The sequence below is a fragment of the Sporomusa sphaeroides DSM 2875 genome (assembly GCF_001941975.2).
GTDB lineage: Bacteria > Bacillota > Negativicutes > Sporomusales > Sporomusaceae > Sporomusa > Sporomusa sphaeroides.
This window is the reverse complement of sequence record NZ_CP146991.1, coordinates 1268871-1326541: the sequence shown is the minus strand read 5'-3', so window position 1 is coordinate 1326541 and position 57671 is coordinate 1268871. Positions and strand designations below refer to the sequence as shown.

The 57671-nt window shown below is 43.0% G+C and carries 56 protein-coding genes (2 of these 56 cut by a window edge); 22 read left to right on the top strand and 34 right to left on the bottom strand.

Features of this window, described 5'->3' with window-relative positions; all coding sequences use genetic code 11:
• Positions 1-2987 carry the 3' portion of a response regulator gene (locus tag SPSPH_RS05775; protein WP_075754089.1) on the top strand. 58 nt of this gene lie to the left of the window's left edge, so the window shows 2987 of its 3045 coding nt (coding positions 59-3045); its start codon lies off the left edge, out of view; it ends in the stop codon at positions 2985-2987.
• Positions 2984-4042: an HD domain-containing phosphohydrolase gene (locus SPSPH_RS05770; RefSeq protein WP_075754087.1), complete on the top strand. Its 1059-nt coding sequence runs from the start codon at positions 2984-2986 to the stop codon at positions 4040-4042. The genes SPSPH_RS05775 and SPSPH_RS05770 overlap by 4 nt, the downstream gene beginning before the upstream one ends.
• A gap of 220 nt (positions 4043-4262) precedes the next feature.
• On the opposite strand, the gene SPSPH_RS05765 is transcribed toward SPSPH_RS05770, so the two are convergent.
• The 7 genes from SPSPH_RS05765 to SPSPH_RS05740 form a co-directional block, all read right to left on the bottom strand.
• Entirely contained in the window at positions 4263-5681 is a 1419-nt protein-coding gene (locus SPSPH_RS05765) for a GntP family permease (RefSeq protein WP_075754085.1), read from the bottom strand.
• A gap of 92 nt (positions 5682-5773) precedes the next feature.
• The gene (locus tag SPSPH_RS05760; RefSeq protein ID WP_233138679.1) at positions 5774-6541 is read right to left on the bottom strand and encodes a serine hydrolase; all 768 of its coding nucleotides are present in this window, start codon (positions 6539-6541) and stop codon (positions 5774-5776) included.
• A 282-nt stretch (positions 6542-6823) separates the two neighbouring features.
• Positions 6824-8275, bottom strand: coding sequence for a catalase (locus SPSPH_RS05755; protein WP_075754083.1), 1452 nt, complete (start codon positions 8273-8275; stop codon positions 6824-6826).
• 252 nt (positions 8276-8527) lie between these two features.
• Entirely contained in the window at positions 8528-8956 is a 429-nt protein-coding gene (locus SPSPH_RS05750; protein WP_083945425.1) for a CGGC domain-containing protein, read from the bottom strand.
• 207 nt (positions 8957-9163) lie between these two features.
• Positions 9164-9790 carry a class I SAM-dependent methyltransferase gene (locus SPSPH_RS05745; protein WP_083945424.1) on the bottom strand — a complete coding sequence of 209 codons (627 nt, stop codon included), beginning with the start codon at positions 9788-9790 and terminating at the stop codon, positions 9164-9166.
• A gap of 126 nt (positions 9791-9916) precedes the next feature.
• Entirely contained in the window at positions 9917-10114 is a 198-nt protein-coding gene (locus tag SPSPH_RS23510) for a MerR family transcriptional regulator (RefSeq protein WP_198930893.1), read from the bottom strand.
• Positions 10115-10222: 108 nt separating this feature from the next.
• Positions 10223-11137, bottom strand: coding sequence for a LysR family transcriptional regulator (locus SPSPH_RS05740; protein ID WP_075754077.1), 915 nt, complete (start codon positions 11135-11137; stop codon positions 10223-10225).
• 128 nt (positions 11138-11265) lie between these two features.
• On the opposite strand from SPSPH_RS05740, the gene SPSPH_RS05735 reads away from it, so the two are divergent.
• The 10 genes from SPSPH_RS05735 to SPSPH_RS05690 all read left to right on the top strand — a co-directional run bounded on the left by SPSPH_RS05735 (position 11266) and on the right by SPSPH_RS05690 (position 21107).
• Positions 11266-11532, top strand: a complete 267-nt coding sequence (locus SPSPH_RS05735) for a hypothetical protein (RefSeq protein ID WP_075754075.1) — start codon at positions 11266-11268, stop codon at positions 11530-11532.
• A 93-nt stretch (positions 11533-11625) separates the two neighbouring features.
• Positions 11626-11877 carry a hypothetical protein gene (locus tag SPSPH_RS05730; protein ID WP_075754073.1) on the top strand — a complete coding sequence of 84 codons (252 nt, stop codon included), beginning with the start codon at positions 11626-11628 and terminating at the stop codon, positions 11875-11877.
• On the top strand, positions 11877-12179 hold the full coding sequence (locus SPSPH_RS05725) for a spore coat protein (protein WP_083945423.1): 303 nt from the start codon (positions 11877-11879) through the stop codon (positions 12177-12179). Before SPSPH_RS05730 ends, SPSPH_RS05725 begins: the two co-directional genes overlap by 1 nt.
• A gap of 194 nt (positions 12180-12373) precedes the next feature.
• Positions 12374-13240 carry an AraC family transcriptional regulator gene (locus SPSPH_RS05720; RefSeq protein WP_198930892.1) on the top strand — a complete coding sequence of 289 codons (867 nt, stop codon included), beginning with the start codon at positions 12374-12376 and terminating at the stop codon, positions 13238-13240.
• 268 nt (positions 13241-13508) lie between these two features.
• Complete coding sequence (locus tag SPSPH_RS05715; protein WP_075754069.1) at positions 13509-14039, top strand: ECF transporter S component; 531 nt, start codon at positions 13509-13511, stop codon at positions 14037-14039.
• Positions 14040-14319: 280 nt separating this feature from the next.
• The gene (locus tag SPSPH_RS05710; protein ID WP_075754067.1) at positions 14320-15987 is read left to right on the top strand and encodes a PAS domain-containing sensor histidine kinase; all 1668 of its coding nucleotides are present in this window, start codon (positions 14320-14322) and stop codon (positions 15985-15987) included.
• A 226-nt stretch (positions 15988-16213) separates the two neighbouring features.
• Positions 16214-17383, top strand: coding sequence for a cyclic nucleotide-binding domain-containing protein (locus tag SPSPH_RS05705; RefSeq protein WP_075754065.1), 1170 nt, complete (start codon positions 16214-16216; stop codon positions 17381-17383).
• A gap of 369 nt (positions 17384-17752) precedes the next feature.
• Positions 17753-18556: a hypothetical protein gene (locus tag SPSPH_RS05700; protein ID WP_075754063.1), complete on the top strand. Its 804-nt coding sequence runs from the start codon at positions 17753-17755 to the stop codon at positions 18554-18556.
• A 12-nt stretch (positions 18557-18568) separates the two neighbouring features.
• Positions 18569-19693, top strand: a complete 1125-nt coding sequence (locus SPSPH_RS05695; protein ID WP_075754061.1) for an ATP-binding protein — start codon at positions 18569-18571, stop codon at positions 19691-19693.
• Positions 19694-19697: 4 nt separating this feature from the next.
• Complete coding sequence (locus SPSPH_RS05690) at positions 19698-21107, top strand: VWA-like domain-containing protein (RefSeq protein WP_075754059.1); 1410 nt, start codon at positions 19698-19700, stop codon at positions 21105-21107.
• 49 nt (positions 21108-21156) lie between these two features.
• On the opposite strand, the gene SPSPH_RS05685 is transcribed toward SPSPH_RS05690, so the two are convergent.
• The 5 genes from SPSPH_RS05685 to SPSPH_RS05665 all read right to left on the bottom strand — a co-directional run bounded on the left by SPSPH_RS05685 (position 21157) and on the right by SPSPH_RS05665 (position 25246).
• Entirely contained in the window at positions 21157-22110 is a 954-nt protein-coding gene (locus tag SPSPH_RS05685; RefSeq protein WP_233138675.1) for a DUF6612 family protein, read from the bottom strand.
• Between the two features lie 54 nt (positions 22111-22164).
• On the bottom strand, positions 22165-22524 hold the full coding sequence (locus tag SPSPH_RS05680; RefSeq protein WP_075754057.1) for a zinc ribbon domain-containing protein: 360 nt from the start codon (positions 22522-22524) through the stop codon (positions 22165-22167).
• A 110-nt stretch (positions 22525-22634) separates the two neighbouring features.
• A complete protein-coding gene (locus SPSPH_RS05675; protein ID WP_075755978.1) occupies positions 22635-23573 on the bottom strand; it encodes a DMT family transporter in 939 nt (312 codons plus the stop codon).
• Positions 23574-23641: 68 nt separating this feature from the next.
• Positions 23642-24445, bottom strand: coding sequence for an epoxyqueuosine reductase (locus SPSPH_RS05670; protein ID WP_075754055.1), 804 nt, complete (start codon positions 24443-24445; stop codon positions 23642-23644).
• Between the two features lie 60 nt (positions 24446-24505).
• Complete coding sequence (locus SPSPH_RS05665; RefSeq protein WP_083945422.1) at positions 24506-25246, bottom strand: epoxyqueuosine reductase; 741 nt, start codon at positions 25244-25246, stop codon at positions 24506-24508.
• A 195-nt stretch (positions 25247-25441) separates the two neighbouring features.
• Here SPSPH_RS05665 and SPSPH_RS05660 point away from each other — a divergent pair, with 195 nt between their 5' ends.
• Positions 25442-26566: a PucR family transcriptional regulator gene (locus SPSPH_RS05660; protein ID WP_075754053.1), complete on the top strand. Its 1125-nt coding sequence runs from the start codon at positions 25442-25444 to the stop codon at positions 26564-26566.
• Between the two features lie 108 nt (positions 26567-26674).
• Here the strand turns inward: SPSPH_RS05660 and SPSPH_RS05655 are convergent, their stop codons facing one another.
• From SPSPH_RS05655 to SPSPH_RS05640, 4 genes are all read right to left on the bottom strand, one after another.
• Positions 26675-27301, bottom strand: coding sequence for a DNRLRE domain-containing protein (locus SPSPH_RS05655; RefSeq protein ID WP_075754051.1), 627 nt, complete (start codon positions 27299-27301; stop codon positions 26675-26677).
• A 91-nt stretch (positions 27302-27392) separates the two neighbouring features.
• Positions 27393-27677: a hypothetical protein gene (locus SPSPH_RS05650; RefSeq protein ID WP_075754049.1), complete on the bottom strand. Its 285-nt coding sequence runs from the start codon at positions 27675-27677 to the stop codon at positions 27393-27395.
• 214 nt (positions 27678-27891) lie between these two features.
• Positions 27892-29937, bottom strand: a complete 2046-nt coding sequence (locus SPSPH_RS05645; RefSeq protein ID WP_083945420.1) for an OPT family oligopeptide transporter — start codon at positions 29935-29937, stop codon at positions 27892-27894.
• Positions 29938-30348: 411 nt separating this feature from the next.
• Positions 30349-31011 (bottom strand): GGDEF domain-containing protein, encoded by a 663-nt coding sequence (locus SPSPH_RS05640; RefSeq protein ID WP_075754048.1) that lies wholly within the window; start codon positions 31009-31011, stop codon positions 30349-30351.
• 172 nt (positions 31012-31183) lie between these two features.
• On the opposite strand from SPSPH_RS05640, the gene SPSPH_RS05635 reads away from it, so the two are divergent.
• Both SPSPH_RS05635 and SPSPH_RS05630 read left to right on the top strand, forming a co-directional pair.
• Entirely contained in the window at positions 31184-31513 is a 330-nt protein-coding gene (locus SPSPH_RS05635) for a helix-turn-helix domain-containing protein (RefSeq protein ID WP_075754046.1), read from the top strand.
• Positions 31514-31964: 451 nt separating this feature from the next.
• On the top strand, positions 31965-33908 hold the full coding sequence (locus SPSPH_RS05630) for an ATP-binding protein (protein WP_075754044.1): 1944 nt from the start codon (positions 31965-31967) through the stop codon (positions 33906-33908).
• A gap of 116 nt (positions 33909-34024) precedes the next feature.
• Here SPSPH_RS05630 and SPSPH_RS05625 read toward each other — a convergent pair whose 3' ends face one another.
• Positions 34025-34705, bottom strand: a complete 681-nt coding sequence (locus tag SPSPH_RS05625; protein ID WP_075754041.1) for a response regulator transcription factor — start codon at positions 34703-34705, stop codon at positions 34025-34027.
• Between the two features lie 443 nt (positions 34706-35148).
• Between SPSPH_RS05625 and SPSPH_RS05620 the strand changes: the two genes are divergently transcribed.
• Entirely contained in the window at positions 35149-35406 is a 258-nt protein-coding gene (locus SPSPH_RS05620) for a hypothetical protein (protein ID WP_075754038.1), read from the top strand.
• Positions 35407-35457: 51 nt separating this feature from the next.
• Positions 35458-37146, top strand: a complete 1689-nt coding sequence (locus tag SPSPH_RS05615; protein ID WP_075754036.1) for a methyl-accepting chemotaxis protein — start codon at positions 35458-35460, stop codon at positions 37144-37146.
• Between the two features lie 74 nt (positions 37147-37220).
• On the opposite strand, the gene SPSPH_RS05610 is transcribed toward SPSPH_RS05615, so the two are convergent.
• The 8 genes from SPSPH_RS05610 to SPSPH_RS05575 all read right to left on the bottom strand — a co-directional run bounded on the left by SPSPH_RS05610 (position 37221) and on the right by SPSPH_RS05575 (position 44598).
• Positions 37221-37580, bottom strand: a complete 360-nt coding sequence (locus tag SPSPH_RS05610; protein ID WP_075754034.1) for a cupin domain-containing protein — start codon at positions 37578-37580, stop codon at positions 37221-37223.
• Positions 37581-37672: 92 nt separating this feature from the next.
• Complete coding sequence (locus SPSPH_RS05605; RefSeq protein WP_075754032.1) at positions 37673-38833, bottom strand: MFS transporter; 1161 nt, start codon at positions 38831-38833, stop codon at positions 37673-37675.
• Positions 38834-39017: 184 nt separating this feature from the next.
• A complete protein-coding gene (locus SPSPH_RS05600; RefSeq protein ID WP_255430463.1) occupies positions 39018-39146 on the bottom strand; it encodes a hypothetical protein in 129 nt (42 codons plus the stop codon).
• 141 nt (positions 39147-39287) lie between these two features.
• A complete protein-coding gene (locus SPSPH_RS05595) occupies positions 39288-39851 on the bottom strand; it encodes an acyloxyacyl hydrolase (protein ID WP_075754030.1) in 564 nt (187 codons plus the stop codon).
• Between the two features lie 257 nt (positions 39852-40108).
• Positions 40109-40420: a hypothetical protein gene (locus SPSPH_RS05590; RefSeq protein ID WP_075754028.1), complete on the bottom strand. Its 312-nt coding sequence runs from the start codon at positions 40418-40420 to the stop codon at positions 40109-40111.
• A gap of 322 nt (positions 40421-40742) precedes the next feature.
• Positions 40743-41237 (bottom strand): hypothetical protein, encoded by a 495-nt coding sequence (locus SPSPH_RS05585; RefSeq protein ID WP_075754026.1) that lies wholly within the window; start codon positions 41235-41237, stop codon positions 40743-40745.
• A 217-nt stretch (positions 41238-41454) separates the two neighbouring features.
• Positions 41455-42927, bottom strand: coding sequence for a protein adenylyltransferase SelO (locus SPSPH_RS05580; protein ID WP_075754024.1), 1473 nt, complete (start codon positions 42925-42927; stop codon positions 41455-41457).
• 168 nt (positions 42928-43095) lie between these two features.
• Positions 43096-44598: a 4Fe-4S dicluster domain-containing protein gene (locus tag SPSPH_RS05575; RefSeq protein WP_233138671.1), complete on the bottom strand. Its 1503-nt coding sequence runs from the start codon at positions 44596-44598 to the stop codon at positions 43096-43098.
• 248 nt (positions 44599-44846) lie between these two features.
• On the opposite strand from SPSPH_RS05575, the gene SPSPH_RS05570 reads away from it, so the two are divergent.
• Positions 44847-45659, top strand: a complete 813-nt coding sequence (locus SPSPH_RS05570; RefSeq protein ID WP_075754022.1) for an alpha/beta fold hydrolase — start codon at positions 44847-44849, stop codon at positions 45657-45659.
• Positions 45660-45793: 134 nt separating this feature from the next.
• Here SPSPH_RS05570 and SPSPH_RS05565 read toward each other — a convergent pair whose 3' ends face one another.
• Positions 45794-46279, bottom strand: coding sequence for a GNAT family N-acetyltransferase (locus SPSPH_RS05565; RefSeq protein WP_075754020.1), 486 nt, complete (start codon positions 46277-46279; stop codon positions 45794-45796).
• Positions 46280-46386: 107 nt separating this feature from the next.
• On the opposite strand from SPSPH_RS05565, the gene SPSPH_RS05560 reads away from it, so the two are divergent.
• The 3 genes from SPSPH_RS05560 (at position 46387) to SPSPH_RS05550 (ending at position 48029) form a co-directional block, all read left to right on the top strand.
• Positions 46387-46845, top strand: coding sequence for a hypothetical protein (locus SPSPH_RS05560; RefSeq protein ID WP_075754018.1), 459 nt, complete (start codon positions 46387-46389; stop codon positions 46843-46845).
• A 180-nt stretch (positions 46846-47025) separates the two neighbouring features.
• Positions 47026-47391 (top strand): hypothetical protein, encoded by a 366-nt coding sequence (locus SPSPH_RS05555; RefSeq protein ID WP_075754016.1) that lies wholly within the window; start codon positions 47026-47028, stop codon positions 47389-47391.
• A 203-nt stretch (positions 47392-47594) separates the two neighbouring features.
• Positions 47595-48029: a universal stress protein gene (locus SPSPH_RS05550; RefSeq protein ID WP_075754014.1), complete on the top strand. Its 435-nt coding sequence runs from the start codon at positions 47595-47597 to the stop codon at positions 48027-48029.
• A gap of 9 nt (positions 48030-48038) precedes the next feature.
• Here SPSPH_RS05550 and SPSPH_RS05545 read toward each other — a convergent pair whose 3' ends face one another.
• The 8 genes from SPSPH_RS05545 to SPSPH_RS05510 all read right to left on the bottom strand — a co-directional run bounded on the left by SPSPH_RS05545 (position 48039) and on the right by SPSPH_RS05510 (position 56417).
• Positions 48039-48626, bottom strand: a complete 588-nt coding sequence (locus SPSPH_RS05545; RefSeq protein ID WP_233138668.1) for a flavodoxin family protein — start codon at positions 48624-48626, stop codon at positions 48039-48041.
• A 375-nt stretch (positions 48627-49001) separates the two neighbouring features.
• The gene (locus SPSPH_RS05540) at positions 49002-49961 is read right to left on the bottom strand and encodes a copper amine oxidase N-terminal domain-containing protein (protein WP_075754010.1); all 960 of its coding nucleotides are present in this window, start codon (positions 49959-49961) and stop codon (positions 49002-49004) included.
• Positions 49962-50112: 151 nt separating this feature from the next.
• Positions 50113-50838, bottom strand: a complete 726-nt coding sequence (locus tag SPSPH_RS05535; RefSeq protein WP_181382942.1) for an amino acid ABC transporter ATP-binding protein — start codon at positions 50836-50838, stop codon at positions 50113-50115.
• A 40-nt stretch (positions 50839-50878) separates the two neighbouring features.
• Positions 50879-51673, bottom strand: coding sequence for an amino acid ABC transporter permease (locus SPSPH_RS05530; protein WP_075754005.1), 795 nt, complete (start codon positions 51671-51673; stop codon positions 50879-50881).
• Between the two features lie 157 nt (positions 51674-51830).
• On the bottom strand, positions 51831-52694 hold the full coding sequence (locus SPSPH_RS05525) for a transporter substrate-binding domain-containing protein (RefSeq protein WP_075754003.1): 864 nt from the start codon (positions 52692-52694) through the stop codon (positions 51831-51833).
• A gap of 213 nt (positions 52695-52907) precedes the next feature.
• Positions 52908-54767, bottom strand: a complete 1860-nt coding sequence (locus SPSPH_RS05520; protein ID WP_422397030.1) for a TRAP transporter permease — start codon at positions 54765-54767, stop codon at positions 52908-52910.
• 150 nt (positions 54768-54917) lie between these two features.
• On the bottom strand, positions 54918-55403 hold the full coding sequence (locus SPSPH_RS05515; RefSeq protein ID WP_075753999.1) for a DUF1850 domain-containing protein: 486 nt from the start codon (positions 55401-55403) through the stop codon (positions 54918-54920).
• A gap of 51 nt (positions 55404-55454) precedes the next feature.
• Positions 55455-56417, bottom strand: a complete 963-nt coding sequence (locus SPSPH_RS05510) for a TAXI family TRAP transporter solute-binding subunit (protein WP_075753997.1) — start codon at positions 56415-56417, stop codon at positions 55455-55457.
• Positions 56418-56800: 383 nt separating this feature from the next.
• On the opposite strand from SPSPH_RS05510, the gene SPSPH_RS05505 reads away from it, so the two are divergent.
• Positions 56801-57671 carry the 5' portion of a malate dehydrogenase gene (locus SPSPH_RS05505; protein WP_075753995.1) on the top strand. The gene runs 35 nt beyond the window's last position, so 871 of the gene's 906 nt are visible here — the first part of the coding sequence; the start codon lies at positions 56801-56803; its stop codon lies off the right edge, out of view.

The following is a 57671-nucleotide window of genomic DNA, read 5'->3' as shown; positions in this document are numbered from 1 at the left end:
CAGCCGTGTCGCTGCTGGTGGGAATTGTGGGCATAGTCAACATTCTGCGGCTACAGAATATGGACAGCGATCTTTACCAGTACCAGGCCCTGCCGCTGTTAAAACTTAGGGTCATTAACGGCTGCTTTGAGCAGAATCGGGTGCATTTGCGGGATATGGTTCTTGAAAATGATCCGGCTAAAATCGCCTCCTACATCCATGAACTGAAAAAAAACAGCAACAAAATCGATTATTCAATGCAAACCTTTGCCGCAAGCCAACTCACTGAGGTTGAGAAAAAAGAATTTGCCTACTTTTCCAATGTCCTGGAAAACTTCAACCTGTACCGTAATCAGGTCGCGACATTATGTGCTGCCGGCAATAAAGAGCTTGCCTTTAAGGTAATGGTCAACGACGGCCCCAGACTGTCCGCCAATTTTGCCAAGGCCATTGACAGACTGTCGCTACTGAAAGAACAGGCCGGCAGACAGGCGGTGGAAGAAAATAAGCGCCGGGCACAGGCAGCCATGGCGGTCATGGTGCTGCTGCTCGTGTTGGCCGGCTTTGCCGCCGCCAGGTTTGGCATGGCAATCGCCCGCATGCTCAGCGCGCCGCTGGAAGCCGAAAAGCAGCAGCTAAGTTCCTCGCTGGCGGTATTGCAGCGGCTGCTCAACGGCCTTGACGCCTGTCTTTACGTCTCTGATCCCCATACCAACAAACTGCTATTCATCAACGACAAAATGAAACGGGAATTTTGTCTCGAAGATGACATTGCCGCCACTACCTGCTGGCAGGTCCTTCAAGCCGGCTTTACACAGCGTTGCGACTTTTGCCCTGTCCCTCAATTGCTGGCCAATCCGGACACGCCGGTTACCTGGGAAGAGCATAACACCGCAACCCGTAAGTACTATAAAAATACCGACTGCATCATCGAATGGCTGGATGGCAAAAAAGTTCACCTGCAGCATTCCGTAGATATTACCAATCTAAAATCAACCGAAGCATCCTTAACAAATGCCAAACTGGCCGCGGAAAGCGCCAGCCTGGCCAAAAGTGAATTTCTCTCCCGCATGAGCCATGAAATGAGAACGCCAATGAATGCCATCATCGGTATGACCAATATTGCCAGGACAGCTAAGGACCAGGCGAAAAAAGAGTACTGCCTTGAAAAAATTGATCAGGCCTCCAAACATTTATTAGGCGTAATTAATGATATTTTGGATATGTCCAAAATTGAAGCCAATAAATTCGAATTGTACCTGCATGAATTCAACCTGGAAAGCATGCTGATGAACATTATGAATGTGGTCACCTTCCGGGCTGAAGAAAAAAGGCAAAACCTTATCGTCAATCTGGACCCCACTCTGCCGTTTTTCATCATCAGCGACGAAACCCGGCTGTCCCAAGTCATTACCAACCTGCTCTCCAATGCCATCAAGTTTACGCCTAATCATGGCACCATTGTCTTAACCGTAACTAAACAGGAAGAAGCGGATAATATTTCCATCTTGAAAATCGAAGTCAGTGATAACGGCATTGGCATCTCCGAAGAACAACAAGCCCGGCTGTTTACTTCTTTTGAACAGGCCGACGGCAGTATATCCCGTAAATACGGCGGCACAGGCCTGGGCTTGGCAATTTCCCAAAAAATCGTCAATCTGATGGACGGTTCCATCTGGATTGAATCCAAACTGGATGAAGGCGCCAAATTCAGCCTTACCATCAAGGTGAAAAACGGCATATCGCAACAACAACCCGTGTTAAGCAAGCAGATTGACAAAACCTCGCTCCGCATCCTCGCCGTCGACGATTCCCCTGAAACCAGGGATTACTTCCTCCATGTCATGTCCGCTTTCGGGCTGGCCTGCGACGTCGCGGCCAACGGTCAGGAAGCGCTCGCCCTGATTCACGCCCGTCAGGAAGCGCCCTATAACATCATTTTTGTCGATTGGCTGATGCCGGACATTAATGGTATTGACCTGTCAAAAAAAATCAAACAGCTAACCGGTCCAAACACAGTGGTCATTATGATTTCCGTCAGCGACTGGAGCGATATTGAAAAAGAAGCAACGGCGGCGGGCATAAGTAAATTTATTGCCAAACCGCTGTTCCCGTCGGCCATCATGAATGCAATCAATGAAATTATGGGAGTGGCCGTAAAAGATCAGACCAGCCAGTTCCAGCTCCAGCGACATGACTTTACGGCCTTTTCCCTGCTGGTGGCGGAAGACGTGGACGTCAACCGGGAGATTCTCGCTTCTCTGCTGGAAGATACCGGCATTGCGATCGACTTTGCCGTTGACGGCGCCGAAGCTCTGGACCGTTTTGCCAAGCAACCGGATGCCTACAGCCTGATCTTAATGGACGTGCATATGCCTAAAATGAATGGCTATGAAACCGTCCGAAACATACGCTCCCTGCCCATCGCCCGGGCCAGACAGGTTCCCATTATCGCCATGACAGCCGACGTATTCCGGGAAGACATCGAAAAATGCCTAGAGGCAGGAATGAATGACCACATCGGCAAGCCGCTCGATCCCGGGGAACTGATAACAAAACTAAACAAATACCTGTCCCCAACAGAAGCCCCTGCGCCAGCCTGCTCTTACCGGCCCATTACCTTCCCCGAACGCCTGCCACCCGATACTTCGCCGGATTATACCGATTTGCTCCCCATACTTGACGTACGGGCGGGGTTAGACAGACTCATGAACAACAAAAAGCTCTACTTTACCTTGCTCAAAAATTTTACTGGACAGGAAATAGTCGCTGAAATCATTAGCCTGATCGAAACAGACGAACCGGTCAAAGCAGCAAATACGGCGCACGCCCTAAAAGGCGCCGCCGCCAACTTAGGTCTCACAGAGCTAAGCGCCATTGCCGCCGTCATTGAAATCCAGGCTAAAAACGGGATCAATGTCACCCAACTGACTTCTTCCCTCACCACGACAATGGATGCGACCATAATTTTGATCCAAAAGTTACTGGAAAGGGAGGGAGTCCGGTGAGCGATTATACAACAGATAAAGCAACCATTCTGGTTGTCGACGACATGGAGGTCAACCGGCTTATATTGCAGGAAATCCTGGCGGATTCCTATGAAATTCAACAAGCCGCCGACGGTTTGGAGGCCGTCACCAAATTAATTACTTGCATCCAAAAACCGCAGTTAGTGCTCCTGGACATCATGATGCCGGAGATGGACGGTTTTGAAGTGCTGCGGTTTATGAAAACCGATCCTGTCCTGCAAAAAATTCCCGTGATCTTTATTACCGCCGCCAACGAAGAAACCAATGAAATAAGGGGCCTGAACGCCGGGGCCGTAGATTATATCGCCAAGCCGTTTAACCCGAAAGTCGTCAGGCTCCGGGCGGCAACTCACATTGAGCTAATGCGCTACCGCGAAAAGCTGGAGGACTTAGTGGACGCCAAAGCCAATGAACTGGTAGCCACAAAAGAAATTTTTCTGGAAACCATGGCAAATCTGATCGAATACCGCAGCCTGGAATCCGGCGAACATGTCAAACGCACCCGCGAGCTAACCCAGCTCCTCATCATGGAACTGCTGAAAAAGCAAACTTACCGCCAGCAATTAATTGACTGCGATTACTCCGTTTTAATTAAAGCCGTGCCGCTGCATGACATCGGTAAAATCGGCATCCCAGACAACATCCTGTTAAAGCCCGGACGCCTTACACCGGAAGAATTTGCAGTTATCAAAACCCATACCGTGATCGGCAGCGAAATTATCAAGTCTTTGCTGGTAAGCGGCGAGGACGTTTATCTTAGCCACTGCTATGACATCTGCCGCTTCCATCACGAACGCTGGGACGGCAATGGCTATCCCGCAAACTTAGCCGGGACAGATATTCCCCTGTCGGCCAGAATTGTAGCAGTCGTCGATGTTTATGATGCCTTGGTCAGCGAAAGATGCTACAAACGGGCACATACCCACGAAGAAGCGCTTACCATCATCAGGGAGGCGTCAGGTACCCAGTTTGACCCTAATATTGTTAATGCTTTGCTACAGATCGAAGATCAGTTTAAAAGACACAGCTCCTAATCACCGGATAAGCGATCATCAATATGCCATTACCGGTCATCCGCAAACCCAATATCAAAGAAAGAAAACGGGAGGAGCACAGGTAGGAGCACAGGGACGTACATTTTGCTTCTGCCGTGCCAGTCCCCCTCCAAAATGCATAAAATCAAGTGCTATTGCGAAGCAGATTTTGCGTCCCCTTGCTTCCGTGTCTGAACAAAGTCTTTTAACCGAAATAAAACTAGAAATTCCCAACCGTTATGTATAACGCAATAAATATAAAGATGAGTAGTGTTTTTATAACTGTAATTATAAACAGATCATAGTATGATTGCTTGTGGGTTAAGCCGCACACTGCCATCACTGTAATAAGCCCACCGTTGTGAGGCATTGAGTCCAGCCCGCTGGAAGCCAGAGCGGCAAAACGGTGCAGAACATCGACCGGGACATTGGTTGCATGCGCCCAGTTTAAGTAGTCCGCCCCAAGCATACCAAGTGCGATTGTTAATCCTCCTGACGCCGAGCCGGTAATAGCTGCCATAATATTGACGGTAATAACTTCCGAAACCAGGGGGCCTGCCCCAATCTTTATATCCATCAGGAAAGATTTTATTACCTGAAAGCCAGCCAGACTGGCTACCACACTGCCATAGCCATAGCCTGAAGCAGTATTAAGCACTGCTACTAAAGAGCTGTTTACACCTCTATTTAATGAAGCTGCAATCCCACCGGTTCTACGAAACTGCTCCCGCCCAATGTATATTGCAAAAAGAATACCTAGAATCAAGGCTATATTCAACGACCAAATTGCGCGTACTTTGTCTACACTTGTACTTAAAAGTGACAGTTTCAAAACTTTGACAGATAACAAAATTTCTTCGTTCCAGTGATAAGCCCAAGACCATTGGAAGGGATTGCTAAGATACAGGTTAGCCAAGATAACTACGATAAGTGGGAGAAACGCAAGTGTGTGGTTTGATAATTGCCCTTCCGCTCTATCCTCCGGCTCATTTACGGTATGCTCCCCATAACCCTCATTCAGCGCCACAGCCTGACGCTGTCGGTATATAAGCCAGGCCCAGCCCAGAAAAAAAACAGCAAGCCCACTACTTAAGCCCAGCAAGGGTGCCGCCCAGGTAGTAGTGCCAAAAAATGCTGTTGGTATAATGTTTTGTATCTGGGGCGAACCAGGAAAGGCTCCCATACTGAAGGTGAATGTACCTAACCATAAAGCAGCAGGTATAAATCTTTTCGGAATATTTGCCTCCCGGTACAGAGCACTGGCAAACGGATACATAACAAACACAACAACAAATACACTAATGCCGCCATAAGTGAGGAAGGCACACCCTAGTATCACCGCAAGTATAGCATTCTCTTTACCTAGTTTATTAGCTATAGTTCCGGCAATTGTCAGCGCCAGCCCACCCTCTTCCATAACTTTAGCAAAAATGGCACCCAGTAAAAAAATCGAAAAATACATTTTAAAGTATTCGGCCGCCTTAGTCATAAAGATTTCCGTATATACCGGCATCAGACTAAAATTACTGGCTGCAGCAGCCAAAACGGCAAACAGCGGAGCGAACAAGATAATAGAGTAACCTCGGAAAGAAAAGAACATTAGTAAGATCAAACTTAGTAGTATTGCAAACAGTTCCACAGATTATCCTCATTTCACTTAAGCATAGTTATAAGTTAATATACCACATACTTGGCAGTATGCAAAAGATCAAGAAAGGATGTCCTTCGCATTTACCTCCGTAACGCATTGTAGAGTTTTGCTGATACATTTGCAATAAAGTCACTGGAATAGCTATGGTTACCTGTGCGGGTGTAAAAACTAATTAAAATTGGCTCATGTCCGTCCTGAACAATACCCACATCACAAAGCACATCATCCAGCTCCCCCACTTTATGAAATACTGGTACCTGCATATAGCGGGGAATCTCATCGTGGAAGATTGTGTTGGCCAGGTTATTTTTTAACCGCCGCACATTTTTTTTGTCAACATATTTTTCCTTGTATATGGACTCAAGAACCTTGGACATTTCATAAGGTGTTGTTACGCTATGATAATTGTATTTTTTAAACGCCTGTTCATTATGGATTTTCGTCTTATTTAACCGTAAATCCCGCTGGACTTTATTAAATCCGTCTTTTTTGGTTGTATCAAACTCATTCAGTAATTTGTTAAACGTATTGTTATCACTTACTTTTATCATTAGATCAATGGCTTGATCATACTCATTTTGTTTATAGGACGGCGCTTTGGGATAAAGATATTTGTATGTAGCCAAAGCCACAATCAGCTTACTTGTGGAGGCCGTAGGAAAAACCGTATCCTGGTTATATTTTATCGTTTTTTTCGTTTTTAAGTTTTTGGCGTATACGCCAACTTGTCCGTTAAACTGTTTCAAATCATTCATTATTTCTTTTTCCAAAGCCGGTGATGCACTGACGGTTACGCCTGACAGAGCAATAATAAGTGCAGTACATATTGGGATAAGTTTTCTTAACATAAGATTCCTCTTTTCAATTGGATATATTCTGTTTTGCAAAAATTAAGGGATAGGTTATAAGTTATCTCTCATACTATACATTTTAATTGTGTCAAAAATATGACAAAGATAGAAAAATTTTCAGGGTTTGGGGACAGTTCCACAAAGCGCTCGCCAAAGTCATTAGATAGTCGAATGTAAAATAGACATTAGTCAGCAGGGTGACCAATGTCTATTTTACTATCATCCGCTAATCACCCCCTAAGTCTTAGAATCACTTAGACAGTTTTGGTCGGTAGCATTTTATATGATCAAATTTATTCCCTGTGCGATTCTGCTGCCAAATTCGTTATCTACCCGCAAAAACTGTTCAACCGCCCTCCTTTGAATAGGCTCATACGCTTGACTTAGATTTTCTACGATATTAGAAACTAAACGTTTCCTTTCCGCTGCAGACATAGTTCGATATCTACTCCTGGCTTGATAATAATCGTCGCCTGTTAGTTCGTGCCGGGCTATATTACCTGAAGCGAAATTCTCAGCAGGTTTTCCTTGCTGAGGTGCCTCCATAGGCATCCCGCCAGCTAAAGTATTGGGTAAATAATTGACAATACCTTGATTATACATGGTTTGCATATCTCCGTCCTGCATCATATTGTCAACCGGACTTCTAGGCATATTTGTTGGAAGTTGTAAATAATTTACACCTATGCGATATCTTTGAGTATCTCCATAGGGAAAAGTACGGCCTTGTAGAATTCTGTCATTCGAAAAAGCTATTCCCGGTACAATAGCCGCCGGCGAAAAGGCTGATTGCTCGACTTCAACAAAAAAATTCTCAGGATTTTTATTTAGCACCATTCTGCCTACCGGCATTAATGGAAACAAGTTTTCCGGCCAAATCTTAGTAGGATCCAAGGGATCAAACGTCTGCTCGCATTCAGCCTCAACGTTCATTATCTGTACACGCATTTCGAATTCGACTGTATGCCCTGCAGCAATGGTATCGAACAAATCCCGGCTTGCTACGTCAGGGTCTGTGCCTGCAAGTTGAGCTGCGGTCTTGCTATCTATGTATTCAACCCCTGCACAGGGTTCCCAGTGATACTTAACATACACCTCTTCCCCGCATAAATTAACCCACGAATAGGTGTTGACTCCATATCCTTGGATGGTTCTGTAGCTTTTGATAATCCCATTATCCGAAAACAGATAGGTAAGAAAATTCATAGACTCCGGCCTTAACGACATAAAATCCCAGAACCGGCTGGCTTCTGTCGGTCCTCCCCTGATATTATTAACCGGGTTCGGTTTTAAAGCATGAATAAGATCCGTAAACCGCATAGGATCTCTAATAGGAAACACAGGAAGATGATTGCCAATAAGGTCATAATTACCTTCTTCTGTATAAAATTTAACAGCAAAGCCCCTGATATCCCGCACTGTATCTGCGCCGCCAAGAGAACTGCCTGCTATTGAAAACCTAACAAAAACAGGTGTTTTCTTCTCAGGATCTTGTAGGAATTTTGCCTTAGTTAATGAAGCCATTGATTGATAGGGTACAAAAAAACCAAAAGCTCCGGCTCCTTTAGCATGTAATACTCTTTCAGGAATTCTCTCCCTGTTGAAATGTGTAATCTTTTCCAGTAAAACTATATCCTCAAGTAATATGGGCCCCCGTTCACCTACAGTTAATGAATTTTGATCATCGGTAACAGGAGTTCCCTGATTGCTGGTGAGATAGCGTTTCGCCATAAGCAGTCTCCTCCTAAATTATAAATCCTATATGATTTATATTAATTTTTGAGTAAATTGAGACCACCGGCGAGATTAATAATGACCTATGGACGGGGATGTCGACCAATAAACTGGCTGAAGGCTGAAAAGGTGTAAGAAGACTATGGCTATGTTCTCCGATTCCTTTGAAAAATTCAAGGATAGCCTTCGTCAGCGGATTGACAAAGGTTATCCTTGAATTTTTGCAACCACCGCTCCTTGGGTTGGTAACTACTTTCCTTTTATAACCTCCACCATTGTTCGCTTTGGCTGGCAGAATAAGCCTTTAACACTTTCCCGAAATTGTTCATGCGTCACATGCGCTTCGTGAGTTCCAATTATAACGTCGATTACAGGAAAATTCTCTTTTATTAATGCCTGATACTTTGACTTATAAGGGCATAGAGCGTCAATGCAATATGAAAAATGAATCGCATCAACCCGGAATTCTGCTAATGAACGAACTCTACTCAATAGTTTTTCTGGACCGGCTAAAGTTGGACATCCAGCACAGTTGATAATACCAATTAGGTCAAGTGTTTGATCATTACTGTACCTTTCAAATGCCCCTTTTCTCTTTCTTAAATCATGAAGACAACTAACTGATGAGCACCCCGAATCCTGAGTTGCTGCAGAGCAAGTTAAAATGCCAATTCTCACTGTTACACCTCCTTTGCATAAACAATGCGACTGTTCCATCGAACAAGATACGAAACTTTATTACTTACTTCTTTGTAATATTTGCCACAAACTCCCAAAGCTCCTGCCAAATTCATACAAATTTAACAAGAGTCTTTATTGGAATCCCTCTATCATCAAAATTAACGCTTCTTTCAGGTATTTTATAACTGAATTTCGCTTCCCATATTATATCTTCTTTAAATATATTGTAAACGCTATTTTGTTCCCAATAAAATCGACTTGTGAAAATCCGATTGGTTGGACTAAATTCAATATGGTTTGCTTACTTTGGTAATGGGGATCAAAAATTGTTTCCGCGATTGCAAGAATTCCATCAGGTTTTAAGGATTTATATATTTCTTCAAGGGCACTAGCCCTGTTAGGAATCTCACCAAGTACAGCGGCCATTACTGCCCCGTCTGCACTATAATCACAAAGTTTACCTTCTCCCATGGGAATATTAACAACACTGATGTTTTTAATGTTTTCCCTCTCGGCCTTTTGTTGGACTATGTTTAGCATTTCAGTTTGAATATCAATTGAAATAATTCGGCCTTGTTCCCCAACCGCTTTTGCTAGCGGTATGCTTAGCCTGCCCGGACCACATCCAATATCAAGTATTGTCATTCCTCTTTTAACATTAAGACCAGTAATTATAACCGCTGATTGACATCCTTTCGCAAAAGGGTTTTCTAACTCAACAAGCCAGTAAAGCCAGGATGGACACGGTATATTTGTATGCCGAGAAGAATATTTCCAGGCAAACCAAATAAGCAAAAATACTACAATTAGGCCCATAATGTATTCATACATTTCTGTTCACCTCAACAACGCTCTTAGACACTATAGTACACAATACTCCAGTAAAATGAAAAACTCCTGCAAAAAATAATTCAATCTATTAGTTGACGCTTACAAAGAAAAAAAGGCCGCCCTCATTTATACTGATACAATGGGCGATTCTCTTGATTTCAAATACTTGATAATGTTCAACTGTTCAAACTGCTCTGTTGAATAATACCTGTATCCGGTTCCTTGATCTACGAAACTAGGCTTGAATAACCCAATTTTATCATAATAACGTAAAGTTCTAATGGGCACATTATGAATTTTTGACATATCACCAATTGCATACATATTCTTCATTCTGTCACCAACATAAAAATAAATTGACAAATGATTGCTAATTACCGTTAGACTGTTATCCTTTTTAGATAAAATATAAACCCTCCAGTACCGAGAGAGTCAAATGTTTTTTTGAGAAGTATCTGTTTTCTCCCCTGTAAATTGCTCGGAGAAATTCTGTATTGCGCTGATAAATGCCTGTGTAGCGTTCGATAAATAACGATTTTTGTTCCAGGCAAGCCCTGCTGTAACAGATAGTGAATTGGCCAACGGAAGGCTGGCAACATTAGAATGTTTTCTGGCAATAGGTTCAAGTAAAAAGGTGATCCCAACTCCCTGCTCGACTAAACCTATTATTGTTTCTATCTGGCTGGACGAAACAACTATACGAGGCGAGAACTGGTTCTTCGTACATTCTTCAACGACAAGTTGATGGGAAAAGGTATCTTCTTTAAATAAAAGAAATTGCTCGCCCCTTAGTTCTTGTAATGGAATGCGTGAGAGCTGGGTAAGGGGATGACCTATAGGTAAGCAGACAAATACTTCACTTGTCGTAATAGATATCGTATCTAACTGAGGCGACAAATTCGAAATAATTATAATGCCAATATCAAGCTCTCCTTTTTCAAGCATGCCGGCAATAGTCAGAGACCCCTCTTCAATAACGGTAATATACAAATAAGGGTGTTCTTTTTGAAATTTGCTAAATATATAAGGAAATAACATTGCTCCCAGCATAGGCGGTATTCCTATGCGCAGATTCTCCCGGTGAAAGCTGCCATAATCTTTCATCTCCAGAACGGAATTCTCTACTCTGGTCAGAATGTCTCCCACTCTCTTCAAAAAAACGCAACCTGCAGAAGTCACTTTAATTTTCTTCTGGCTGCGGTCTAATAGTTGTACTCCCAGCTCTTCTTCCAGCTTCTGAATTGCAATTGACATTGCAGGTTGGGCAATGTGAGCTTGTTCGGCTGCGTTCGTTATACTACCTAATTGGCAAACCAGTTGGAAATATTTTAACTGCCGAAGTTCCATGTCTAATAAATCCCCTCATCTATATATCTAATATATGAAATTATTGATATTTAATATTTTTTTTTAATGTTAATAATGATTATACTACAACTACATCCATTTATAAAATAAACAAAGGGGCGGATTTTATGAAAGACAGCGGATTAAAATCTATACATAGGCGAGAACGTACATCGCTTACTGGTGGGCAAAACAACTCTGGCAGCTTAACCCAGAAAAAGTATCAGGTGGCTTTGAATGCAGCGCAAGAAATTATACACGGAGATATGCCGCAGCCTGGTATACAGGATAGTTTAAACTGCGGTAAACTGCGTAAATTAATTCGCTATATTCAAACCGGTAGTTGCTGCATATTGTTATGGGGATGTTACACACAGCAATTTTTAAATATGTAAGAGCATATCCTTGGTGATACATTTTTAGTTATATTTATTTAGGTTTTAGGAAAGATATAAAATATCCTGAATAAATTGCAAGGAGGAATTCACGTGCGCCAACTGACTCCCGTAGAAGTATTGTCGTTAGCAAAACTTCTAGAGATGGAAACCAACGCTCTAACGGTAGCTCAAGCTAGTTTGATGGCAATATCTGATGAGCAGCTAAAAACCATGACACAGGCGGGGATTGCAGCAACGCAGGCCAGGGTGGCAGGGCTACAACAATTCGTGGTGGAAAACAAAATTACAACTGCCGGATATGGACTTGAAAAGCAAACTCAGGTAAGTGGGGAGGTACAGTAATGGCTTCACTGATAGGATCAATTTTTTCCGGAAGCACGGGTGAATCTGCTGATAAAATTATTGCCTATAACTCTACATACGGTGCAGCCGCCACGGCACAAGCCTATTTTTCGGCAGCCTTAACAGCAACTACCCCTGAGGTTCGTGCTTTTTTGGCAGGATATTGTTCCCAAAGCCTGACAGGACATGAGGGAATCATGAACTATATGATTCAGAAGAAATGGGTAAATCCATATGACCAGCCAGAAAACCAACTTTCAACAGTTGTACAAGAGTCCTTGTCCTCTTTTAAAGCTCATTAAGAAGATTGTTACCTTTACCATGTACAACTTATTGCCGCTTCACCTTTAGGTGGGCGGCAATTTAATTGAGTATTAATGCAGAATAATTTGTATTCAAACTGCGTTTATATTTGACCCCTGCATAACTGTGCATGAATTGTCGGATAGGCCGATTTGTTTTCTGCTATTCTTATTGATGTAAGGAGGTCATAAATATGCTTGACAAAATGAATACAGCCTTGCGGTATATTGAAGAAAACCTGGCTGGTGATATCGACTTTAAAGAGGTAGCCAGACAGGCTTGTTGCTCGGAATATCATTTTAAAAGAATGTTCTCTTTCCTGGCAAGTGTCACATTATCGGAGTACATTCGCCGCAGACGTCTTTCACTTGCCGCATTTGAGTTTATCAATAGTGATATAAAGGTCATTGACGTTGCCGTTAAGTACGGATACAATTCACCAGATGCATTTACCAGAGCTTTTCAAAGTTTGCACGGTATAACACCGTCTGAAGCTAAAAACAATGGACAGGTATTAAAAGCCTATCCGCGGATGACCTTTCAGTTGTCAATCAGAGGAGGTATCGAAATGAACTATCGCATCGTAAAAAAAGAAGCTTTTCGTATCATTGGCATCAAAAAAAGAGTTCCTATCGTTTTTAACGGGGTTAACCCTGATATTGCTGCTATGTGGCAATCATTAGATATTGAGATAATAGCCAAACTAAAAAGCCTTTCAAATATTGATCCTGCAGGGCTAATTAGTGCATCTACAAACTTCTCCGAAGGCAGAATGGAGGAAAAAGGCGAACTTGACCATTATATTGGCGTAGCGACAACTAAAGACTGTCCCGCCGACCTGATGCCACTTGAAGTCCCTGCTGCAACGTGGGCCGTCTTTACGGCAGTTGGACCTTTTCCTGAGACACTTCAGGATGTATGGGGACGCATTTATTCCGAATGGTTACCCGCCTCACACTATGAATTAGCAGAAGGACCAGAGATTTTATGGAACGAGCATAAAGATATAACCGCACCGAATTTTAAAAGTGAGATATGGATGCCGGTTTTAAAAAAATAGTTAAAAAAGCTTCAACCCTTATTTCAACAACAATGGTTGAAGCTTTTTTCGTCATTGCCAAATTCTCCGGTCTGCCATGACTGGCTCGTATACAAAACAAGCTTTCCCACTTCCACCCTCTCATCTGTACCTAGCAAAAATATAAATTCTGTATATTTCAACAGTGCCAAATTTGTTTTATAATACAAACATGCTTTGCAAAACAGCGTGATTTCATCGACAATACTAAACTTAAGATTAAGAATATGAGAAAGGTGGAAAAACCGGTATGGAACAACGATCTTTAAATCAAACAAAACTACTGGTCTATGCGGCCTTGGGCATTGCTCTTGTTTTTATTTGTACGGTATTTGTAAATGTTCGTTTGCCTGTTGCCGCTAACGGGGGATTAATTCATTTAGGGAATGTGCCTTTATTCATTATTGCCATTCTTTATGGGCGCTGGTTAGGAGCTTTGGCGGGGGGAATCGGTATGGCCCTTTTTGATGTGGTGGGCGGCTGGTTTCTGTGGGCGCCCTTTACTCTGATTATTGTCGGGCTTATGGGGTATACCGTCGGCGCTATTTGCGAAAAGAATCAGACGCTCACGGCCTATGTTCTGGCTTTGGTGGTGGCTTGTATCATTAAGGTAGTTGGTTATTATGGGGCCGAAGCGATTATTTATGGCAATTGGCTCATACCGATGACATCAATCCCCGGTAATCTTGTTCAGATCGGTGTGGCGTCAGTCATTGTCCTGCCTGTTGTGCTCAAATTAAGGAAACATAGCGCCATTTTTACCTGGGCAGGAAGCCGCTGAATTGTTCTTTTATCATAGTTTACCCTTGTCTCGAAACAGTTATAGTATTAAACTATTAAGAGTCGATACCTTACGATTATCGACTCTTTTTATGTACTTTCTTGATAATATCATTCAGTCGGCGGAGTCGTGGTCTGCCGGTTTGTGCGCCACACATGAGTACCACAAGCCGGTCCTTTTGTTTCCTCCCAAGGAATGTATAAATTATCCATAAAAGAAGGAACTCAATATTATTATAGAGAATAAAAATGTAATTTATTAACTCTTTATAGGAGATTTTATGGATTATATTTATTTGTCCGTTATGAGTTCACTAGTTGGAACGCTTGCCATAATTCTAGTTTGCATATATCTGTATGCGTTATACCGCGTGCGCTATATGGTTATATGGGCCATCGGCTGGCTTATCCTGCTCTTACGGTACGTTATTTTGGATTCCGGATTAGTTCCCTGGAAACTGTCAGTTTGGGGATTATCACTATATCAAACGATATCTTTGCTCTTTATTTTGATGATTGTTTGGAGTACTTATAGTCTCATAAACAAGCCGCTTAGTAAATGGTGGGTTTATGGCACTGCCGGTATTCTCATTGCAAGTTCCGCATTGAATGTTCTAGCTCCCACCTTACCTTATAAATTATTGTTTCCCGTCTATGCCGGCTGCTTTGCCCTCATATGGATTGGGTTCCTTTATATACGCCATCTTAAGGCACCAAGGTTTGGCCGCTTGGTTGTCGGCTGGGCTTATATTCTCATGGGTCTTCTGAATTTTATCTTTCCTTTTACTGTTAATGGCTCATGGTATGTTCCCTTGTGCTATGTTCTGGGCGGAACAGTGCGCCTGGTCATTGCTATCGGAACCTTGATATTATTTTTCGAAAAAACCCGAACTGACTTATCCAACAAAGAAATTCAATATCAACTATTAGCCGAAAACGCTATTGACGTAATCTATTATTATCGCCTATCTCCTGAAGCCGCCCTCGAATATATAAGCCCCTCGGTTTTGACAGTCACCGGTTATCCCCCTGAAAACTATTATGCTGATAATAAATTAATCTTCAAATTGGTACATCCTGATGATAGAGCCCTTCTGAACAATTTCATCAACAATCTGCCGTACTCTGTCGAGACTCCACTGACAATACGCGTGTTGAGAGAAGATAAAAGCACCATCTGGATTGAGCAGAAATGTGTCCCGATCTATGATGAACAAGGCCGGCTCATGGCATTGGAAGGTATTATCCGCGATATCACGCAACGAAAAAAACTGGAACAAATGGCCTCAGCCTTTGACAGGATGCATATGGTGGGCAGTATGGCGGCAACTGTCGCTCATGAAATCAGAAATCCCATGACCACCGTGCGCGGCTACCTGCAGGTACTGGGCCGAAAGGAAAAGTATCAAACCGATAAAGAAAAATTTGAATTAATGATTGAGGAAATAGACAGAGCCAATAGTATTATCCGGGAATACCTTTCCCTGTCCCATGAAAAATTTGTTAGTTTAAAAAAATGCTCGTTAAATCATATCATTAAAGCATTATTCCCTTTGATCCAGGCAGACGCTAATTCCTCCAAAGTATATGTGACTCTTGACCTTAGCGATATTCCCGAATTGCCGTTGGACGAAAATGAAATCCGTCAATTGTTACTGAATCTAGTACGTAATGGTATTGAAGCAATGCCGCTAGGCGGGAACCTGGTTATTGGTACGGTCCTTGCAGATAACAAAGCTGTTTTATCCATTAGTGACCAAGGCTCGGAAATACCGCCGCATATACTAGAACACTTGGGTACACCATTCTTTACGACTAAGGATACAGGCACAGGCTTAGGGCTGCCAATTTGTTACCAAATAGCCCACCGGCATAATGCCAGTATACAAATTGATACCAGTGACACAGGAACTACTTTTTTCGTGAATTTTAATCCACCCGCTCCGTAAAAACGCAAAATTTTCTCAGCCCTTTTTCAGTGAGTAAATAACTGAAAAAGGGCTTTTTATATTCCCATAAAACCCTATATTCTTGCAATATTCTCCATTCTTTTACATTAATTACAGGAGTTATCCCCTTTTCTCTGTAACCCTTAATTAAGGGGGTGACGGTTATGAAGACGTAATCCTTAATAAAAAGTTTCTGCGTCAAAAACTATTACGAGGAGAGAAAAATATGATAACCAATAATGAAAAAACAAATTCCTGCTCAACAATAATCGCTGAGAATTCAATTGAAATTTGCGTAGCTAAAACCCCGGCAGAAAAGAGGGCAATATACCACTTTCGCTATCAAATCTATGTAGAGGAAATGTCTAAGCATCTTGTAGCGGCTGATCATGATAATAAGCTTTTATATGATGAACTGGATGAATGGGCGATATTGTTATATGCTAAAGTTGGTTCAGAGATAATTGCCACTTATCGAATCAATATCGGCACCATGGCAAACTTTCCACAAAAAATAATCGAGTTTTTAGCTCTGGATACATTTAATAATGGTATTATTGAACATGGTAGTCATAAAATTGCCTATGCAACAAAAGTAATGGTCACTCCCGCTCATCGAAGTTCGCCTGCATTATATTTGTTTATGGCAAAATGCTATGAAATTTGTTGTTATGAACAAGTCCAATTTCTCTTAGGCGCCTGCAACTTTCATTTACTGCGGCTCTATGAGCAACTAGGCTTCCGCAGATATTATAAAAATTTTCTTGACCCTGGCTATGGCCTGTTAGTCCCGCTTGCTATGCTTATAGATGACGTTGAGCATCTACGTAAATTACGTTCCCCTCTTTTTCGCATAGCAAGGAAAAGACAATCATTAAATACCAAAGCTATTGAATGGTTTGATACCGCTTTCACTGGTAATTTCTCTATTATTAATAGTCAACTGACTACAGAGGAAGAATTATGGAGCATTTTGTGCAAACGCTTGCATTGTCCACCAACGGCAGGAATAACCTTACTGCAGAATTTATCTGAAACAGAAGCAAAAAAACTCCTTCACAATTGCGGAATTTTGGTGAAGTGCGATCCGGACGATATTATTACTTTTCAAGGCGATGTTAGTTACACCTATAATATATTAATTTCCGGCAAATTAAAGTCATTAACTGTTAAGCGCCCAAATAAGGAATACGTCACACCCGGTCAGCATTTCGGGGCAAACGGATTAACCGAGCAAAATACACACACGGAAGACATAGCAGCTACTAGTTCTACAGAAATACTAGCATTATCCGGTATTGCTTTTCAAAAGTTTTATCGTTCCCACCCGGAAATTGCCCACAAGGTCGTCAAAAGTATTATCAATAGCAAGAAAAAACTAGCTCGTATTAAATGAGTTTAACTCCAAGCATTTTTACAGGTTAGTATCCTAAAAAAACCGTCATTACACTTGTCATATCAAGTGTAATGACGGTTTTGCCTTTCTCTACAGAGCCGAATGACATTTAGCTTTACGATTCTCAATGGATGCTTTTCCCCAAGGTTATAGACCATGCGGTTACGTTCTGCGCCTTTTCCTTTTCAGTCATATCTACTCCTTGGATTACTAAATAGTCATTGCCATTAATATTATGGCCCATTTTTTCTGCAATAACAATAGGTTTTGATTACTAGACCCTATTTTTATACAGTGGTATAATTATCCTATTTAGACAGTTAAAATTAAATTACCTGCAAAAAATAATGATAAAAGGAAAGAAACCGTATGGAAGAGTCAAAGCTTATTAAAATGATAACGAACAATCCCAGAGCGATAGCCTATATAAATAATCCTACGGACGAGATGAAATTATTGGCTGTTAAAAAAAACGGACTGATGCTGGAATATATCAAGAATCCGACTACAGAACTGCAGGAGTCTGCTATCGCCAATAATGCCAGGGCCATTCAATTTATCGATAACCCCACGGAAGATATGATGATAAAAGTTATTAATGATGGCTGGGTTAATCTGGAACATATTAAAAATCCAACCGATAAGGTGGTAAGATTAGCCCTGAATCAAGCCGGCTGGGCTATTAAATATGTTAATAATCCCAATGAGGAATTGCAATTATTAGCGGTAAGAAAAAATTACGATTCGATAAAATTTATAAAATCACCTTACGAAAGTGTACAAGCCGAGGCTGTAAAAATTAATTATGATGCCCTACGCTATATAAATTCACCCACACATACTACCGAACTTATAGCAATCAAAAATAACGAGCGGGCTATTACTTTTATTAATGATTTGGATAAACATAAAATAATAGAATTTCTGAAAGTAAATATCTTAGTAATTAAGTATGTGGTAAAAGAAATAACCCAGGCTGAATTAGAGCAGGTATTACAGGCAGCCTTGTCAAATGAAGCTGTTGAAGAACAATATGTTAGAGATTTTTTAAATTGCAGCACTATAGATAAACATAGTGACATCATGCCAATAGATAAGCTAATGTTCATTTATAAACATGGAAGTAAAAAAGCGAAAAAAATAGCTGTAGATGAAAAGCTGAAGCTGATATAGGAGCGATATACAATGAATTATACAGACACATTAAAAAGTGTTGACTTAGTACTGGCTACCGGCGAAGTACCTCTAATCATTGGTGAAAGCGGCATAGGAAAAACGGCTTTGGCCAAGGAAATTGCCAGAATGAATAATTGGAGCTTAATTGTTATCAATGGGAACCTCCTTAAAGAAGGTGAAATTGGCGGTCTGCCAACCATAGATTCCTATACAAAAGTAACTGCCAAAGGAGCGGCGCTGGAAAAGAAAACCACCGTATATGCCGTTCATAATAAACTACGGGAAATTGATGAAGAGATAGCTAAAGGCAAGACTGTTCTGCTATTTATCGACGAAATCAATCGCTGTGAGCATACAGTACAACAGGAGCTTATGAACATCATCTTAAACAGGGAAATTAATGATTATAAGTTGCATGAATCTGTAAAAATAGTAGCCGCTATGAATCCTTCAAATAAATATGGTTCAGATCTTGATTACCAGGTTGTCGATATGGATGCAGCGCAGGAGAATAGATTTGTATGGCTATATATGGAACCAGATTACAAGCAGTGGTTAGCCTGGGCCATCGATGCCGGGATCGAGCAAAAGGTTATAGAGTTTATCTCCACCTTCCCGGATTATTTGCATAAAATAAATACAGAAGACATAAACGCTACTCCCAGAAGCTATGAAAGAATCTCCAGTATTTACAAAATTTACAAAGAGAAAAAAGCAGCCATACCCAGGGCCGTGTTTGTAAATGTTATTAGAGGAAATGTAGGAAAACTCATTGCAGAAGAATTTGTCAGCTTTGTTGAGTCAGATTACAATCTCCTGATAGCGTATGAAGATGTTTTTGCCTGTGATGCTCTGCCGGAATCTATCATAACAAGAGTAAAAAACGAAAGTCATACAAGACTGTATCTATCTGCCAAAAATATACTAAAAGCCTTAGAAGCAAACATAAAAAATGCTGCCGCCACCCCCGGTTATATTGACAGACTTATTGAGTTTTTAAAAACCTATCCGGTAGATTTAATGATCGGAATCATGAAAGATATTAAAAACAGTTATCCTGAAGTATACAAACAGGCCATAGAAAATGAAGACTTTGTAGAATCCTATTTTAACTCCTATAGCTCGATAAGGTGATAGTATGGGAACTTATTTTGACACCCTGGCAGCAGGGCTTTATGAACAAGCGAATATCATTGCGGCTGCCTTCTTAAAGAAAAAACGCAGCGACGCCAAGGCTAAGCTGCATATCCCCCAAGAATTTAGCGAAGAGTTTTTTAGCCTGGTAGATAAAGTGAATGTAAGTCTCATGGAAGACAAAGATAATTTCTACGGATATTTTCTGCTGCAAATGACAAGAGAAATACGCTTTGATATTAGCAGTCCCACTGGTGTGAATTTTAAAGGAGCCTGCTATGTTATCTATTTTAACCCCCTAATTTTTTTGAATCTTACTCTAAAACAGATGGAAACCACCATTAAGCATGAAATCCTCCATATCGTATCCCTGCATCTAGTAAGAGCAAAAGAATTTAAGGCCGGTTATAGCCCATTGGCGATTAATACGGCAATGAATCTGGTAGTCAATACCTATTTGGATAATCTCCCTCCCTATGCGGTTACATTGGAATGGGTAAATCTAAATTATTCTTTAAAGCTCCTGCCCTTTGAACCTTTTGAATATTATGTGGAAAAGCTTCAAACTGCTATAGACTTACTGGAGACAGATAAAGACGAAACGGCAGATGAAGAAAATACAACTGAAAAAATAGAAACCGGTTATGATCCTGAGAAAACCCATGATATTTGGGAAGAATCCAGTGATATCGATGAAAAGACACTCACAGAATTTACCGAGAAGTTTGTTATTCATGCTCAAAAAGGCAGTATGCCGAATTACGTGGAAAACCTGCTGGCAGCGCGTAAAAACAGCAAGGGTGAATTGCCCTGGAACATCTATCTTAAACGGTTAATGGGAACTGTTGAAAGTAATAAAAAGAAGACGATAACGCGAAGAAACAGGCGGCAGCCCGATAGATTGGATTTGCGAGGCCAACTCAGAAGTCATAAGGCAAAAATTGCTGTTGCGCTTGATATAAGCGGCAGCATTAGTGATGAGGAATTTCAGCAAGCCATTAAAGAAGTATTCGCGATAGTAAAAAATTATAAGCATGAGCTTACGATTATCGAATGTGACAATGAAATTAGACGGGTGTACAAAGTCCAATCGGCAAAAGATGTAAAAGAGAGAAGCCATATAAGGGGTGGCACTAAATTTACCCCGGTCTTTGAATATGCCAATGCTAATAAGCTGGATCTGCTGGTGTATTTTACTGACGGCAAAGGGGAGGATGAGCTCCAGGCAACACCAAAGAGCTATAAAACCCTGTGGGTTATTTCCGGGAAAGAAAACAGCCTTTCATTAAAAAAAGCTTATGGAGCAGTTAAAAAGCTTACAAATGTTCAAACAAAAGATACCACTTTGGATATGAGCCATGTTAGCTTCAGAGATGGCTATTCCATGAATGACCAAGAAAAAATTCATATTTAACTTATAAAATCCGTACCAGCGATCACGCCGGTACGGATTTCTTGATAAATCATAGTAGTATGTGTTCACTTTTGGCAGGAGTAGCCTTGTCTGCCGGTTCAGGTTCTTTTGCGTTGTCTCGCACATCCTGAGGAATCTCTATCGGAGCTACCTGATTATACTGCGAGTAAACTACCTGCAGCTTCAACGTCGAGTTTGTTAAAAAATCTTCGACTAAAGCCCGGTCCTTGGGGTTAATTAAATCCATAAACAATCCTGCTCCTTTGCGAACCGGCTCTGTCAAATCCATATCTATTTCTTGTACCAGCTTAGTCGCTTTATCGACTTTGATAGTATATTTTATATCGCCGACAGCTAACAGCCCCAGCCGTACTATCGCAGCCCTGCTCAACAGTTCCTTATCCTGCGGATTTTTTAGTTTGGCGTCTGCGCTGACAGCATCACTTAGTTGTATGCTATCCAAAGTGATTTCCATATATTTGTAGGATGGTGTTTCCTTTTTCAGCTTTACCGCTTTCACCAGCTGCAACATATTCATCCGGTCAGAATTCTTTTCCTCTGCTGAAAGCTTTTTATTCAAAGCGGGATCAATCGGCCTAATTTGTTTGGTCCAGGTTTCGTTGCTTAATGAATATACCACCAGATCGTCCTGATTTTGTTCTATGTACTGCTTTAGCGTCAGTGTTTTTTCTTGATTCAGTGCGTCACGGTAACAAATATTTATATCGTGGGTTAAGCTCAGCGGTTTTTCCCGGGCCTCTCCATTGATGGCAGCTTCCACTTCCCCCATTGGGGTTTCAGCCGTGACCGTGACATCATAATGCAAGCCGGTTACATCCATCATATTTTTATATACATCGCTTAAATACGCCTTTTCCGGTGATAGTTTTTCAGCGGCAAAAACAGCAGAACTGTTCACCACCACCAACAACAATCCCCATACCAAAGCACCCCTCCAATTGAGCTTTCGCAAAAATCCTACCATACTATCAAACTCCCCCATTACAAATTCTACTCTCCTGGGACACAGGGACAGGTCCCTTGTCCCAGCAAATGGTCACTCCCGGAAGTTCCGGCCCAGCTGCTGCCCGCAGTTATGGCAATATGTATGCGTTATCGCACTGGTGATTGAACGGCAGTGCCTGCAGGTCTTGGTTAGCAGGCGATTTCCAATATACCCTATGCCACCCATAAACACCACCATAATTACGCTGCCCAGAAAAACGCTTGCTACAATTACCCATGCCGTGAAGAGCAATTCCAGTCCCCACCAGTGCAGCCATCCATGCTGCACTGTTTTCATCTGAGGATTCCCGTCTGTACCGCAGCGCGGACAATATTTAAATGAAATCGGCGCGCGCCCGTACGTTCCGTCCAAACTACGCTCACATGCCCTGCATACCCTATTGAAACGCATACTTGTTTCCTCCAAGATAACCTTTGTAATGCCCCCTGCATTCTGCACAAGGCATTACTGGTACGGAGCAACAACCCTTCCCGCTGCAAAATAAGTCCAAAGGATGGACTTTAATCCTCATTACAAACTTCACGCGTTTGAACTTGCTTATTAGTGGTAAGGAGTATAACCGCAAAAGAAATCAGGATGCAGCCCATAATTTTTCCGACAGTGATTGTCTCGTTTAAAAACATCCCCCCAGAAATTATACTGGTTACAGGCTCAAACAAGCTGAAAATCGCCGCTGCAGAAGCCCCCAGATATTTGATGCCCAATTGTAGCAGCAGTACTGCAAAAAGTGAGGTTAACATAGAAAGAACAAACATGTAAAAATAAGCTTTTAGCGGTAAAAGCAGTACAATTTTATTGGTCGGGATACTATATAATAACATAAAAATTGACACCGATACAGCTATATAGAATATAATCAGCCAAGGATTCAATTGATCGATTTTCTTCTTTTCCACACCGACCATATATATTGCATAGGTTATGCCTGACACCCCTGCTAACACAAGCCCGGTTATATGCGTTATTTGCGTTATTTGCTTAACATCGATAAAACATAAGATTCCGGCACCCGCAATGAAGAGCACAATAATTTTTTGCAGTCCCAAACGTTCTTTAAAAAAGATGCGGCACATAAGACAAACAAAGATCGGATATAAGAAATGTAAAGTTGTAGCAGTTCCGATACCTACATACGGATAGGACATATACAGCAGCAGCGTTGTTATGCCACCGCCGATGATGCCAAACAGCACGAGATTACGCAGTACTGGCAACGGCAGCGAAAGCGGTATCTTTTTCAGCCAAAGTGTCAGCAATAATACAGGAATAGCGAAAAGATTCCGGAATAACGTCACCGTTTCAGGTGTACCGCCCATATTGTATGTAAGAGATGTTAACACAGGAGTAATTCCAAACAAAAAAGCCGACAAAATGGTAAAGATAATGCCTTTGCATTTATTCGGCGGCACCTGCGGCAAGGCGTACGCTACACCCTGCATAAAGTATTTTACAGTACTATCATTATTCACCGGGGGAAACCTTCCTTTTATATTATGCTACAGCACATTTACTTAAACGCGCAAGGTACATTCACCAGACACTTACCACAGACCTCACTGCCGGCACTATTCGCATTCTTTCCTGTTTCATCTGAATAAGAACTCCCAAAGTCCTTATAGATCTCAGCATTTTTTAAGCAGACCTGAAAACATTTCTGTCTGTCATAGCCTGTAACAGTTAGCGCCCCGGAGGGACAGTGTTTTATACAAGCGCCGCATATCCCTTTGCTTTTATACAGGCAGTAATTATCGTCAAGCGGCTTATCCGGCTCTATTGGCAGATTCGTAATTACTGTGCTGTAGCGACCACAGCAGCCGTTGCTGCTAATCAGCATATTATTAAGGCCAAAGGTGCCAAGTCCTGCCACTCTGGCAATATGACGCTGCGACCAATTACTTATTAACCTTTCCTGGTCAAAGGTTGTTGCCGCTTTAGAAACTCCGGCTTCATAGCCCATTTCCTGTATCGCTGCTATTAAGTAATTGTTTAACTCTCCAAACATCCTGTTAGTTTCTTCATAAGTACGCGCCCACTCGGGAGATGACACATTCCCGGGTGCTTTGTTTGTATCGGCAAGTTCCCTGGTAAAAGGGAGAAAATAAGCAATAATAATTGTTGGATTTTCTATGACCTCATGCGGCATAACATGCTGCGGCGAAATAATATCCTTAAGGTTGGAAATATCCGGATGATTTGCATCGGCAAAGCCAACTAATGGCTCACCCCATACGGAGGTAATGCCCGGCTTTTTCTGATATTCTTGTACATAGGTTTGGATCATGGTTGTTATTAGTTGTTTAAAATCCATCATAGGTTCCTTTCTGGTAGTATAATTTTACATTCACATGCAATGATTTTAAAGTTGAATTATCTAGTCAATATAAGCCACCGGGCATACACTAATACATTTGCCGCAAGTATCGGCACCATGCCTATCCTGCTTCTGGTTCTTGTTACATTCGTCTTGACAAATAAATTTATCAAAAGAATCAGGCACCAGGGCATTTACCGGACAGATTTTGAAACATAGACCGCAAGAGCCGTTTTTAACATATAAACATCTGGTTTCTGCCGGAGCTTGTTCCTCATACAGGGTGGCAGATGTTAACACTGAACAGAATCGTCCGCCAGAACCTTTTTCGGTAATAAGCATTCTATTTGCGCCAAAGGTGCCTAGACCTGCAATGGCAGCAGCACTTCGGTGTGACCATATTGATTTCATATCTTTGGGGTCATAGGTATGGGTTGCCTGTACTGCACTGGCTGAATAGCCTAAATCAGACAAGTATTGAATGACCGCCTGATTCACGACATTGAAATAAGGATTAATTATGGCATAGGCTTCACCCCAGGCCTCAGAACCGCCGTCAACTGTTTTCGGCGCTGCTACCACCAGGCTGGTAAACGGTACAAAATAGCTGATGACGCTTTGAGCATCTGGCAGTAGTTCAGTAGGGTTTAAATGCCATGGACCAATAATCTCCTTTAATTCAGAATATCTACTATCTGTGGCAGAAGAAAAACTTACAATCGGCCTCCTAAATAGATCAGGTCGGTTTAATGATGCCACTTTCTCAACAATAAGCTGTTCAATTTGATTTTTCATTGACATAAATATAACCTCTTCCTTTCACTTTGCTCAATATGCCCATACACCAGTATAATTTTGAATTTACTTGTATTTTAGCACTTGTTTTTTCAGCATTCAACAAGATTGAAGCCTAAAAAAACCTCCGTTTTTTGTGCTGTACAACCAATTTATATTACTTTATACTATTTATATCAAGTGAGAGGCAGGTATATATCATTGACGCTAAAACAATTTTATGAAAAGTTCCGAAAAAAGCACCAGCTACAACTAATAGCTGGCGAAAAAGGTATTTATACCTCTTTTAAATGGATTTATCTGCTAGAGGACTTGAATAATATGAGTTTTATTCGCGGTGGAGAATTAATTATTACAACCGGGCTTGCCAACAGTTATGATCACTGGCTTGAAGAACTCATTCATTCAGTAAACAAAAAAGGTGCAAGCGGTATTATTTTAAATATTGGAAATTATATTAAAGATATACCCCATTATCTCATTGATTATTGCAACAATAATCACCTGCCGCTGCTTATCATGCCCTGGGAAATACATATTGCTGACATTATGCAGGATGGCTTCAATGATATTATTAAAGAGAAACAAGAAGAAGAATATTTTAGCAAGATATTCTCCAATGCCATATTTGATAATATGATTGATAATGCATTTATTGCTGAACATGAAGACATGAAACCCTATTCCTATTCCACCTATGGAATTGTCGCTTTTAAAAATGTCTCTAACGATAAATTAACCGTGATTCTAAATCAAGCAGAACAAAAATATCTGCTCCTGACAAAAAAAACTACCCAGTATGCCATCCTATATAACATAACCGAGAATAACTTTGCCGCTACACTGGCTTTCCTTCATAGTTCTTTAAGTACCGATGATGATATTCACTGTGGCATTTCCACGCTGGGGCAAGGCTTACAATGCTTATTTAACAAACGAATTGAAGCAGATAAAGCCTTGCAGGTGGCCATCGCTACGAAAAAGCCCCACTGTTTCTATAATAATTTAGGCCTTTATCAAATTATACTAGGTATTTCAGATGAGACTATATTAGATAATTTATATACACAATCGCTAAAAACCATTGTTGATTATGACCAAAAACACAATTCTAATTACTTGGAAATACTGCGCTATTATATTGAATTCAATTCTAGTGTCCAACTCGTTGCTGAGCACACCTTTACGCATCGAAACACCATTAACTACCGCGTTGCCAAAATCAAAAAGCTGCTCCAGAGTGACCTGTCTTCCATGGAAGAACGCTGCCGTATTCGGCTTGCCTTTTGTCTTTATGATTTACAACACAGCAATACAGTTAATTAAAAGCTCTTCCTTCTTCAAGTTCCGTGGGACACGTGGGACACGGGGACAGGTCCCTTGTCCCACTTAATTTTATTCTCCCCTCCTCAACTGATTGACGGCGAGGCAGTGTTACGGACCGTTACCTGCTCGTCCCGAGAAGTTAGCATTTTTAGCTGGAAAAACTTTCGCAGTATAGGTAATGTCTGAATTAGGTAAAAAACATAAGCACGGGCCTTGTGCAAAGGCTGCTCTGATAAAGGGAATTACAGTATTATCGGCACTATAAGCAGAACCAAAGGATGTATAACAACAAGGGGGATAATGAGTGTTATTGCCTTTTATTACTATGCCCCTGTTCACTAATGTGTTTTTAAGCCACATATCAACTATTGTTGTTATATCTATTTCAATAGCTGCCTCACAGGTAAAGGGAAAGAAGTCTTGTTTAAGTGTCGGGTCTAAACTTACGGAACAATCCTTGTCATAGGTTGTATAAGAACTAAATTGATCTAATAAAGGATAGACGGAAAACGTTACGGCTGTACAGCTAAAGAAATCGCATAATTTGAATAACACTAATTTTGCAGATAACAGCGACAGGCTATTGGGGATTACCGAAGTATCAAAAAAAAGATAACTGAAATAATTACATTTACGTTTATTTCCGACAATTATTTTTTTGCCTTTCATGCCTCGGCGCGATCTTCTAGTAGATACTGTCAAGCTTTTGCTTGCTAAGATATTGATAACTGACAAATCACACCACTCCTAACACCACGGCTAAAATGAATACGCATGTACTGTTATGTAGGAGGCTTGGGTGTTCCCCAAGCCTCAGACTTTGCGGCTAGGTTGTTGTATGAACAAACCCTATCCCTACATGCAAATTTTCTTCCTCATAAGTTACTACACCGTCAATTGATAAACTAAGAATAATGGAAGCCGAAGCTGCTAATGAATCAACAACCTGAGAACGAACATATTGAGTTGTTCCATCAACATACACGGCAGTAACATAAAAACCTGGACTGGCTATAGGTGTGGCACCATTATTGGTAACAGTTATATCAATAATAGAACCATCATCCGAAAGTGAAACATTTTGGGTTAGAGAATGAATAACACTTGCCATATTGCTAGCTCCTCCTTTATTAATAGGGACACCTATTACATAATATGTAGCTTATTATAGATTGACAGTTGTTTCACAATTTTTTTAAGTTGTAGAGAAATGGGACAAGGAACCTGTCCCCTTGTCCCACCGTAAAAAAAGATTAGCAGGAACCTCCTCGCAGAAGTTCCCGCTAATCGCTTATCAGTAGCTTTTTATTTCATCCTATTGCCTGCTATTTATCCGCTTCAAACTTTACATTTATAATCCGGCGAATAAACATGACAATCATGCCGATAAATACCAGCAAACCTAACCAATCGGCAGTCCGGGCAAAGTCCTTGCCTACAAGCGCCAGCGGCGAGTCACTGCCGCCACTGGTTACCGAAAATACGATAATAACGGCAATAATAACCCCCATTAAGCTTTCACCGACAATCAGGCCGGATGCAAACAGCACACCGCGGCGGTTGCAAAATTCCACATCTTCCTCGACATGCTGCGGACTCCGTTCACGTGCCCGGTCACGCAGATACCGGGTTACAAAATAGCTCATAACGGCACCCAAAATTAGCGGTGTTTCCAGTGTAGGCGGCAAATAGATTCCCATACCCACAGCTAACGGCGGCAGGCAGTATTTGGCCGTTCCCTTTTTCAACAGTAAATCGACAATGATTACAACAATCCCGACACCCACACCAAACAGAATGTAATTCCAGTCCAGATTATGGCTAAAAATACCTGTTGCAATCGTAGCCATCAAAGTTGCTTGCGGCGCGGACAGAACCTGGCTTTCGTCCATTCCGGCACGCGGCATAGCCCCGACAAAGCCGTATGCTTCATACAGCAAATTCAATACAGGTGCAATCGCAAAAGCGCCGATGATGCAGCCCAGCAGCAAGGCTACCTGCTGTTTCCACGGGGTGGCGCCAACAAGATAACCGGTCTTTAAGTCTTGCAGATTATCATTGGAAATTGCGGCGATACTGACAATAACACTGGTCATAAAAATCGCCAAAGCAATAGCAAATTTAGTTCCCATTGCCGTATCAAAAAGACTGACGGTCGAACCGATTCCCAATACGACAAGAGAGGAAATAATAATCCCCAAAATACCGATACCGGAGATCGGACTGGCCGAAGTACCAATCAAACCGGCCATATAACCACAGGCAGCAGCCACAAAGAATCCCATACCAATCGCAACGCCAACGCCGGCAATAACAAAAATCCAGGTAGTACTTGCAGCCAGCTGGGCATCGGCAATAAAGGAATAAAAGGTTCCCAGCAAACCGACAATAATGACAGCCAGCACCATACCGATCGCTTTCGGCGACATATCTGTGTCCATACGGTGCAGGTTTTTCCCGGTTTCCGACTTACGCATAGCTTCAATGGAAATACGCATACCTTCAAGGATTGGCTTAACTAAGGTAATCAGCGTCCAGATTGCGGCAATGCCGATGGTACCGGCACCGATAAGCCTTACCTTTTGCGCCCACACGGCTTGCGCAAATGCGCTGGCGCTCTGTCCGGCTGCCGGTGTCAGCACCGAGGTCAGATAAGGTACAAATACAACCCACGCCAAAATAACACCTGCTAAAATTGCCATACCGCTGGCAATACCGATCAAATAGCCGGCTCCCAGCAGAGCTGTAGAAAAGCCCAGAGGCAGTTGGGAAGTAATTTTACCCAAGGAAAACCAGTAGTGCACTTCTGAGGAAATAATTTGGAAGCCACTTGTGCAGAAACTGATAATAGCCGAAACAAAACCGCCGGCTAAAATATCTTTAGCGCCATTTTCTTTGGTCCCGGCGGCGTTGCCACTGCCTACTTTCAGGATTTCAGCAGCTGCCAGGCCCTCAGGATAAGGCAGGTCACTATTAACAATCATTGCCCGGCGTAAAGGAATGGTAAACAAAACACCCAGGCTGCCGCCACACGCACAAATCATCAATGTCTGCCAAAAAGCAAACCCTTGCCAGTATCCGATCATTAGCAAGCCGGGAATGATAAATATGACTGCAGAAAGAGTCCCTGCTGCCGAAGCTTGCGTCTGAACCATATTGTTTTCCAGAACATTGGAATCCTTAAACATTTTCAGAACCGCCATAGAAATAACGGCTGCCGGAATGGATGACGAAAATGTAAGTCCGACTTTTAATCCTAAATAAACGTTTGATGCTGTAAAGATGATAGTAATCACCATTCCCAGCAACATGCCCCTAAACGTAAGTTCAGGGAGATTCACGTCATGACTCATGAAATCTACCTGTTTCAACCCTTGCACTTCCTCTCCGATACTCTCACTATATAAACTAACCTTGCACTTTACTATTTATTAGCCACTGCTCTTGCTGTGACCGTAATTATCACCTCATTGTCCCCAGCTATACTGAAATTGAAAGCATCCGCGAAATTCCAACTTCGGTAACTTTCTATATATTTGTGCAAACTCCTTCAAATTTTCCGTAAAATGTTTACCTCAGGTAAACTATTTTACTTTTGTCCTCTTAGAAAAAACACATTTTGTTCTGTCAGATGTAAAGCTGTAAGCAAAATAAGTTAACCTTCCGTTTGCTGCCAATGAGGCTCCTATTAAAAAAGTCTCAACCCCGTCGAGTTTGGGTTGAGACTTTTTAACAGGGCGGTTATCAATGTGAACAATCAGGTGGCTGCTATTCATAGTCAGTTACCACTTATAACCTATAACCGCATTTTTTTGTTCCTTTGCTTTATACAAAGTTTGATCGGCTTTAATTAAAAGGTCTTTTACATCCTGTTCCTGTTCCAGCGAAATAATCCCGGTGCTGATGGTCAGGTGATATGATAAAAAAGTGTTTTCCACCCTGCGGCGAATTCTCTCCATGATTTCAAGAGCATTTTTTAAAGAGTTCGTTTCAGTAAAAACAACAGCGAATTCATCACCACCCAAACGGATAACAATATCATTATTGCTGGTGCCTTCTTTTAAAATTGCTGCAATGCCACACAATAGTACGTCACCAGTAACATGACCGTACAAATCGTTAATCTTCTTGAAGCCATCCACATCTATCATGGCGATACACAACTGGCCCTTGTCTTTATTTATTCGGTCTACTATCTCGCGCAGTTTCAAATGAAAGTATCTCCTGTTCCATAAGCCTGTTAGATAATCGGTATGGGAACGAATACTCAACGTTTCGATGATCCTGCCAATTATAAATCCTCCGATGGAAAAGACCAGGGTACTCCCGATCCACAACAAGCTTCTTTCATGGCCGACCGGACAATATAATTGCAAATAATATCCTGTTATGCCGATCACTACTCCAAGCATACTAAGTATAAAGCGTGCATGCTTATAAAACACTTAGACTGGCCCCCTCTATTTCCCTGAACACTAGAGAGTTTTACTATCTATCCAAACAAAATCCTAGACTTAATATTAATTTATTCATTAATTTTAACGTATTACTTAATATTAAGCAATAACTATATGTAAACACTCTTTCCCATTGATATAGTTAAGTTGGGTGATGTGCATGTATATTGATTACCATACCATTGGACAACGAATAAAAAAAATACGCAAACAAAAACATTTTACACAAGAAAAACTGGCTGAGAATCTGGAAGTTTCACCCGTGTATATTAGCCAAGTAGAAAACGGCAAAACGAAATTAAGTCTTGAAATGCTAATACGCATAGCAAATTTGCTAGACACTAACCCTGGCTATTTTATTACCGGTGTTTCCTATTCTGCAAAGGATTATCTGAAATTTGATATAAGCCAGTTTCTGCAAGACCTTCCACCAGAGCAGCGTCAACTAATAATTGATATAGCTAAACTCATCACTAAGTATAAACAATGAGTAATGCTGTTCAGTAATTCAATGCAGGTACAAAAATACACAGGAATGGAGAATGTAGCGGTAGATTTATGGTTTGCCCAGGTAAACAAAGAAGCGATATCACAGCAAATATGTGATATCGCTTTTTGGGTTTAAATTTGCGATCTTATCGCTTCAGTACTTTTTCTTGTCCTTAGCAGTTATTCGACAAATTATCTTACAGGGATTTCCCGCCTATATATCTCTTTGGCACCAATTACAGTATAATTTACAGTATGACGTTAATGAAGCAGCATATTAAGGTAATGTATTAACGTGAAAGGGCGTGTAAAAATACTTTGTTTTATCCTACGGCCCCCCCTTCCCTCAGTACCCGGAAAGCCCGGGCCGGAAGCCGGTCTGAGCAACCGGTTATATATAAAAAATTTGTTATCACGGAGTGGGCTGTTATTGAGGTTAACAGGTGCCATGCATGTTATTGAAAAGGCTAAATCCGGGTTCTCTATTGTCTGTAAATTTAACTATATGCAGTACTCGTGCTATCATTATTTTATTTGGCATTAGTTTGCTTTCATTCCTCTGGACAGGCCTGTATTACCAAGAGCAAAACGAGCGGCAACTCGCAATTGCCAGTGCCTTCAAAGATACGGCCAATTTTGCCCGGGCATTTGAAGAGCATACGTTACGTACAATTAAAAGCATAGATCAGACGGTATTATTTTTAAAATATCAATATGAACAAGAGGGCCGAAGTATTGATATTCCTCAGTATATAAAAGAAGGCAGACTTACCAGCCAGCCTTTCGTGCTGTTGAGCGTGATTGACGAACAGGGGGATCTGGCGGTAAGCGACCAGGTACGGTTTCTTCCGTCCTCCCTAGAGGACTGTGAGAATTTTAAGGTTCACCAGACTGCCGACAGCGGCCAGCTCTTTATCAGTAAACCGGTATTGGGACACGCCTCCGGCAAGTGGTCCCTTCAAATGACGCGGCGGATAAATAAGCCTGACGGTTCCTTCGGTGGAGTTGCCTTTATTTCTATTGATCCGGGGTATTTTACAAAATTCTATAAACAAGTAAATTTAGGTAAAGATTCCACAATTACGTTGGTAGGCCGGGACGGGATCGTGCGGGCGCGGGACTCTGGCGGATTTTCGGCTATTGGACAGGATATGAGCAACAGCACATTAATGGAGCAACTGGCAGTCAGCACAGCGGGGAACTATTTTTCAACGAGTTCCATTGATAAAGTCAAAAGACTTCATAGTTACCGGGCCTTAAGTGACTATCCCTTTGTGGTGTCGGTAGGCATTAGTGAAGAAGAAGTTTTCCGTGACGTGAATAAGCGACTTAGCAGCTATTACCGGATAGCCGGTATCAGTTCGGTGGTAATAAGCATTTTTGTTGTGATATTGCTCATTATTACCGGCCGGCAAAAGCGCACAGAGAATGCATTAAAGCAAATCCGGGACAATCTTGAACTTGAAGTGGTGAGAAGAACCCAGGAACTGTTTACCGCCAACCAAGAACTCACACAAAGAAATTACGAACTTACGGCAGCTTTAGAAACTATTGAAAATGCACAGAAGCGGCTGGCCCAGCAAGAAAAATTAGCAGGTATCGGGCAACTGGCCGCCGGGGTAGCGCATGAGATTAATAACCCTTTGGGGTTTGTAACCAGCAATATTGAGACACTGGAGCAATATTTTTCGGCTTTCGGCAGTGTAATACCCCAATACCGGGAGCTGATTTCGATACTTCCCGCCATAGATGATGCGGCAGTAGCAGCAAAACTGAAACAGATAGCCTGGCATGAAAAGGACAAAGACCTGGATTATATCCTGAATGACTTTTCGGAACTGTTTAAGGATACCATCGAAGGGCTTGATCGCATGAACAAAATAGTCAAAGGAATGCGGCGCTTCTCCCATATCAATCAGCAAGTAGCCGAACCTTATGATTTGAACGAAGGACTGGAAAGCACTTTATTAGTCGCCCAGAATGAGATCAGATATTATGCCAGTGTAGAAAAAAGGCTGGGAAAACTACCGGTTATCGAAGCTGTTGGCAGCGAAATTAACCAAGTATTGCTTAACCTCATTGTTAACGCCGCACAGGCTATTAGAGACAAGCATACTACCGGTTTAGGAGCTATTACCGTATCCACCTGGCATGATGAGGTTTTTGCCTATTGCTCTGTTCAGGACGATGGTGCCGGCATTGCCCCGGAAAACCTAAATAATATTTTCAACCCGTTTTTCACCACCAAACCTGTCGGGCAGGGAAGCGGAATGGGCCTGAGTATTTCCTATGATATTATTGCTAATCACCATAAAGGCGAAATATTGGTTGAAAGCGGTCAGGGCACAGGAACAATATTTATTGTAAAACTACCCATGAAATACGGCGGTGTCTAATGCTGGCAGCACCCTTTCGGGGCGCCTGCTGCAGCAATGCGGCCTGGCATAATTGATCCCGGAACATTTGTAGAAAAGACAACCTTTAAATAAAGGTTGTCTTTTCTATAGTATTGTTACTCGGTAAGTTCGTTCTTGATTAGACCGAGCGTTATCGATTTTGCAATCACTTTGGAGCGGCTGTTTACATCTAATTTTCCGAAAAGATTGCTTACATGGCTTTTTACCGTGCCGACAGTTATATTAAGCTTTGCCGATATTTCACTATTGGAACAGCCCCTTGCCAGCAAGGCGAGAACTTCTTTTTCTTTTACTGTTAGCGGGTCATAATTTTCCAGGGTAGCTTCTGGCAGTGCTGTTCTGGTATGGCTTTCCGGATTGCCTTTGGACAAGAGGACATTACCGGCATCGCGATTATAAGCCCGGATGGCCTCTACAATAACCGACCTGATAGAGACTGCCGGGGTAGGTTTAGTAAGAAAGGCGTTAATTTTGCCATGATTTACTGCATCAATAGCCATTTGCAGCTCTGCGTGGCCTGTGAGCATAATTCTTTGAACGTTTGTATCCAAAGCAAGCAGCCTGGCGAAAAGCTCTATGCCGTTCATCAACGGCATACGGTAGTCCGAAATTACGGCTGCAAAAGGCCCCTGATATTCAAAAAGCTTCAGGGCCTGGATGGGGTCCTTGGTTGTAACTATTTCGAAATACCCTTGCATTATACGCCGCATGGAGGCAAGAAATTTTTCATCATCATCGACGATCAAGATTCGGGTAATAACTGCTGGATGAGCCAACGCGTCACCTCCTCTCAAACAGACCTGCAAAAATAACGGCAACTAATAATTATATTACATTGATGCCGATATTTCCTCTAACTTTCGATAGATTTCTATGATTATGTAAAATACCAGGAAAAAGCAAGTAAATAAAGGAGTCTCATATAATATTTATTATTTTTGACGTATAACTTTCGATAGATGTTAGTTGCTGCCGTTTGCTTTATTATGTAGCTGTGGGTTGACAGAAAAAGTTAGTACCCTGCGTCACTTAAACATGAGATTAGTCGCCGAGAATTTTTTCGCAATACAGGCGTAAAAGCCTCGCATCTCGGACATGTGTAAGGCGACGCCGACTCCGCCGTGCGGAAAAAGACTGCAAAATAAGCCATGCCTTTAGGTGACACAGGGTACTAGGGTTTAGCCAGTAATGTGTCCTAAGACTATAAAGGAGGAGAAGAGTGAAAAAAGTACAGCTATTAATATTCAAATATGGGGCTGCAAAATATGGAGTGCCTGTTGAATATGTTAAGGGAATCATCGGGAACACAAAATTGGGTAAACTGTCTGATTTAGGTAGGCAGAGCTCCCTACTTATCTATGTTGATGGAATTCAGATAACAATAATTGCTGATGAAATTATTAAAATATCTGAACTAGAAGCTAAGCAGCCCACATTGGTAACAGGTCTGGGAAATTTTCAAATCTGGCGGCTGTAAAGGTATGTACAAAGCTACATCCGGGTGCCAGGTATAAAGAGGAGGAAAACAATGACACGTATAACAATTAGAAGCCAATTAGGCGCAATGTTTGGGATTGTCCTTACATTTTTAGCCGTATTACTGGGGGTTATCATTTATCAGTTTCAGTCGGCGATGGTGAACTATCAGGATTTATTGACCGGTTCTGTAGCAAGAACCGTAGAGTTGCTCCGGGCTCAAGACCATTTTCACAGCGGAGTGGCTGAATACCGGGGATATATGAGCTATGGTGAAGAACATTACGCAAAAGCTGCCCTGGATAAGTATGCTGTAAGCTTGAACGACATTAAGCAGTTTAAGGAAGATGTAAATTCACCGGAAGCCAAACGAGAGGCGGAAAAATTAGAAAAAGACGTGATTTCCTATGTGGACGATATGAAAAGAATAATTATCATGAAACAAACCAAGGACCCTGGGATGGATGCGGCCATAATTGCAGCCAGGGAAAAAACAGAACAAGTGAATACACAGTTTCAGGTCGCTTTTGACATTCAAAATAAGGTTCGCCACCAAAGCGTAGAGCTTTTGAACCAGGAGCAGGAGTTGGTGTTAAGGGTTGTTATCGGTTTCAGCATAGCCGTCATTGTTGTGACGATTATACTGGTTATCTGGTACAGCCGCAATTTGGCCACACGGGTTAATATACTGCGCGACGAATTGTTGGCTGTGAGCAGTCTGGATATCAGCACACCGGATGTTGCTTCAACCCGCAATGATGAAATTGGCGATATGGCAAAAGCCGTTATCACTATGAAAAACGCCTTGCGGAATATTGTTAATAATGTTAGAAATAGTGCCGATACACTGGCGGCCTCCAGTGAGGAACTGACCTCAACGGTGGAAGAACAGTTGCGCACCTCCGGGATCATTGCCGATACTACCGGGCAGATTGCGGCAGGGTCATCCGAGAATACCACTAATATTACAGAGATATCGGCTGTCATTGAGCAAGTAACCGCCGGCACCCAGGAGATGAGCGCCAGCGCTGCCGAGGTAAATCATGGTACACAGGAGGCGGTTGCCGATGCCAATCGCGGCATGCTGCTTATCCGGAAAATGGTTGCACAAAATACAACCATTGAAAGTTCAATGCAGGATATTAAAGAGGTAGCTAATTCACTAGTAGCCGGCTCTGCAAAAATACAGGATATAATTACTGTAATCAGCAATATTGCCAGTCAAACCAATCTGCTTGCTCTTAACGCTGCCATAGAGGCCGCTCGTGCGGGTGAGGCAGGCCGGGGCTTTGCTGTGGTGGCGGAAGAGGTACGGAAACTCGCGGAACAGAGTGCTGATGCAACCCGGAATATCGGAGAAATCATCCGCCAGATGACCACAGATATTGATTTTTCCGTTAATGTGGTGAATAAGGCGAATACAGAGGTTGAGGTCGGAAAACTTGCTGCCGCAGAAACCGAGCAAGGGTTTGAAGCCATTGTTGAAAAACTGGCACAAACACAGTCCGGTATGGAACAGATCACCCATGCCGTTGAAGAGACGGCCAAAGGTATGCAGGCCATTGTAGCCAATGTGCAGAATATCAGCACAGTATCAGAGAAAACCAATGCCAGCACTCAGACAGTGGCAGCGGCAGCTGAAGAACAGAACGCCAGTCTGAGCGAAATTAGCAGCAGCGCAGAAGCACTGGCAGAATTGGCTACTGCTCTTAATGAAACCATCAGAAAATTCAGGGTATAACTAACTAGAGACAAAAAACATATGAAATCCAATAAAGTTTTTAAAACTTCATTGGATTTCATATTGTTTACGAATTATATTTTGTTCAAGGCTTTAACTGTTCTTTCATTTACCACATTACCAGTATTTAACGTTGTTTTCGGCTCAATAAGCATTACATGCACTTCCTCGTCTGCAACAGGAAGATGTTCAACGCCTTTGGGAATGACAATACATTCACCTTCATTCAGCAATACCTCTTTATCCCTGAATTTTATTAATAATGTTCCTTTTACAACAAAAAACAGTTCCTCCTCTTCATCATGGTGATGCCAAACAAATTCTCCTTTTAATTTGGCCAGCTTGATATAGGAATCATTTAATTCAGCGACAATTTTAGGACTCCAATGCTCTGTAAAAAGATTAAATTTCTCTGCAAGAACTATTTTTTCCATAGTTTACACTCCCATCTATTTATGCAATCTCTAACACCTTCGATTATGGAAATAAAAATCCTGCACCATTATCATATGGATGCAGGATTTGATTATATATTGCGCTGTGCTTCTTTTGAGCCAAGGGAAAACCCGATAAATCCTAAACAGATAATACATCCGCCCACACCATACATTATCCCGTATCCCCAGTACTCTCCGACAATTCCGAGTATCACTGCCCCGGTGGTAATGCCAATATCCATAAACGAAGTAAAAAAAGCCAGTGCGCTTGCTCTCTCATGAGGTAATGTCCGGTCTACCACAAAAGCGTTGAGTGCAGGCATAAATGCACCAAATCCCAACCCAAAGAACCCGGCTATTATAATCAGCATTTCTACACTTTCTAAAAATGGCAGTAGAAAAGCGGCTATCGCCAAAAGCGCCAGGAAAGGAAGAATTACTTTCCGCCGTCCGTAACGGTCAGACAGCTTTCCGGCTAATACCCGACTGATTAGCGTAAAGATTGCGTAGGTTGTAAAAAATACGCCAAAGTTAACTATCCCCTGTTTGGGTGCATATACAGGCAAAAAGGTGATTATTGCACCATATAAAGTGGCCGCCGCAAAAAAAGTCATTGAAGCAACCATAACCGCTTTTTGGCGGGCAACTGCCCAAATACTGATGGTTTGTTTATTGCCGGCTTCCGGCCTGATTTCATCAATGAAGCAAGTGGCTAAAAAGCCTGCGGCGGCGGTAAGGAAAGAATAGAGGAATAACTGAGAAAAATCATGCGTTGTCGCGATAATCATAGTACCCCAGGCAGGGAAAAGTGCCATCGCCACCACATTGGCCACACCATAAACCCCCATGACTTCTCCGCGCCGGTTATGGGGGGCTAAATCTGCAACATAAGCAAAGGCGGCAGCTAAATAACAACCATGGGCAATACCATGAAATGTTCTCAATGCATACAACGGAACAACCTGTTGTATCTGCCCATATAGCACAAATAGTAATGAAAAAAAGCCGGCACCCAATAGCATCATTTTCTTCCGGCCGTAGCCATCGGCTTGCTTGCCGAAGTAGGGTCGTAAGATAACAGAGGCCATAGTAAAAATTCCGACCACGATCCCGATCTGACTTGTTGTTCCTCCCAATTCTGCTACAAATTGCGGGATTGTCGGCAGTAATAAGTAAAAGCTGCCGAAATATAAAAAGCCGGAAAGACAAACTAAAACAAAGTTTCTTGAGAGCAAGCTAAATTCATTCATTGTTACCCCCCTTTAATATACCAGCATTTGCAAAAGCATGGTATCCTATTGTTCGGCCTATATCCATATCATTTGTTCTATAGTTAATTTCTAATTATATCATAATGACGGCAAAAGAATAATATCCTGCCTTACCCAAAACAAAAAAAAGCTGCCTGTTTCAAAGGCAGCTTATAGTCAAATTCTATTTTTCTGGAACATTCTTTTCAACTAGTTCACAGTGTTCCGGGCAACTGGTATCTTCACTGTCACAACGTGATTCTTCACAAACCAAAACTTCCTCAACTTTACGTTTATCATCTTCTTTTTTCAATGACCCCGCCCCTTCCACTATTGTTGTTGTGTCAATTAATATCTTCTATTATTTAGTAATTCAAATATACACTGATTACCGGTAAAGGTCAATACTTTTTTAATACAATCCTATCCAGGTGCAATTGCACGCATGTGGCAATTAGAACTTTGTTACAAAACCAAAGGAAACTCCATGGGCGTCATACCCGGGATTATGGGTTTTAAAACCATTAGAAACATGCATGAACATATATCCGAGATTCAGTGAAGAGTCTTCACTGATTTTATAACTGAATGTCGGTCCAATCCGCCACATAAAATTATAATATCTTCCTCCGGCGGGAAATACTTTATCATATAGGATAACGCCGCCACTCATCTCTAATGCTGCCGCTAGTTTGCCTGAGTGATATTTTTCATCGCGAATCATGTAAATAGGCCCGATGCCGACCGCGGAACTGTCTTGAGGCTCTCGGTACTTTAAGGTTACATCCCCGCGCGGCCGGGTTATTGTAATGCCTCTATAAATGGACTTATTCTTTTTTTCAGAAATTTTTTCTAGTATATGTAGTGATACCGTATCAAGATCGCGGTCACTTGAGTGTGGAGTCAGGTAATCCCAGTTCAGCTCAAGCTTGGATTCGGCCGCATAGCAATATGAATTTGCCGGCAGGCAAATCAGAAAAAAATTAATGATCGCTATGAAATAAATTAATCTACGCACAATACGCCACTCCCCTGCTGATTCTATATTGCAGTTATATAGCTGCCATTACGCAAAAATAACCATAACTTTCTGTGCGAAAGATACATGGCTATAATTAATATTCTGTATTTCATATGCTTTTTCCTGTTAAATTATCATAGCTGCAATTAAAAATATGGGCTTCTCCTATTCTTTCGCTTCCGCCTCCCACGAACTCTCCGATATTCATTGAAAAAATTATAAAAAGCACCCCGCAGGATGCTTAGCTGTAACATTTAATTCAGTTCTATCTTCAGCTCATCATAGTCCTCAAAATCGTCCAGGACCCCGCTCAGTGCCTTCTCAATATTAGCAAGAGTTACCGTAAGAGGGTTATTGGCATTAGCCAAATGAAGATCGAACCCAAATATTTGCCTGTCATTAACAGTATAGGCTTTATTGTTGCCAACGTGAAGATTTGAAATTACTTTGTTTTGAAATAATCTGCGAGCCATTTCCTTATATAATTCCGTATTTGTACTAACCGGCTCTTTTGTAACAATTTCAACAGAAAATATTGTGAATGCTGCATTACACGAAGTACACATGTGTTAACACTTCCTCATATTATTTTACGAAAAAACCAAGAACCTGCCTGAACTCATAAAGCATATTGTAACGATATTTATATTCTAACACCAATGATAATTATTTTCAATGATTTTAAAAAGACAGGTTTAATAACCTGTCCCCCATAGTTCCAACGAGCCGGTTGCGAAATCTTTATTTTAATATCCCCAGTGATCCCTTCCAAGGACTTATCCGCTTACCTGAACCTTGGATAAACCGGCAAGGGGAACAATAAATCCACCGTTGTCCCTGTGTAGGGAACGGTGGATTTGTTGTATAGATTACTACACCCGTCCGGCTTTAAAACTTAAGGGTTGCACCAATGGCAAATTCATCTTTATCCCTGCCATGATCAGGCATGAAATTGGTGTATGTAAGATTAAGATCAACATTGGCAGCTATTTGATAGCCGGCACCTACTTGTACTTCGTTAAATTCATCACCAGCTATGAAAGCAGCAAAACCATCAAGCTTTGGCGCCAACGGCCCCTGCAAACCCAGGCCGAGATACATGGATGAATCATTATAATCAAAATCCCGGTGGCCAATTATGCCTTTGAGATTATTAGAAAACTGATATTGCCCATAAAAGTCTTTCATATCACCATAGTAATCACGGTCAATGGATTGATAGCCAATCGTAAAACGGTCTGCAAGCTTATGTTCAATATAGACCGTATCACCACTTACCCCCACTGCCGTTTGTCCGTTATCCAGATTGTTAAGCGGTGCGGCAAAAGCCGTCCCTGCACTCAAAGTAACGAACGCCCCTAAAATAAGTAAACTCTTTTTCATTGTAACTCCTCCTTTAAATTATAACTGTTCTACCAAGCTCTTTTTTTTGAGGTAAGTAACTTACCCATATAATTATCTACTAAGAAAATTTTACCTGATAATTTTTAGATTTTTCTTAGAATCAGTATGCCTATCACATTTTTTCAAAAATACAAAATGAGTCAGAGAACCGTTCCCTGACTCAAGGGGGCCGTCTCTTGACTCATCTTAACTCATATCAGGTACCGCAAAAGGTTTGATAAGGAAGGGTTGATGGCTCAGGCGGCTTGGAGTAAGCAGCTTGTTCCGGTGAGTGTGCGTAAGGGCTTGCCAGGACATCCAGGAACCGGTGCATCGGGCTGTAATCTCCTTGCCCTGCGGCTGCCAGTACGGCTTCGACACGATGGTTGCGAGGAATTACCGCAGGGTTGTGGCTGCGCATCAACTGGTCAGCGGCCGCTTTTGATTCTTGCTGCCTGCCTAGTCTCGCCTGCCATAGTTCATACCACTGAGCAAACTCGGCGGTGCCAAACAGGACCGTATCTTCCGGTTTTGCAAAAGTTAACGCCAGGAAGGTGTTGGTATAGTCTGCACGATACTGCTGCATGATACGGAGAAGTTCGGTAATGAGAGCCGTATCCAGTGCCTCTTGGTTAGCTATTCCCAGTTTCGCTCTCATTCCCGCAAGCCAATTGCGGTGATACAACTCAGCAAAATCGGCAATCGCATCCTGGGCCAGTTTAACAGCCTGCTCTTGCTCGGCATGCAGCAGCGGCAATAGGGTTTCAGCAAAGCGAGCAAGATTCCACCCGGCAATCTGCGGCTGGTTGCCATAGGCATAGCGGCCTTGAACGTCAATAGAGCTGAAGACGGTCGCCGGATCAAAGGTATCCATAAAGGCACAAGGGCCATAATCAATGGTCTCCCCGCTAATGGTCATGTTATCGGTATTCATTACTCCGTGGATAAAGCCCACCAGTTGCCATTTGGCAATCAGTAGCGCCTGACGCCTGACCACTTCCCGGAGCAGCACAAGGTATCGATTCCCATCGGTTTCAATGTTGGGAAAATGACGCTTTAGGGTATAGTCAGCCAGAACCCGGAGCTCCTCAAGGGTACCCCAGTTCGAAACATATTGAAAAGTCCCGACACGTAGATGACTTGCCGCCACACGGGTCATAATTGCGCCAGGCTGTGCGGTTTCGCGGAGCACCGGCTCACCGGTTGTTACCACCGCCAGGCTGCGGGTGGTGGCAATACCCAGCCCATGCATGGCTTCGCTGATAATGTATTCACGCAGCATCGGTCCAAGTGCCGCACGCCCGTCACCCCGGCGGGAATAGGGAGTTCTGCCTGAACCCTTGAGCTGGATATCGAACCGTTCACCCTGGGGAGTGATCTGTTCGCCAAGCAATAGCGCCCGGCCGTCTCCCAACATCGTAAATTGCCCGAATTGATGACCCGCATATGCTTGAGCAAGCGGCAAAGCACCGTCAGGGATACGATTGCCGGCAAGTGCGGCCACGCCAGCTTGGCTTTGCAGTACCTGGACATTCAGACCCAGGGATGCTGCCAAAGGATGATTAAGCAACACCAGGTTAGGTGAGCGTACAGGGGTTGGATTAAGGCTGCTAAAAAATGCTTGCGGCAGGCCGGCATAACTGTTGTCCAGATTCCAGCCTGTTTCAGCTATTGCATTTTCCTCCATCATCGTATCTCCTTTGCGTCTGTTAGTCTGTTGTATTTAGTATTACCCGCTCTTTATACCAATACAAGACAGCCCGCTTGAGTGCCGGATATTTATTGCTAGAAAAACAGAAAGCACCTGCCAGATTCAGCCAAATTAGCGGGAGCATCTCTGTTTTTTTTATGATAGCTGCTATCGGCAATGCCAGTGTCCGATCTTTTCGTTGTCAATAGCGGCCGATTCATTGTCCAAAGCGGTGGCAGCTGCGGATTTTTGAGTAAAGTTATCCACCAGCTTTTTAGCTACCCGGACATTGGCCAGCCCACCGGGACCACCAATGCAGCCGCCGTAACACGACATGCCTTCCAGGAAATTTGCCTCTACTTTGCCAGCCTGGAGCTGCTGAACAGCCTCCGCACAATTCTCAATTCCTTCGGCATTAAGAGGTTTGACGACAGCTGCAGGATCAAGCCCGGCTACTGCTGACTGGACTGCTTTCACCAATCCACCGGCACAGGCAAAGCCGTTCCCAGTACCTGAAGCGGCCGACTCAAAACCCTTATCAGGCACCAAATCAAGTTCAATTCCCTTGCCGGTAAACATAGCGGTCAGTTCTTCAAAAGTAAGGGCATAGTCCACTAATCCGGCATGCTTGCGGGCTTCCGCCTTTTTGGCAATACAGGGCCCGATAAAAACGGTAACCGCGGCCGGGTTATTGGCTTTAATCAGCCGGGCTGTTGCCAGCATCGGTGAAACAGTAGAGGATATTCTGTCTTTTATATCTGAAAAATGCTTCTCTATCATAGTAACAAAAGCCGGGCAGCAGGATGAGGTCATAAATGGACGCTGTTCAGGCACAGTTGCCAAAAATTCTTTGGCTTCGTTAAGGGTTACAATATCGGCTCCGTAGGCCACTTCTTGGACCGCATAAAAACCTAACTGTTTAATTGCCTCAACGATTTGGCCTGGTTTAGTTTTAGGACCAAAATGTCCGGCAAAAGCCGGTGCCAGCATAGCATATACCTGCTTGCCGTTTAGAATGTGCTGGATAACCTGGACTACTGCAGAACTATCGCCGATAGCGCCAAAAGGACAAGCTTCCCGGCATGATCCGCACTCAACGCACTTTTTCTGGTCAATTACTGCCTTACGGTCACCACCGGCAACAATAGCTTTGACGGCACATACCCGTTCGCACGGTCGACTTATCTCAATAATGGCGCCATATTGGCAGGATTTTTTGCACAGGCCGCATTCCACACAACGGCTTTTATCTATATAGGCCCGGTTCTGTACCACCATAATGGCTGCTTTAGGACAACTGTGGATACAGTTATGCGCCAAACAATTGCGGCAGGCATCGGTAACCAAATATTTGTCTATCGGGCACTGGTCGCAAGCTTCCGGCATTACCGTAATAAGAGGCATGTCTTCCACTTTGCCGGCCATAGCCGCCGCTGCGGCTTCTTCCTGAGACAGCTTCAACGATTGACTCAAAGTCAGATTAATGCGTTGACGCAACACCGCTTTCTCTTTATGAATACAGCACCGATAACGGGGCCCCTCCTCAGATACGATAATATCCCTCACATTCACAATGTCTTTTTCCAGACGGTTCTCATATGCCATTTTTGTAATTTCTTCTAAAACCTGGCTGCGAATTCTTACAACTTCTGTAGTTTGAGATATTGCCATAGGATTGCTACCTCCATTTGAATAAATAAATTAGGATTATTGCTGCAACTAAATAAAAAGAACTTAGATTATTATTTTCAACAAAAAAGTTCTATTCCCTTCCCCACCTGAATCTTAGTCATCGGATAAACAAACAGCAAAGTATCACGTGGACCGTGTTTACGCTTCTCAGGCATAACAGATATCACCCGGCTACTACAAAGCGCATAACATAATCTAAGGAATTAAAACTTAAAGGAGGCCTTTATGTGGGATTATATATTGACGTAGAATCGGACGTAAACGTTTATGTAGAGGACCTTAACCCGGAAGGCGATAAAACAATTTTATTTATACACGGTTGGCCGGCAAACTATCAGATGTTTGAATATCAGTTTAACCAGCTTCCCAAGATGGGATATCGATGCGTTGGTGTAGACACCAGGGGATTCGGCAATTCCGATAAGCCCTGGAGAGGCTACGACTACGATACCTTGGCAGATGATATCCGTTGTGTGGTAGAAGCACTCGATTTGCACGACTTTACACTTGCAGGCCATTCCACCGGTGGAGCAATTGCCATCCGCTACATGGCCCGCCACCGAGGATTCGGGGTATCCAAGCTAGCCCTGTTTGCAGCTGCGGCTCCCAGCCTGATCCAGCGTCCCTATTTCCCTTACGGATTACAGCGGGAAGATGTAACCCGAATCATTCAGGGGACCTATACTGACCGTCCGGAAATGTTACGGGGATTTGGAAATATGTTTTTCTTTCAGCATATAACCCAGCCTCTCTCAGATTGGTTCTTCAACCTGGGGCTGCAGGCAGCAAGCTGGTCCACCGCGGCGGTTGCGGCTGCCTGGCTGGATGAGGAACTTTTTTCTGATCTTGGAAAAATCCATGTTCCTACTTTAATTCTGCATGGCATTCATGACAAAGTTTGTTTATTCCCATTGGCGCTTGCCCAAAAGAAAGGAATTAGAAACGCCAAGCTTGTGCCGTTCCAATATAGCGGTCACGGATTATTCTATGACGAGTGTGATAAGTTCAATAAGGAATTGACAGATTTTATTGATGAGTAAAGGGGAGAATAACAGGCTTGCCAAAACTATAAAGACAAGCCTCCTACATCAATTGTGTCTGTCATAAGAGGCCTGCCCAGCTTGTTTTAATTGCATATACACCTGCGCGCGAATAGGTCTGGAAATGATATTTATTACAGCTTTTTACTCATGTTGTACCAAATGGCTCCACCATGCTCAGAGCTTGAAACACCGTTGTTGAGATACCCGTGACTTTCATAGAAATGAATTAAGTTCTCCTTACAGGTAAGGGTAATCGTTTCACGTTGCTTCATTCTTGCTTCTTTTTCGAGATGTGTAAGCAGCTTTGAAGCTATACCCCGTTTTTGAAAGGCTGGGGCCACCGCTAATCCTAAAATACTTTGATGGCCGCCAAACGCAGGATTTTCTTTTATATCACCAAACAAGTCATCAGTAATGAAAGCGGTGTTAATGACCGGTCCGTTCACTAAGCCGATGATGCTGCCATTCTCTTCCGCTATAAAAAAACTATCCGGAATAAATTGAATGCGTCTTGCAAACGCTGCTCGCGTCGCAGCCTCTGCCGGTGAAAAGCAAAGCTGCTCAATGACTACAAGCTCAGGTAAATCTTCTTTTTTTACATTTCGTATTGTTAACATATTCATGTTTCCTCCAAATTCAATGTTCTGCAAAATAAAGTAATTTGTAACAATTAGCCTCAGTAATTAATATTATGTTAATAGAATATAGTAAGGAGGTACTTCTGATGGGTCATGATGTCGAGATTAATAATGTTAGATTTTACGTATTACGCAACAACACAACCGGGAGTGTGTCGATACCGCTTACCTTGTCGCCAACTCCTACACCTTTGGCCTCTATTACCCTGCGTTCCAACTTTGATTGCGGCAGAGCCGTAGTCTTGAATGCAACTGTCGGCTGGCTGGCGGTAACTAATGGCACAGGAATAGACAGAGTCAATGTGTTATTTAAAATTTGGCGCGGCAGCCCTGCAACAGGTAATTTAATTTTCAGTGTCGTTGACAGCGGCGAAAGCGATTTTGACAACAGAAAGGTAACCAGCTTTACTCATGTCGATAGCAACTTTGATTTACGGTCCTCAAGGCCGCCCAGCTATTTTCTCACCGCAGAACTTCTTGATGTCGGCAGTGCGGCGACAGTTATCGGACCAATTACCTTTATTGCCACAGAATTTGAAAAGTAGCAAAAACTGAAGCAATCACTGTACGATTAGGCTCATGAGCAGACAGCTGCATATCAACACGCATCTGTTTGCTCTTTTCTCCCAGAGATAGCCTTCCTGACAAGAGTTCTATTTTCCTATTGTAACATAAAATAAAAGTTAACATATAATGTATTAAAAAGCATAAAGGAGGTTGCATGTGTGGAGCGTTGTAATGAAGATAGACCTATGCATCATGGTTGTAAACCACCAAAATGTATAGGAAAATTCAATGAAAAATTCAAAATTTATGAAGTATGCTGTCGTATAGTAGTTAAGGTTTGTTCCGTATGCGGTTTTGAATATGAACCCCAGTTTCATCATATATGCCCGCGTTGCAGAAATCATGTACCTGGCAGCTTTGGCTCCGGCGGCTTCGGTCCTGGTAACTTCGGCCCTGGTAGTTTCGGACCTGGCGGCTTCGGCTTTGGCGGTTTTGGCCCCGGTGGGTTTGTCCGGCCTGGCGGCTATGGACATAAAGTCAAGGTAATGAGTGAGCTGGCGGAGGACGAAGACGCAGACGAATAATACGCCGATAACCAGCAGAACCGCCGACATTAGTTTGTAACTAATTGCCGGCGGTTTCTTTATGTTGAATAGCACCCTATCTGAGAGCCTTTTACGTCAGATTACAGAACCGCCAAAAAGAGGAAAAATCTGCTTACATACGGAAAATATAATTTACCTGTATCCTATGACCCGGGATAATCAACAAAGAAATGAGGGATAGCATGTTTAGAAAAATTTTGGTTCCCATTGATGGCTCAACAGAAGCACTCGCAGCAGCAAAATATTCACGAAAAATTGCTGAGAAATTTGGCAGCTCCGTAACCTTACTCCACATCATTCAGCATTCGGCTTACATTATGTCCGGTGCCCATGCGGTACCAAGCTCGGTAATCGAAAGTTTGGACGAAAGAGGCAAAGAAGTTTTAGAGCAAGCATCAGAAATCTTTCAGGATTTTGATGGTTATGTAACTACCCGCATAGAATATGGTCATCCCGGCATTAAAATTACGGAAATAAGCAAGGAAAACAACTATTCATTAATTATCATGGGACGCCGCGGTATCAGTGATGTCGCCAAACTTTTAATCGGCAGTGTCAGCAATTATGTCCTTCACTACGCCGCCTGCCCGACATTAATCATCCGCGATTCCGACTAATGCCTGGCCTTAACCTCTCACCTGCTTTAAAAGCTCTGCCATATTTTTACCCAGAGTTTGGAAGGTTGCGATACCTTCTTCATCCTTTTGAACATCACCCGGATTAAGAGCCAATGTCATATTCCAATAGTGGGAGGAAGGGATAGTCATCTCGGCAATACCAAAAAAGAAGTTGATTGCCGAATAAGTAAACGTTGCTCCGGCTCTACGCACAGCAACCACTGCAGCACCAATTTTACCGCGCAGCATATCACCGCCATTCGCTTTGGCAACAAAGCCACAGCGGTCAATAAGTGCCTTAACTTCTGTGGACACATTGCTAAAATAGGTGGGAGAGCCAATAATAATTCCGTCGGCTTCTATCATCTTCTGGATAAAGGTATTCATTTCATCGTCCTGGCGTATACAGCGGTTATCTTTTGTTTCCCAGCACTTGCCACAAGCCAGGCAGCCGAAAACTTTGCGCCCGCCCAGTTGGATGAATTCCGTCTCGACTCCTTCCTTTTCCAGTTCTGCCAGAACGATTTGCAAGCTTTGTGCTGTATTGCCATTAATTCTGGGACTTCCGTTAAACGCAATCACTTTCAAATCAATCACACGTCCTTTCATTGTAACAATGATTTAGATATTGGCATTGGTGGCACTAGCAACAATTGCTGCCTGCGGTCACTCCTTTCCAAAGAATTTCTCTTCTGCTATAATACTACATGCCAGGATACATTTAGGCAAGTACGCACTTATTTGTATTATAGTATCCTTTTATATACTGCATTGTTCAATCAAACAGGGGGCTGCCGCAAGACTAATGACTGAAACAGCTTCCTGCCCGCCTGCAGCCGATAAAGCAGGGGCTTGCCGCACTAAGAAAAGTTAGTGTGACAAGCCCCATTTTCTTGTTTTATTCTGGATACGAAGCAAAACCTCCTGCCCCGCTATCGGCGGGGTAAACGCTCCACCTGTTGTCTGTTTCTGCTAAATATGACTATCGTTTATATCTACTGTCAAATTCAGCACGTCTGTAAAAAATTCAACAGGAACAAGTGTTGTACCATTAACAATTTCCGGTGCGGTGTCTAACTGAACAGCCATTTTTAACCTGCCATAATTGTTGCTGCCGATTGTCACCGTCGCCATTGTCCCCATACCGTTTTGAAGCTCAACGGTTCTTGCCTCGCCATTCCAAACCACAGTATAGCCCAAACTTTCGGCAATAACACGGAGCGGCAGCATTAATGTATTCGCATTGGTTTTTAAAATATCATGTTCACCTAATTCTAATTCTTTTTTATCTATAACAATTGTACCGGCACCGGTATGGACTCTTATATCGGCGTTAACCGGCAATAGTACCGCTTTGGTTGCACCTGCCTGTGCAGGCATGCTCATTGTCATTATATCGTACCACACAATTAATTCAGAACCAACTTTGATGGCTGCCGGCTGGGCAAAAATTTCAGGATAAATGGTCACAAGTCTTTCTGAATTGGTACAAAGCACTCTAACGCTGCCGTCCGGTCTTTGCTCTACCGCAGCAACCTGCATGTACTGACCCGGATTACCCTTTTCGGGTGTCCCGATAACTAAAGCAATGGCACTGCTTTGCGGCGGGATACTTCTGGTAACAACCGGGCTGTAGTAAGCTGTTACCACATCACCTGCTTTCAAGTCTGTGAAGGGAATGTGCGTACCATCCTCTGCATCCACAATATAAGTGCCCTCTTGTATATGTAGCACTATTTCGTTATATGAACCTTTTCCGGCAACCCTTATTCGGTTGTCGCCAATTTCTGCAATTTTACCTTTTGTCGAAATTACCTTAGGTACCGGAGTTTCGATTGTTGCTGCAGCAACAGCACCCGCCGCCTGAGCAAAGCCTGTTGTCATACTTACCATCACTGTAATTGCGAGAATGGCTGATAAAATTCTTTTCATTGTTTTCCTCCTGTCATACAGTTCATCTACAAACTATTAAACGTCTATTCCAGCAAAAAGTAACGCTACTGCTGTTTTTTTATTAAACTAAAAAACACCTCCTATGACAGATGTTTCAGTCATAGGAGGTATAATGCTCTTATTGGTTAATTCAGTTAGTAACCCGTGAAAGAAAGGCTTTCGTCCGCGCATCCTTAGGCTGGTTGAAGATGACATCAGGTGTATCATCCTCTACAATGACACCATCTTCCACATAAATGATTCTGGTGGCAACGTCGCGGGCAAAGGCAATCTCATGGGTGACAATCAGCATGGTTAAGCCTTCCTTAGCCAGTTCACGCATAACGGCCAATACTTCACCAACCATTTGCGTGTCCAGCGCTGAGGTAGGTTCGTCCATCAACAGAACCTGTGGCTGGATAGCGAGCGCGCGGGCAATGGCTACCCTCTGCTTTTGGCCGCCTGACAGCTGATGCGGCTTGGCATTAATATATTGCGCCATACCAACTTTCTCTAAAAAGCGCAGAGCTGTTTGCATAGCCGTTTGCTTATCCTGCTTTAACACCTTGACTAAACCTACCATACAGTTTTCCAGTACGGTCATATTATTAAACAGATTAAACTGTTGAAATACCATACCCACTTTTGTCCGGTACAGTGTAAGTTTGTCCTGTTCTTCCACAACATTCCGGTCGGCGTGAATGATCTCGCCCGAGGTCGGTGTTTCCAACATGTTGATGCAGCGGAGCATGGTCGATTTACCGGAACCTGACGCACCAATAATACAAATAACATCACCCTGAAAAACATCAAAACTAACATTTTTGAGGATCTCACGCTTACCAAAATACTTAACCAGGTTTTTAATTTTCAGCACCTGCTGTGAGCCCTTTGCGGAAATTTTATTATCCATCTGTCTAATTCCCGCCTTTCGTTGGAGTAAACGGCCCACAGGGATCAGCCAAAGGATCATACGGAACTAAAGCATAGTTGTCAGGACCATCCATACGCTTTTCTATCCAGAGTAAAAAGCGGGATACGGCAAAGGTCATGATAAAATAAATCGCACAAGTAATAAAGAATACTTCAAAATACCGGTAATAGGCCCCTGCGGCCGATTTGGACAAGAAGTATAGCTCAGTTACCGAAATAACATTAAGTACCGAGGTATCCTTAATATTAATAATCAGGTTGTTGCCAATTTGCGGCATAATATTGCGTAAAGCCTGCGGCAAAATAACATAGGACATAAGCTGAAAGTGATTCATGCCAATGGCTTTGGCAGCTTCTTTTTGACCAACATCAATGGAGATGATGCCACCGCGGACAGTCTCCGCCATATAGGCACCGGTATTTACAGACACCACCAAAAAGCCTGCGAACAGCGGTGACATATCAATATCGTAAACCTGCATCGAGCCGTAATATACAACCATTGCCTGCACTATCATAGGTGTACCGCGGAACAACTCAACATAGGCAGCCAAAAAAGCTCTGATGCACCGAAAAAAGCCTCGTTTAACAATCCCATCCTTAGGATTAATCGGGATAGTTTGCAAAATACCGACAAATAAACCAATTACACAGCCGATGATGGTACCACCGACAGCCAATAGCAGTGTAACAAGGGCACCTTTTACAAAAAGTGCACCATATTGCTGGAGAAGAAAATAAACCCACTCAAAAAAGGTTACTGGCATAGCACTTGTCATGTTTTTTCCACCTTGATTGATAAAGTACATACGGCTTGTACCGCCTTTGACGACGGCATAAGTCGATATTGCCCTTATCTTGTTTTTAAGAAAGTTATACTTGCTGTTAGGATAACAAATCTTAGGGATGGCGGCTGCCATCCCTAAGTACTACTGATTATTTCGCTAATGGTTGTTTCTTAATGGCTTCTTCCATCATTTTATCGCGATCAGCTTCTGTCATTGTACTCAGTGCTGTATTAATTTTCTTCAGCAGTTCTGCACTGGTTCCTTTAGCAACCGCAATACCCATTTCAACTTCTTCTTTTTCTACTTTAAAGCCTTGTCCATCTTTAAAGTCCAGCATAACTAATCCGGGATTGGCATATACGGCAGCCATAGCCGTCGGCTTATCGGTAGCCACAACATCTACCTTACCGGAAGTCAGGGCAACAATCATCCCTGGAACATTATCAATAGCAGGTTGGATCTTCGCATCAGGAATTTGTTTTAGCAAGTCATACCAAACGGTATTAAGCTGCGATGTAGCAACAGCGCCTTTAAGGCTGTCCAGATTCTTAGCATCAGCAAAAGGGGTGTTTTTCTTCGTAAGGGCAACAATATCCGCATTGTAATAAACAGAAGAAAAATCCACTGTTTCTTTACGCTTGCTGGTAATACTCATACCAGCGATAGCTGCGTCAATCTTACCGGCGTTGATAGCAGGGGCCAAGCCATCCCACTCAATTTTATGTATTTCCAGTTCATACCCCATAGAGTCGGCAATCTTTTTAGCTATCATCACATCATAGCCCAAGGCATATTCCTGACTGCCCTTAATTTGTACCGCTCCGTTATCAGGCGTAGTTTGCGTCCAGTTAAACGGAGCATAACCACATTCCATACCAACGCGCAGCACCTTTTTGTCCGCCGGTTTGTTCTCTGCTGCTTTTTTGTCACCGGAACATCCGGCCAGCATCACGCCAAAAGCGACTATTGCTAAGCACAGTACCATCCTCAACATCGTTTTGTAATTTTTCATCCTCGCTCAACCTTCCCCTTACTCATTTATAAGTAACACGTATAATTGTAGCAATCCATAGGAATAAATGTCAAGCTGTATACATCATATCTGGCAATATCAAAGTATATTTATTGTCACTTTATCAAGTAAATACCTAGCACAAGAGGCAGCTTCCGGAGAACCTGCCTCTTGTACAATTATCTGTACCCAAGCCCGGGCTCTCCCGGGATGTTATTGAGCTACTCCTTTTGCATTCTGCTTTTGCCGGCGAGCCTTCATGATTTGGAAGCCTGTAACAAAAAGCAAAATAACAAGTCCGATGGCATCGGTAACCAAGCCCGGATCAACCATCAAAATCCCCCCCAGGAAAAAGAGGGCCCGTTCAATATAATTGGCGTCGGTGATGCAATAGCCCACCATCGCTATACTCAAGCCCATCATCCCGCAAATGGCTGTTAGACTGCTAAAAAGTATTGATCCTGCCGTTGCGCCAATCATCAGCAATATCGGTGAAAGCACAAAGATGTACGGGACAATAAAGGCCGCTATCGCCAGCTTTGCCGCATTAACACCTGTTCGCATCGGCGCCGCACCGGCAATGCCTGCGCCGGCAAACGCAGCCAACGCTACCGGCGGAGTAATATCGGCAATAATGCCAAAATAGAAAACAAACATATGCGCCGCCAATATAGGCACTCCCATCTGCACCAGCGCCGGAGCAGCAATCGTCGAGGTAATTACATAGTTGGCTGTTGTAGGAACACCCATGCCCAGAATCAACGAGGTGATCATGGTAAAGAACATGGCCGGCAGCAGCTGCCCGCCAGCCAGCTCAATCAGCGCTGACGCCAGCTTTAAGCCAATCCCGGTTTTGGTGACAACACCAATGATAATACCGGCAGTGGCACAGGCCACTAAAACTCCCAGCACACCGCGCGCACCATTCTCCAAGCCCTGAATGATTTGTTTGGGAGTTATCCTGGTAGATTTGCGCAGCATAGAGGCCAAAATAGCAAGAACAATCGCCCACAGAGCGGCTTTCATCGGCGTATAGCCTGCAACCAGCAAATAAACAATGACAATCAAAGGCAGCGCCAGATGGCCCCGCTCAAGAAACAGCGTCTTAAACTTAGGCAGCTCCTTCCGGGGAATGCCTTGCAAGCCTTCCTTACGGGCTTCAAAATGAATCCCGATCCAAATGCCGGCATAATAAAGAACGGCCGGAATCACAGCTGCCTTAACTACCTCAATATAAGGAATACCAACAAATTCAGCCATAAGGAACGCCGCCGCTCCCATGACAGGCGGCATTATCTGTCCGCCTGTTGAGGCAGTCGCTTCGACGGCCCCGGCAAATTCTGGCTTATAGCCAAGCTTTTTCATCATGGGGATCGTAAGACTGCCTGTGCCAACAACATTGGCAACCGAACTGCCGGAAACAGTTCCCATTAAAGCACTGGATAAAACAGCAACCTTGGCCGGCCCGCCTCTGGCCCAGCCGGCTATAGCATTGGCTATATCAATAAAAAATTTACCCAGACCGGTCATTTCCAAATACGCGCCAAACAGAATAAACAAAAAGATAAAGGTGGAAGAAACGCCCAAAGGAATACCGAAGATGCCTTCGGTAGTAAAGAATAAATGGCCGACCAGCTCACCGATATCAACGCCTTTATGTGCCAGCATATCCGGCATATAAGGGCCGGCAAAAGCATACACAATAAAAGCACACGCGACGATGACCATAGGCCAGCCAACAACCCGCCGGGCAGCTTCCAAAACCAGCACAACGCCCAGCAAACCCATAGCAAAATCGCTGCTTGTCACCGTACCGGCTCTTAGAACAAGCTCTTGATAGAACGTGACAACATATACAGGAGCCGCGACGCCAAGAATCGCCATCAGCAAGTCAAAAGGATGCAACTTGCTTCTTGACCAGGATTTACGCGCCGGATACAGCAAATACACAAGCGCAAGTCCAAACCCCAGGTGGATTGCCCGCTGCAAATGAGCATCCAGAACGCCAAATATCGCAGTATATAATTGAAACAAGGAAAAAACAATAGCAAGAACACTGACAACATAGGACATAGAGCCGGTATACTGGCGTGAGTCGGATTCTTTGTCATATTTTTTTAATATTTCTTCAGCGGAAAGACTTTGCTTCATTGAGTCAAATTCGCCTCCCATCATCTTTTGTGCGAAAAAGTATGTGATACATCCCAGAACGGAAGCCTCCCGTCAAAACCAACGTGAATACAGCGGTCCCACCCGAACAGTAACGAGAGTTCCCGCCGGAAATACGCTATAGAGAGGAATCGTCCGGCCAGCGTAAGTTAGCGATAATTTTGCTTCCGGCCCGGTACGCAGACGTAAGCACTGTTGGGGTCTGTTCATTCCCCGCATAACAAATTTACCCTTCTCTGCCTGGAAAATCCCATCTTCTGTTAAAAAAGGAAGTCCCACCCCAAAAGATTGATACTCGGTGGAATCCAAAATGAAAATACCCGAGTCTTCAATAATAAAATTTTCAATAACCGGTGTCCGCTGCACAGAATGGACAAAGGAGAGACTTAACTGCTCGCCGGCTTTCACCGGGATGGTTTGATAAATTCCCTGAGTTGTCTCAATAAATACACGTGGCGGCAATATGACTCCGGCAAACCAAAGGATACATCCGCCAAGGATACTGACGGCAATAACCGGATAAAACCGTGTTCTTATCATAAAAAGCCGGACAACGGGTTACCTGTTGTCCGGCATTCCCTCCCAGAGTGACTATTTAAAGAACTTGGCAGCGCCAGGATGTAATTCAATCGACATTCCTTCCTGGGAATTTTCTTTAGTAATCATCTTGCCGACAGAGTGAGCGGCTTTCAAACGCTCCAGGTTATCATACATCGCTTTGGTAATATTGAAGGTAAGATCGGCATTCATTTTGTCGGTGACTACAAGCATAGCCTTGACCGCTACAGCAGGAATATCGGCGGCCTGATTGGGATAAGCGTTCACCGGAATGGTCACTTTTGCATAAAAAGGATATTTTTTAATTAAGGCATCGGCTTTATCGGCTTCCACCGGAATAAGCACGACCTTATGCTGGGCCGCAATGTCCTGAATCGCTGCCGTCGGGAAACCGGCGGTTACGAAAGCAACATCAACATTTCCGTCTTTCAGGCCGCTGGCGGCTTCGCCAAAGGACAGGTACTGAACTTTGATATCATCGTAGGTAATACCATAGGTTTCAAGAATTTGGCGGGCATTGGCCTCGGTACCACTGCCTGCCGCACCAACGGCAATACGCTTGCCTTTCAAATCAGCAATGCTCTTGATCCCGGTTTTGTCTACAGTTACAATTTGAATGGTTTCAGGATACAAAGTGGCAATTGCCTTCAAGCTGGGAACCTGCTTACCGGTGAACATCTCGGTTCCTTTGACGGCATAATAGGCAATATCGTTTTGCACTAACGCCATTTCAACTTTGCCGTCTTTCAGCAGATTAATATTGGCCACCGAAGCACCGGTGCTTTGCGCACTGGCATTTACATTGGCAACATTTTTGTTAAGAATTTCTGCAAGAGCTCCACCCAAGGGATAATATGTTCCCGCAGTGCCACCGGTAGCAATGTTTACAAATTCTTTCTTTGCCGCTGCTTGTTCCGTGGACTTTCCTCCGCCACAGCCGGCCAGCATTCCAATGAGGAGCATGGACACAGCTAAAATTGACAACACCTTTTTCATACTTTCCCCTCCCAATCAACTAAGGTAAAAGCAATTCCTTTTACCAATTTACATTTTTTTGTATTCGCGCCTTACCGCTGATTTCCTGCAAGCGGAAAGCTTTATTTCATTCAGGGCGCATGTTTTTCTTTTTCTCGTAAACATAATTAGTTTATATAAACACCAAATGTCTGTATTAAATAAATTTTAGCTTATTTTGTAACATCTAGACAGACTTTTGTCAAATAAGCAACTGTTTTTTTGTGTATTTTTCATGCCTTATATTATTTCAACAATATTATAGTTTCATAAATTTCCAGGATGGTACAAGGTGGTATAAACACTTTTACCGCGAGCAAAATATTTTATAGTGACAATACAATATCAGCTTAGGAGAATAAACTATGAAGATTTCATTTATTGGCAGCGGTAAAGTCGGAGTAGCTGCAGCGTATACGGCGGCATTAAAAGGACTGGCTCAGGAAATTCTGTTAACCGATGCCTCTGCCGACAAAGCTTACGGAGAAGCCCTTGACCTCCTGCAATGCCAGGCCTTTTGCCCTCAAGCCCGTATTACGCATGGCCAAATCCGGGATACCGCCAATTCGGATATTGTAGTTATCAGCGCCGGTATTCCCCGCCGGGCAGACGAGCCGCGCGTAATGCTGCTTTCCCGCAACGCAAGTTTAATTGCCGCGATCGTAAAAGAAGCAGTTGCCTTAAGTCCGCAGTGTATATTACTAATTATTACTAATCCACTTGATGTCATGACCCATTTAGCCTATCAAGTCTCCGGCCTTCCTGCCGAACGGGTGATAGGTATGGGAACTGTCCTTGACACCGCCCGCTACCGTTCCTATCTTGCACAGCATTTTAGTGTGGATGCCCGTGACATTGACGCCTATGTAATAGGAGAACATGGGGAAACGATGGTGCCGCTAACAGGCAATATAACCATCAAAGGCGTACCTTTAGCTACCCTGCCGGCTTATGATAACACTGTCATCACACGCATTGGTCAGGAAGTAGAGGCCGCTTCCGGGCAAGTAATTGCATTAAAAGGAGGCACTATTTACGCTCCTGCGGCATCTGCCTGCGAGATCCTGGGAGCTATCGTAAACGACGACCGGAAAGTTCTGCCGGTCTCCAGCTTTAACAGCAGGTATAAAACTGCGGTCAGTCTGCCCACAGTAGTAGGCCGGCATGGAGCAGGGCCGGTCCTTAACATTCCTATGTCTCCGTCTGAAACTACGGCCTTTGCTCACTCGGTTGCCA

What these genes read in the sequence shown, in the direction of transcription:
- SPSPH_RS05550 (WP_075754014.1), top strand. Translation starts at nt 47,595, where the DNA reads ATGTTTAGAAAAATTTTGGTTCCCATTGATGGCTCAACAGAAGCACTC.
- SPSPH_RS05755 (WP_075754083.1), bottom strand. Translation starts at nt 8,275, where the DNA reads ATGGCGAAACGCTATCTCACCAGCAATCAGGGAACTCCTGTTACCGAT.
- SPSPH_RS05685 (WP_233138675.1), bottom strand. Translation starts at nt 22,110, where the DNA reads ATGGGGGAGTTTGATAGTATGGTAGGATTTTTGCGAAAGCTCAATTGG.
- SPSPH_RS05540 (WP_075754010.1), bottom strand. Translation starts at nt 49,961, where the DNA reads ATGAAAAGAATTTTATCAGCCATTCTCGCAATTACAGTGATGGTAAGT.
- SPSPH_RS05680 (WP_075754057.1), bottom strand. Translation starts at nt 22,524, where the DNA reads ATGCGTTTCAATAGGGTATGCAGGGCATGTGAGCGTAGTTTGGACGGA.
- SPSPH_RS05530 (WP_075754005.1), bottom strand. Translation starts at nt 51,673, where the DNA reads ATGACAAGTGCTATGCCAGTAACCTTTTTTGAGTGGGTTTATTTTCTT.
- SPSPH_RS05585 (WP_075754026.1), bottom strand. Translation starts at nt 41,237, where the DNA reads ATGAAAAAGAGTTTACTTATTTTAGGGGCGTTCGTTACTTTGAGTGCA.
- SPSPH_RS05575 (WP_233138671.1), bottom strand. Translation starts at nt 44,598, where the DNA reads ATGGCAATATCTCAAACTACAGAAGTTGTAAGAATTCGCAGCCAGGTT.
- SPSPH_RS05720 (WP_198930892.1), top strand. Translation starts at nt 12,374, where the DNA reads ATGCTTGACAAAATGAATACAGCCTTGCGGTATATTGAAGAAAACCTG.
- SPSPH_RS05705 (WP_075754065.1), top strand. Translation starts at nt 16,214, where the DNA reads ATGATAACCAATAATGAAAAAACAAATTCCTGCTCAACAATAATCGCT.
- SPSPH_RS05560 (WP_075754018.1), top strand. Translation starts at nt 46,387, where the DNA reads ATGGGTCATGATGTCGAGATTAATAATGTTAGATTTTACGTATTACGC.
- SPSPH_RS05715 (WP_075754069.1), top strand. Translation starts at nt 13,509, where the DNA reads ATGGAACAACGATCTTTAAATCAAACAAAACTACTGGTCTATGCGGCC.
- SPSPH_RS05565 (WP_075754020.1), bottom strand. Translation starts at nt 46,279, where the DNA reads ATGTTAACAATACGAAATGTAAAAAAAGAAGATTTACCTGAGCTTGTA.
- SPSPH_RS05650 (WP_075754049.1), bottom strand. Translation starts at nt 27,677, where the DNA reads ATGGCAAGTGTTATTCATTCTCTAACCCAAAATGTTTCACTTTCGGAT.
- SPSPH_RS05525 (WP_075754003.1), bottom strand. Translation starts at nt 52,694, where the DNA reads ATGAAAAATTACAAAACGATGTTGAGGATGGTACTGTGCTTAGCAATA.
- SPSPH_RS05725 (WP_083945423.1), top strand. Translation starts at nt 11,877, where the DNA reads ATGGCTTCACTGATAGGATCAATTTTTTCCGGAAGCACGGGTGAATCT.
- SPSPH_RS05615 (WP_075754036.1), top strand. Translation starts at nt 35,458, where the DNA reads ATGACACGTATAACAATTAGAAGCCAATTAGGCGCAATGTTTGGGATT.
- SPSPH_RS05610 (WP_075754034.1), bottom strand. Translation starts at nt 37,580, where the DNA reads ATGGAAAAAATAGTTCTTGCAGAGAAATTTAATCTTTTTACAGAGCAT.
- SPSPH_RS05690 (WP_075754059.1), top strand. Translation starts at nt 19,698, where the DNA reads ATGGGAACTTATTTTGACACCCTGGCAGCAGGGCTTTATGAACAAGCG.
- SPSPH_RS05740 (WP_075754077.1), bottom strand. Translation starts at nt 11,137, where the DNA reads ATGGAACTTCGGCAGTTAAAATATTTCCAACTGGTTTGCCAATTAGGT.
- SPSPH_RS05700 (WP_075754063.1), top strand. Translation starts at nt 17,753, where the DNA reads ATGGAAGAGTCAAAGCTTATTAAAATGATAACGAACAATCCCAGAGCG.
- SPSPH_RS05605 (WP_075754032.1), bottom strand. Translation starts at nt 38,833, where the DNA reads ATGAATGAATTTAGCTTGCTCTCAAGAAACTTTGTTTTAGTTTGTCTT.
- SPSPH_RS05675 (WP_075755978.1), bottom strand. Translation starts at nt 23,573, where the DNA reads ATGCAGGGTGTAGCGTACGCCTTGCCGCAGGTGCCGCCGAATAAATGC.
- SPSPH_RS05520 (WP_422397030.1), bottom strand. Translation starts at nt 54,767, where the DNA reads ATGTCCTATGTTGTCAGTGTTCTTGCTATTGTTTTTTCCTTGTTTCAA.
- SPSPH_RS05710 (WP_075754067.1), top strand. Translation starts at nt 14,320, where the DNA reads ATGGATTATATTTATTTGTCCGTTATGAGTTCACTAGTTGGAACGCTT.
- SPSPH_RS23510 (WP_198930893.1), bottom strand. Translation starts at nt 10,114, where the DNA reads ATGTATGCAATTGGTGATATGTCAAAAATTCATAATGTGCCCATTAGA.
- SPSPH_RS05670 (WP_075754055.1), bottom strand. Translation starts at nt 24,445, where the DNA reads ATGATGGATTTTAAACAACTAATAACAACCATGATCCAAACCTATGTA.
- SPSPH_RS05695 (WP_075754061.1), top strand. Translation starts at nt 18,569, where the DNA reads ATGAATTATACAGACACATTAAAAAGTGTTGACTTAGTACTGGCTACC.
- SPSPH_RS05630 (WP_075754044.1), top strand. Translation starts at nt 31,965, where the DNA reads ATGTTATTGAAAAGGCTAAATCCGGGTTCTCTATTGTCTGTAAATTTA.
- SPSPH_RS05760 (WP_233138679.1), bottom strand. Translation starts at nt 6,541, where the DNA reads ATGTTAAGAAAACTTATCCCAATATGTACTGCACTTATTATTGCTCTG.
- SPSPH_RS05510 (WP_075753997.1), bottom strand. Translation starts at nt 56,417, where the DNA reads ATGAAAAAGGTGTTGTCAATTTTAGCTGTGTCCATGCTCCTCATTGGA.
- SPSPH_RS05735 (WP_075754075.1), top strand. Translation starts at nt 11,266, where the DNA reads ATGAAAGACAGCGGATTAAAATCTATACATAGGCGAGAACGTACATCG.
- SPSPH_RS05635 (WP_075754046.1), top strand. Translation starts at nt 31,184, where the DNA reads ATGTATATTGATTACCATACCATTGGACAACGAATAAAAAAAATACGC.
- SPSPH_RS05580 (WP_075754024.1), bottom strand. Translation starts at nt 42,927, where the DNA reads ATGATGGAGGAAAATGCAATAGCTGAAACAGGCTGGAATCTGGACAAC.
- SPSPH_RS05745 (WP_083945424.1), bottom strand. Translation starts at nt 9,790, where the DNA reads ATGTATGAATACATTATGGGCCTAATTGTAGTATTTTTGCTTATTTGG.
- SPSPH_RS05515 (WP_075753999.1), bottom strand. Translation starts at nt 55,403, where the DNA reads ATGATAAGAACACGGTTTTATCCGGTTATTGCCGTCAGTATCCTTGGC.
- SPSPH_RS05590 (WP_075754028.1), bottom strand. Translation starts at nt 40,420, where the DNA reads ATGTGTACTTCGTGTAATGCAGCATTCACAATATTTTCTGTTGAAATT.
- SPSPH_RS05665 (WP_083945422.1), bottom strand. Translation starts at nt 25,246, where the DNA reads ATGTCAATGAAAAATCAAATTGAACAGCTTATTGTTGAGAAAGTGGCA.